Below are 56,867 nucleotides of genomic sequence, written 5' to 3' on the forward strand. Positions count from 1 at the left end.
CGGACCCGGGCGCGGTGGCGGGCGGCCCGCTCCTCGTCGCCCGCCGTCGGGGCCGGGCCGAGCACGAGCAGGTCGACCCGGGTGACGCCGGCCCGGCGCAGCCCCTCGAGCACGGCGGTGGGTCCGGTGCCCGGAGCGACGACGACGACGGTGGCCCCCGCCCGCCACACCTCGACGCCGGGGACGGGCTCGACGTGCGGGGGCGGGTGCCGGAGGGCGATCGCCGGCGCAGCCAGGGCGGCCGCGGCCACGACGGCGGCGACGAGGCGGGCCGGCCCGGGTCGGGACCAGCGACCGGCGACCACCGCCAGGCCGGCGGCGAGGGCCAGCACCGCCACCTCGACCCCGCCCAGCAGGCCCAGCGGGGCGCTGGCCGCACCGCGGGCGACGGCGGACAGCCACCCCAGGGCCAGACGGGTCGGCAGGTGGAGCACGGCGTCGAGGGGGGCGGGCGCCAGCCCGGCGACGAACCCGGCGGGCAGGCCCCACGTCATGACCACGGCCGCCGACGGCGCGGCCAGGACGTTGGCGACCAGACCGGCGACGGGCACGCCGTCGAAGCTGGCCACCACCAACGGCGCCACGCCGAGCTGGGCTGCGGCCGTCACCGCGACCGGGAGGACGATGGCCGGTGGACCGGGGACGACGGCGGCGAGGCGGGGTCCGATCACCAGGATCCCGAGCGTCGCCGCCACCGACAGGTGGAACCCGACCGACCCGACCAGGAGCGGGTCGACCAGGAGGCACCCGGCCACCGCCAGGCCCAGGAGCTGGAGCCCGGGGGTGGGACGACCGCGAGCGGCGGCGACGGCGGCGCCGCCGGCCATGGCCACGGCCCGCAGCACCGACGGCTCGCCCCTCGTCAGCACGACGAAGAGGCCCAGCAGCCCGGCCACGGCGAGGACCCGCCACCCGATCGTCAGGCGCCGGAGGGCGGGCCCGGCCAGGGCCAGGACGAAGGCCACGTTCTGGCCGGACACGGCCAGGAGGTGGGACAGCCCCGAGCCCCGGAAGTCGTCGGTCAGCGTCGGCGGCTGGTCGCGGTCGTCGCCCAGGACGAGGCCGAGGTAGAGCGATCGGCGATCGTCGCCCATGTGCTCGGCCCCGGCGGCCAGCACCCGCCGGACCCGGTTGGCCACCCGCCAGGGAGGTGCGGCCTCGGCGCCCGGCGCGGCGCGGGACACCTCGACGGCACCGGAGACGTGGCGGACCCGCAGCCACGGGGCGTCGGCCGGCGGTGGTCCCAGCCGACCGGCGACCCGGACCCGCTCGCCGGCCAGCCGGACCGCCACCACGTCGGCGGCGGGACCGTCGGCCTCGACGAGCACCAGGCGCCCCCGCAGCCGGGCGATGGCCTCGACCCGCCCGAACCGGACCTCGGGGTCGCTGACCAGCGTGACCTCGGCGTCGACCGAGGCCCGGTCGGGTGGGGCCAGCCCGGCCTCGGCCCGGGCCCCGAGCGCGGAGGCGGCGAGGGCGGCGGCGACGACCAGCAGCAGGGGCCGCCGCAGGAGGAGGGCCACGCCCCCGACGGCACCGGGCACCAGCAGCGACAGAGGGTGGGCCACGAGGCACCCACCGGCCACGGCTGCGGCCAGGCCGACGGCGCCGGCCGGGGTGAGGGCCCGCACCGGGCCGGGGGCCTCGGGCACCCCGGTCGCCGGCACCGGGTCGCCGCTGCGGTCCGGCTCGGCGGCGCCCATCACACCGTCACCAGGGGCCGGATCTCGGCCAGCTTGGCCTCGCCGATGCCCCGGACGTCGAGGAGGTCGTCGACCGACGCGAAGCCGCCGTTCTCCTCCCGGAACGCCACGATGGCGGCGGCGATGGCCGGGCCGACACCGGGCAGCTCGTCGAGCTCCTCCTCGCTCGCCGTGTTCAGGTCGATCAGGGCGTCGGGGGCATCGCCGTCGGCTCCCGGCGCCGAGGGATCGGGGCCACCGGGCGGGGCCGCCTCCTCGGGCCCGACGACCGGCGGGGCCTCGCCCTCCCCGATGCGGGGCACGTACACCCGCGCTCCGTCGGCCAGCGGCGCCGCCAGGTTGATCCGGGCCGCGTCGGCGTCGGGCGCCAGCCCGCCTGCGGCCCGGACCAGGTCGTCGACCCGCGCCGTGGGGTCGAGCGTGTAGACGCCCGGGTGCACCACCGCGCCGGCAGCGTGGGCCACCACCTCGGACGGCACCGATGACGTCGACGAGGACGGGACGGGGGCCGACGCGCCGTCGGCGGCGGGCGCCGAGCTCGACGCCATGGGCAGCGTCTCCTCGACCGGGGCGGGGGCGGGGCGCAGCAGCCACACCCCGACCGCCAGCGCCGCCACGGCGGCGACGATCCACGCCAGGGCCCGACCGTCGAGGCCCAGGCGACGGCGCGCCGCCTCGAGCCAGGGCGGCAGCCGGGTGTCGGAGGAGGGCGGGAGCCCGAGGTCGTCGGGTGACGGGCCGAGCCCGTCGGGCTCCAGGTCGGGTGGGGACGAGGGTCCCGGCACGGGCACCTCCGGGCATCGGTCGCCGGGCGCGCCGGCGACGACGGTCTGCACGGGGAAGTGCCACCACTCCGGCGTCCGCCACCGGGTGGGTCGGGGGTCAGTGTAGGCGCCCCCTGCGACAGCGGGGCGGCGTCAGCGGACGACGGGGAGGTCGGGCCGGCGAGCCCGCCACTCGGCCTCGACCTCGAACCCGATGCGCCGGTAGGCCGACCAGTGGGGCCACCCTCGGAGGCGCAGGCGGGCGTAGTCGCCGAGGTACCGGACCAGGAACCCGGCCACCCCCCGCTCGGACCACTGGCGGACGTGCTCGGCCTCGTGGCGCAGCAGCCGGGCGTTGCCGGCTGCCGCCCGGCGGACCGACACGAGCCGGCCCAGGGTGATGGCGGCGGCGCCGGGCGGGACGGGCCCCCCGACCCACAGCCAGTGGCCGTCGGCCCGGCGGATCGCCACGGGGGTCAGAAGAGCTTGGCGGTGAGGGCCTTGCGGTACTGGGCGGTGCGCGGGTCCTCGGGACCGAGGACCTCGAGCAGGTCGATCAGCTCCTGGCGGGCGGCGTCGTCGTCGCCGGCGACCTCGAGCAGGTCGTCGAGGCGGGCGTCGACGCCGTCCTCGTCGTCGGGGACGCCGCCGGTGCGGGCCCGGGCCGCGATCTGACGGCTGGCGGACGACTCGGGGATGCGCTGGAGCAGCTCGAGGGCCTCGTCGGCCCGGTCGTCGTCGACGAACGCCGACGCCAGGGCCAGCGTGACCTCCTCGTTGGCGGGGTCGAGCTCGAGAGCGAGGCGCAGGGACGGGATGTCGCCGAGGGCGAGCAGGCGGGCGACCTCGCCCTCCTCGGCCGTGGGGAGCAGGCCCTGCACGAAGGCCGACACGGCGTCCTTGCCCTGGGCTCCGACGAAGCTGTCGATGACCTTGCCGTTGCGCAGCCCGAACACGGCGGGGATGCCCTGGACCCGGAACGCCTGGGACACCTGCGGGTTCTCGTCGACGTTGACCTTGGCCAGGACGACGTCGCCGTCGTGGGAGTCGACCACGTCCTCGATGATGGGGCCGAGCTGGCGGCACGGGCCGCACCACGGGGCCCACAGGTCGACGACGACGGGGACCTCCTTGGACTTCTCGATGACGTCCTGCATGAAGGTTGCGTCGGTGACGTCGACCATGACGAGCTCCCGGGGGTGGCGAACGGGGTCCACGCTATCGGCGGTCGCCGGCCCCACTAACCTGCTCCCGTGCCTGACCGCCTCGGGGGGAGGGGTCGTCCTCTCGATGCACTGCTGACGGCCGTTGACGACGGCGACGAGCCGGCCGCCCGCGAGACCCTGGCGCGCCACCCCGAGCTGGCCGGCGAACGGCCCCGCGGCGCCTCCCTGGTGCGCCTCGCCGCCTACGCCCACATGCCGGGGCTGGTCGCCGACCTGCTCGGCGCCGAGCCTCCGCTCGACGTGTTCGACGCCGCCGCCCTCGGCCACGTCGACGCCCTCCACGATGCCCTCGACACCCAGCCCCACCGGCGGGACGCGATCGCCGACGACGGGTTCACCCCGCTGCACCTCGCCGCCTTCTTCGGGCACGTCAAGGCCACCGAGCTGCTCCTCAACCGGGGCGCGCCGTGCGACCCGGTCTCGACCAACGACCTCGCCGTCCACCCCATCAACGCCGCCGCCGCCGGATCCCACGAGGTCGTGGTCCACCTCCTGCTCGACCACGGCGCCGACGCCGACGCCACCATGAGCGGCGGCTTCCGCCCCTTGCACGCCGCGTCGCACAACGACCGCCCGGCGATGGTCCGCCTGCTGCTCGAGCGGGGCGCCGACCCCAACGCCCGCAACGACGAGGGCCAGACGCCGGCCGACGTGGCCGTCAGCGACGAGGTGCGGGCGATCTTCGCCGAGCTGTAGCGCCGCCTCTCGCCCTGAGCCCGTCCTCCGGGCGGTCGCCGAGAGCATCGGGCAGACCACCGGGCGGTCACCCGGCACCCCACCTGGTGGCTGTTTGACGCTGCGCTCCTCCGCACGAGCCGCACCCGCTGGGGGTCGTGGCGAGCGCCTCGGCACGCCGACGCAGGTGGATCGGCGCCAGCCCACCGGGTCGCGGCTGCGCGCCGCGGATGCTGCCCCATCGTGGAGAGGCACGGCGGTGCAGGGGGGTCCCGGGTGCCGTGTCGGATCACGCCGAACCCTTGTGGGGCAAGGGTTTGCGTCGGCTTGACTGTCACACCCCCGGCGTAGGGTTCGGGGTATGGAGATGGTGTGCGATCCGACGACGGCCGAGGGGCTCGATGCCCTCGACGCGGCCGTCGACCGGTTGCAGACCGCCGGGGTCACCCCCGTCGATGATGCCGATGCCCGGGCTCTGACCATCCGGTTGGAGAACGTGGCCCGCCGGGTCCAGTCCCTCCAGATCGACCTGGTGTCCGAGATCGACCGCACCGGGGTCCACGCCGCCGACGGCCACGCCTCGGCCAAGGTGATGGTCCGCCATCACGCCAACCTCTCGACCCGGGAGGCGGCCCGGCGGGCCGCGTGTGCCAAGGCGCTGCGGTCGTTGCCGTCGGTGCACCAGGCGTTCGCCGATGGGGCCATCGGTCGCTGCCAGGTCGAACGGATCGCTCGCGCTCATGCCAACCCGCGGGTCCGGGATGCGGTGGAGGCCAACGAGGCCTCCTTCGCCGCCGAAGCCGCCGCCGACGCCTACCGGGTCTTCGATCAGAAGGTCCGGGAGTGGGTGAGCCTCGTCGACGAGGACGGCACCCGCGACCGCGACCAGGCCGCCCACGACAAGCGCGACGCCCGGCTGCACCAGAACTTCGACGGCGGCTGGGAGATCACCGGTCGGTGTGGGTCGTTGGTCGGGGCCGAGCTGTGGTCGATCTTCCAGGCCCAGCTCAAGGCCGAGACCCTCGCTGATTGGGACAAGGCCCGCGCCGAGCACGGCGACGCCGCCACCACCGCCGACCTGCCCCGCACCGACGCCCAGCGCCGCTTCGACGCCCTCGAGGAGATCTTCCGCTCCGCCGCCGCCCACCACGCCACCAGCACCGGCGGGTCCCAGGTGGTGACCAACGTGGTCATCGACCAACCCACCTTCGAACACATCGCCGCCCGCCTCGCCGGCATCGACCCCACCCCCGTCGACGACGCCCGGGCCACCTTCCCCGCTGCGGGGCGGCGGTGCTCCACCCTCGACGGCCACCCCGTCGAGCCCACCGCCGCGGTCGCCGCCGCGTTGATCGGCCACGTCCGGCGGGTGGTCGTCGGGTCCGACTCGGTCGTGATCGACCTCGGCCGCAAGAGCCGGCTCTTCACCGGCCCCGCCGCGTTGGCCGTCAAGCTCTCATCGACCACCTGCTACTGGCCCGGATGCCACGTCCCCGTGACCGACTGCCAGAGCGACCACCTCACCCCCTGGAGCACAGGCCGCACCGGCGAAGGCGGAGGGAGTACCAACCCCCGCAACGGGGGACCCGCCTGCGGGAGGCACAACCGACTCCGCACCCACGGCTACACCACCTGGCGCGACCCCACCGGCACCTGGCACATCACCAGACCCGACGGCACCGAGATCACCTGAACCGACGCGCGCCGGTGCGGCGCGATCGGATCGACCGGCGCCCGCAGCCCGACGAGCGTCTAGACCGGCTCCTCCACCAGGGCGGCCAGGCGGGGACGGGAGCGGGCGATCTCGTCGCGGAGGAGACGGTCGGCAACCGACCCGAACAGGGTGCCGCCGTAGTGGAGGCGCATCGTCAGGCGGGTCCCGTCGCCCACCTCCTCGACGTCGGCGCGCAGGATCCACGGCGAGTGGTGGCGGCCGTCGTGCTCACGGCGCTCGAAGGCGACCCGGTGGGGCGACTCGTGCACGGTCCGCACCATGCGCAGCCGCTTGGCCCGGGCGAGGGGCCCGACCCGAGCACGGAGGTCGATCGACCAGGCCGGACCCTCGTCGTTGGCGTGGGCGGCCGCGGGCTCGGCCCGGCTCACCAGCCCGAGCCACTCGGGGTAGAGGGACAGGTCCTCGATCCAGGTGAAGACGGCGACGGGCGCCGCCCGGGCCTCCATGTCGGCGGTGACGTCCACGGCGGCCAGCATGTCAGGACCGGGGGACGTGGCCGGGATCGTCGCGCTCGGGGACCAGGGCGTGCGGGCGCACGACCGCCAGCACCCCGTCGGTCACCCGGACCCCGGCGGGGAGGGCGGCGACCTCGTTGCTGACCCCCCACGTCGACCCGAACGGCAGCAGGGCAGCATCCAGGGGCCACCGCAGGCCGACGGTGGTGACCCCGGCGACCGCGCCCCCGACGGGGATCAGCGACACCAGCTCGCCGACCCGACCCTCGACCACCACCTCGTCCACGGTCACGGCGACGTGGGCGGGGCCCATCCAGGCCTCCACCCGGCGACCGGGCGCGGCGACGGCGGCGAGGGCCCCCATGGTCGCCAGGGCGTGGTCGAGCCGCCCACCGTGCCCGCCCACCAGCACCAGCCGCTCGGCGGTGCGGGCGGGGGCCGAGGCGAGGGCCAGCTCTACGTCGGTGGCGTCCTTGTCTCGCGGGAGGCGGACGACCTCGCCCCCGCCGTCGGTGACGGCGGCGAGGGTGGCGGGGGCGACCGAGTCCAGGTCGCCGACGAGGACGTCGACGCCGAGCCCCAGCGCCACGGCGTGGTCGGCGCCCGAGTCGGCGGCCACCACCACGTCGGCGTCCGGCAGCACCAGGCCCGGGTGCGGCGGGTCCCCCCCGGTCACCACCAGCACCGTGCGCATGACCCGACGACCCTAGGGGCCGATCCGTAGGCTCGTCCCATGACGTCGCCGCTCGATCCCCGAGCCGTGCTCCGGGCTGCGGTGCGGGCCGTGGACCCCGGTGGGGACGGTCCGCCCGCCACCGCCGCCGACCTCGTCGACGTCACCAGCCCCGACCCCGGCCTGTTCGGACCCGACAGCGCCGCGTGGCGCCTGCACGGCGACGCCGCCACCGTGATCGGAGGGTTCCGCTCCCTGCTGCTCCAGGCCCTCCACCCGGCGGTGATGGCCGGCGTCGCCCAGCACTCGTCGTTCCGGGACGACCCGTTCGGCCGCCTGGAGCGCACGTCGCGCTTCGTCATCGCCACGGTCTTCGGCACGACCGCCGACGCCGAGCGGGCGGCGCGCACGGTCCGCCGCGTCCACCGTCGGGTCCGGGGCACCACCGCCGACGGGACGCCCTACGACGCCTCCGACCCCGAGCTGGTCGCCTTCGTCCACGTCACCGAGGTCGACTCGTTCCTCGCCGCCAACCGGGCCTACGGCCGGGACCGCCTGCGGGGCGCCGACACCGACGCCTACTGCGTCGAGATGGCCCGGGTCGCGGCCCTGCTCGGGTCGGCCGAGGTGCCGACCACCGCCGCCGGCACCGAGCGGTGGCTGGCCGACCGCCGCCCCGACCTCCGCCTCACCGCCGACGGCCGGGCGACGGTCCGGTTCCTCCTCAACCCGCCGCTTCCCCTCCTGGCGCGGCCCGCCCACGCCGCCGTGGCCAGCGCCGCCATCGGGCTGCTCCCGTGGTGGGCCCAGAGCGCCCTCCGCCTCCCCGCCGTCCCGCCCGTCGACGCCCTCGTCGTGCGCCCGTGGGTCAACGCCGGCCTGGCCACCTTCCACTGGGCCTTCCCGCCCGGGGCCTCCCAGCTCGAGGCCGCCCGCCGGACGGCGATCGCCGGCTGAGGTCCGCACCGCGCCGCGTACCCTCGCGGCCATGCGCCGCACCCTGTTCGCCGACGAGCACGACCAGTTCCGCTCCAGCGTCCGCACCTTCGTCGCCAAGGAGGTCGTCCCGTCGTTCCTCGAATGGGAGCGTGACGGCATCGTGCCCCGCGAGCTGTTCGCCACCGCCGGCGCGGCCGGGTTCCTCGGCATGGACGTGCCCGAGCAGTACGGCGGCGGCGGGGTCGACGACTTCCGCTTCAACCTGATCCTGGGCGAGGAGCTGGCCTACGCCGGCACCGGCGGCGCCGGCCTGGGGCTGACGCTCCACAACGACATCTGCCTCCCCTACTTCCTCTCGCTGTGCACCGAGGAGCAGAAGCAGCGCTGGCTGCCGGGCATCTGCTCGGGCGAGCTGATCACGGCCATCGCCATGACCGAGCCCGGCATCGGGTCGGACCTGGCGTCGATGACCACCACCGCCATCCGCGACGGCGACCACTACGTCGTCAACGGGTCCAAGACCTTCATCACCAACGGCATCAACGCCGACCTCGTCATCACCGCGGTGAAGACCGACCCCACCCAGCGGCACAAGGGGATGAGCCTGCTCGTCCTGGAGCGGGGCATGGCCGGCTTCGAGCGGGGACGGAACCTGGACAAGATCGGGCTGCACAGCCAGGACACCGCCGAGCTGTCCTTCGCCGACGTCTCCGTCCCGGTCGAGAACCTGCTCGGCACCGAGGGCCAGGGGTTCGTCCACCTGGTGCACAACCTCCCGCAGGAGCGGCTCTCGATCGCCGCCGCCGGGGTCGCCGCCGCCGAGGCCGCCCTGGGGTGGACGCTCGAGTACGTCAAGGAGCGCACCGCCTTCGGCCAGCCCATCGGGTCGTTCCAGAACAGCCGCTTCGAGCTGGCCACCCTCCGCACCGAGATCGACCTGGCCCGGGTGTTCGTCGACCGCTGCGTCGAGGCCCTCGTCGCCGGCGAGCTCACCGCCGAGGAGGCGGCCGAGGCCAAGTGGTGGTGCACCGAGCTCCAGAAGCGCACCGTCGACCGCTGCCTCCAGCTCCACGGCGGCTACGGCTACATGCTCGAGTACCCCATCGCCCGGGCCTACCTCGACGCCCGCATCACCACCATCTACGGCGGCACCACCGAGATCATGAAGGAGATCATCGGCCGCTCCCTCGGCGTCTGACCGGGGGCCAGCCCCACCCCGACGACGGGGGTGCACGGCATTCTCGGCGTCCGGGCCCGTCCGTACCGTCAGGGCCATGGTGCCCGTCCCCGCCCCTGCCCCCCGCCGCGACCGGCGCGTCTGGCTGCGGGTCCTCCTCGCCCTCGGCCTCGCCGGGGCCCTCGTCGTCACCGCCGTGGCGGTCGTCGTCTACCGGGTCTGGGACAGCCGGGAGGTGTCGACGGTCGGCGAGCTCTCCTTCGCCAACGATCTGGCGATCCCGCCGCTCGACGAGGGGACCATCGAGGACGGCCGGCGGGTGTTCTCTCTCACCGCCGCCGCCAGCACGTCGTCGTTCAAGCCCGGCCTGTCCACCCCGACCCTCGGCTACGACGGCCCGTACCTGGGCCCCACCTTGCGCATGCACCGCGGCGAGGACGTCGAGGTGCGCGTCACCAACGAGCTGGACGAGACCACCACGACCCACTGGCACGGCATGAGCCTCCCCGCCGTGGCCGACGGCGGACCCCACAGCCCCATCGCCCCCGGGGACACCTGGCGGCCCCGGTGGACGGTCGACCAGCCGGCGGCGACGCTCTGGTACCACCCGCACCCCCACGAGCAGACCGAGGACCAGGTCCACCGGGGCCTGGCGGGCATGGTGATCGTCGACGAGGAGGGCTCGGCCTCCGACGAGCTGCCCCACGAGTACGGCGTGGACGACATCCCCGTCATCGTGCAGGACCGCTCGTTCGCCGGCGACGGCACGTTCGAGGAGGGCAGCGGCTTCCTCACCCAGACCGGGCGGCTGGGCGACGAGCTCCTCGTCAACGGGACCTGGGACCCGCACCTCGACGTCACGACCGAGCGGGTGCGCCTGCGGGTGCTCAACGCCTCGACCGCCCGGGTCTACGACTTCGGCTTCTCCGACGACCGCCCCTTCCAGCTGGTCGCCACCGACGGCGGGCTGCTGGAGGCACCGGTCGACCTCGACCGCATCCGGCTCTCCCCCGGCGAGCGGGCCGAGGTCGTCGTCGCCGTCGAGCCCGGCGAGCGGACGGTGCTGCGATCGTTCCCGCCCGCCCTCGGGCTGGGCCCGCTCGAGCGCTTCGAGGGCGGCGACGACAGCTTCGACGTCCTCCAGCTGCGGGCGGCCGGGGAGCTGGCGCCGTCGCCCACCGTCCCCGAGGAGCTGGGCGACCCGCCGTCGTTCGGCCCCGAGGACGCCGTGGCCGAGCGCAGCTTCCACCTGAACGGGGTCAGCGAGATCGACGGGCGGGAGATGGACCCCGAGCGCATCGACACCGTCGTGCGGGCCGGGTCGGTCGAGCGGTGGGACGTCCGGGCCGACGGCACCGGCCACAGCTTCCACCTCCACGACGTCCAGTTCCGGGTCCTGTCGGTCGACGGGGACGACCCGCCCCCCGAGCTGTCCGGGTGGAAGGACACCGTGTTCCTGCCCAGCAGCTCCCGGGTCAGCCTGCTGATCCGCTTCAGCCACCACGCCGACGCCGAGACGCCGTACATGTACCACTGCCACCTGCTCCGCCACGAGGACAACGGGATGATGGGCCAGGTCCTCGTCACCGAGGACGGCGAGGGCCCCGATCGGATCGACGGCCCCCACGACCACGGCGGCTGATCGGTCGGGTCTGCCGCCACGTGCCAGGGTTCCCCGATGCGTGCCGCAGGGATGGGGGCAGTGGCGATGGTGGTCGGGGTCCTGCTGGCCGGCGGGTGCTCCGCCGACGGTGACGGCGATCCCGCGACCGGACCGACGACGGAGTCGGAGCCGGCGTCTGCGTCGGAGCCCGGGACGACGCCGTCGGGCGACGGGTGCGCCACCGGGCTCCCGCCCGAGGTCACGACCGACGACGCCGGCTGGCCGTCCCCCAACGTGGACGCGGGCAACACCCGGGCGGTGCCCGGCTCGCCCATCACCGCCGCCACCATCGGCGACCTGGAGGAGGCGTGGACCTACGACGTCCCCGGCGAGGCGGCCTTCGGCAACCTCACCACCGGACCCGTCGTGGTCGACGGCACGGTGTACGTCGGCGCCCTCGACGGCAGCACCCACGCCGTGGCCCTCGCCGACGGGGACGGCGAGTGGTCGGTCGAGCGGCACGTCTCCATCTTCGGCCCGGCCGGTGTCGCCGTCGGCTGGGGCCAGGTCTTCGGGATCTCCGACACCGCCACCGTCGCCGCCCACGACATGGCCAGCGGCGAGGTCCGATGGGAGCGCGACCTGGAGGCGGCCCCGGGCAACCAGGTCGACATGGCGCCCGCCCTCGTCGGCGGGTGCGTGCTCGTCTCGACCCAGGCGCTGGCCCCCGGGTCCCGCGGCACCCTCTACGCCCTCGACCAGCGCGACGGAGCCATCGTCTGGCAGGTCGAGACCGTCCCCGACGACCTGTGGGGCAACCCGGAGGTCAACCATGGCGGAGGCGCCTGGTACCCACCGGCGGTCGACCCCGAGACCGGGACCAGCTACTGGGGGACGTCGAACCCGTGGCCGTCGCCCGGCGCCCCCGGCTTCCCGGCCGGGGCGAGCCGACCGGGGGCCAACGAGGACACGAACAGCGCCCTCGCCATCGACCCGGCCGGGGAGGTCACGTGGAAGCACCAGGTCTTCCCCCACGACATCTGGGACCGCGACATGGTGCTGACGATCCTCACCGCCGACGCCGCCGGGGAGGCCGTGCTCGTCCACACCGGCAAGGGCGGCCGCGTCCTGGGCTACGACCCGGTGACCGGCGAGGTCCGGTGGGACGTCGCCGTCGGCATGCACCAGAACGACGAGCTGTCCACCTTCGACGCCCCGACGACCGTCCTGCCGGGGGTGCTGGGCGGCGTCGAGACGCCGCCGGCCGCCGCCGACGGGGTCGGCTACGTCGCCGTCGTCAACGCCCCCTCGACCTACGACTCACCCGAGGCCCTGTTCAACCTGGCCCCGCAGCTCGGCTCGCACCCCAGCGACCTGGTGGCCCTGGACCTGGCCACCGGGGACGAGCTGTGGGCGACCGAGCTCCCCGGCGACGCCCTCGGCGGGGCCACGGTGGTCGGCGACCTGGTGCTGACGTCGACCTACGGCGGCCTCCTCCTCGCCTACGACCGGGAGTCGGGCGAGGAGGTCTGGCGCCACGACGCCGGCGGCGCCGTCAACGGTTGGCCGGCGGTGGTGGGCGACACCATCGTGTGGCCGATCTCGGGCGGCGAGGTGTCGCACCTGCTGGCCCTGCGCCTGCCCTGACCGGGCCGGGGCGCGACGACGCCCCGCCTGTGCGGAGGCGGGGCGTCGGGTCGGTGACCGGGAGGGCTACTTGCCGGTGAGCTTCTTCTTGATCGAGTCCACGGCCCCGGTGACCTTGTTCTTCACGTCACCCGAGGCCTGATCGACCTTGCCCTCGTTCTTGAGGTCCTTGTCGCCGGTGAGGCTGCCCGCAGCCTCCTTGACACGGCCCTTGGTCTGATCGGCGTTCCCGCTGCTCATGGTGGTGCTCCTTCGGTTGCGAACCCCCGGCCCCTACCCGCCGATCGCGCCCGTGAACGTCACGGCCGGGTCATGCCGGTCACGCCGTCCCCGCCGGGTCGGCCTTCAGGTCTCGTCCCTGACGTCAGCGGCCGCCTCGGCGGCCTGCTGGTACGCGTCGGGGACCGACTCGGGGACCTCGGTCCCGGCGCCCTCGGCGGCGACGAGGGCCTCGTCCTCGTCGTCGGATCCGGCGGCCTCGTCCTCGTGGTCCCGATCGGTCCCGTGCTCGGCCATGTCGTCTCCTCCAGCGGTGGGTCGCGACGCAGGCGCGCCGACGGCCCGGCCGCCCTGCCCCGCACCCGCCGGGGCACGCACCGGGCCGTCGTGGGGCCGACTGATCGCTTCTGTCAATCCCCATGCGCCTCCACGCCCCATGGGGATTGACAGAACGGGTGGGATCAGCGGCGCAACAGGTCCTTGGCGATGTGGGTGATCTGGATCTCGTCGGTGCCGGCGTAGATCTGGAGGACCTTGGCGTCGCGGGCGAGCTGCTCGACGCGGAACTCGCTCATGTAGCCGTTGCCGCCGAAGAGCTGGACGGCCTCGAGGGCGACCTCGGTGGCGGCCCGGGCCGAGTAGAGCTTCATGGCCGACGCCTCGGCGAGGGTCATGCTGTGCCCGGCGGCCGACATCTCGATGGTGCGGAACACCAGGTTCTGCACGTTGAGGCGGGCGACCTCCATGCGGGCGAGCTTGTCCTGGATCAGCTGGAACTCGCCGATGGGCTGGCCGAACTGGACCCGATCCTTGGCGTACTGGACCGACAGGTCGAGGCACTCCTCGATCATGCCGAGGGCCATGGCGGCGACGCCGGAGCGCTCCTGCATGAAGGTGGCCTTGGCGCCCTCGCGACCGCCGGAGGCGACGTCCTCGGTCTCGCCGACGAGGCGGTCGATGCCGACGCGCACGTCGTCGAGGAACAGCTCGCCGGTGGGCGAGGAGTGCATGCCCATCTTGCGGAGGGGCTTCGACTGCTCGAGCCCGGGCATGCCCTTGTCGAGCACGAACGAGAGGATCTTGCGCTCGGAGGGGTCGTTGCCCTCGTCGAGCTTGCAGATGAAGACGATGGTGTCGGCGTAGGGGCCGTTGGTGATGAACGTCTTGGACCCGTTGAGGACGTACTCGTCGCCGTCGCGGCGGGCGCTGGCCTTCATCGACCCGAAGGCGTCGGAGCCCGAGCCCGGCTCGGTGATGGCCCAGGCGCCGATCTTCTCGAGGGTCAGCAGCTCGGGGACCCACCGCTCCTTCTGGGCGATGGTGCCCTTGGACGAGATGGCCGCCGAGGTCAGGCCCATCGACACGCCCATGGCCGTGACCATGCCCGGGCACACCCGGCACAGCTCGATGATGGGGATCAGGGTCAGCGACGAGGCGCCGCCGTCGCCGCCGTCGCGCTTGGGCTTCTCGGGCGGGGTCTCGCCGGCCTCGACGGCCGCCGCGACCCGCTTCTCGAACTCGATGCCCTTGGCGAAGCGCTCGCGGGCGGCGACGTCCATGCCGAAGTCCTTGAACAGCTTGCGCAGGACGTCGTAGGGCGGGGTGTCGCCGTGCTCGAACTCATCGATCCGCGGGCGGATCTCCTTGTCGATGAACTGGCGCACCGCGCCGCGCACCATCTCCTGCTCGTCCGTCCACTGGTACATGGCGCCGCAGGCTACGTGCGCTTGACCGACCGGTCTAGTTGCGGGCGGAGAGGTTGGCGGGGCGCAGACGTGGGAGCGTGCGGCGATGCGCCGTGCCCTGCTGATCATCCTCGCCGGGGGCCAGGGCTCGCGCCTCGACGTCTTGACCGTCGGGCGGGCCAAGCCCAGCCTCCCCGTCGGCGGGACCTTCCGGCTCATCGACCTGATGCTGTCGAACGCGGCCAACAGCGGCCTGACAGACGTGTGGATCGTCCAGCAGTACGAGCCCCACCTGCTCAACGAGCACCTGGCCGGGGGGCGGCCGTGGGACCTCGACCGGGGCCGCGGCGGGCTCCGGATGCTCCCCCCGTTCCAGGGCGCCGACGGCGAGGGCTTCGCCGCGGGCAACGCCGACGCCCTCGCCCGCCAGGCCCGCCTCATCGACGCCGCCGGTCCCGAGGTCGTCATCGTCGCCTCGGCGGACCACCTGTGCGCCCTCGACCTCGAGGCGATCGTCGAGGACCACCGCGAGCGGGGGTCGGACCTCACCATCGTCACCACCGAGCTCGACCGCAGCCAGGACCCGACGCGGCACGCCCTCGTCGACGTCAACGCCCGGGGCCGGGTGACCGCGATGCACGTCAAGCCCGAGGACGCCCCCCACCGCACGGCGGCGACCGAGGTCTTCGTCTACCGCACCGACGTGCTGCTGGGGACGCTGAGGGCCCTGGTCGCCGAGGGGGCGCCGCTGGGCGACTTCGGCGAGGCCCTCGTCCCGACGGTGATCGACGGCGGCCGGACCCACGCCTGGGAGCACCGGGGCCACTGGCGCGACCTGGGCACGCCGGAGGCGTACCTCGACGCCCAGCTCGAGCTGCTGCGACCCCGCCCGCCATTCCGGCTCGACGACCCCGCCTGGCCGATCGTCAGCCCGGCCGTGCCCCGGGTCCCGGCCCGCATCGAGGGGACCGCCCACGTCGAGGGGTCGTGGATCAGCCCGGGCGCGGTCGTGCGGGGCACCGTCGTCGACTCGATCGTCGGGCCCGGCGTCGTGGTCGATCGCGACGCCGAGGTCCGTCGCAGCGTCCTGTTCGACGACGCCCGGGTCGGCCGGGGGGCGTCCGTCGCCCGCGCGGTGCTGGCCGAGGACGTCCGCATCGGGGCCCGGTGCCGGGTCGGCGCCCCCCAGGCCCGGCACCCCGTGCTCGTCGGCGCCGGCCGCCGGCTGGCGGCGGGCACCGTCGTGGCCGCCGGGTCCCACCTCGACCCGGCCAACGCCGAGCCGCCGCTCCGCTGACGCTCGTCCACCAGGACGAGCCGCGGTCGGCGGAGGCGTGACCCGGCGCGGCCGCCGGCACCTGCCACCATGACGCCGTGCGTCGCCGCCCCTCCCCGTTCCTCGTGGCCGCGGCCGCCCTCCTCCTCGTCGTGTCGGCGTGCACCGACGTGGAGCCGACGGCGGTGGTGCGCGACGACCCGGCGGGCGCCGACGCGCCCACGTCGACCACGACCACCGACCCCGACGCCGGTTCCGATCCGCCCCCGCCGGTCGGCGACGACCTCGGCCCCGACGTCCCCGCCGACTTCGCCGCCCTGTCGCCGTGGGCCCCGTGCGCCGGATCGTTCGAGTGCGCCACCCTCACCGTCCCCCGGGACTGGGCCGACCCCGAGGGCGACACCATCGACCTGGCCGTCACCCGGCACCCGGCCGAGGGCGACCGGATCGGCTCGCTCCTGGTGAACCCGGGCGGCCCCGGGGCCTCGGGCGTCGAGTTCACCCAGGGGTTCGTGGGCAGCGGCCTCCCCGACGGCCTGACCGAGCGCTTCGACGTGGTCTCGTGGGACCCCCGGGGCACCGGCGGCGCCAACCGCGTCGACTGCACCACCGACCAGGACTGGCTCGAGCCCGACATCGACCCGACGGTCGAGGACCAGGCCGACATCGACCTCATCCGGACCGAGACCGCCGCCGCCGTCGCCCGCTGCGAGCAGGCCGCCGGCGACCTCCTCGCCGTGGTGGGCACCCGGGCCACGGTGCGGGACCTCGACGCCCTCCGCGGCGTCCTCGGCGACGAGGGCCTGACCTACGTCGGGTACAGCTACGGCACCACGATCGGCATGGAGTACCTGCGGATGTACCCGGGCCGGGTGCGGGCCATGGTCCTCGACGGCGTCTCGGTGCCCGGCGTGGACCCCATCGTCGACGCCCACGTCCAGGCCCAGGGCTTCGAGCGGACCCTCGACGCCTACCTGGCCGACTGCCCCCGCCGGGCGACCTGCCCGCTCGGCGAGGACCCCAAGGCGACCCTCCTCGACCTGGTGGCCCGGCTGGAGGCCGAGCGCATCGAGGCGTCGTACCAGCTGGGCGTCGACGACGCCGCGCCGCGGGACGGCACCGTCGGGGTCGGCGAGCTGTACATCGCCGTCGCCGCGTCGCTCTACGACGACAGCAGCTGGCCCATCCTCGACCAGGGGCTGGAGGAGGCCCTGGGCACCCCGGCCCAGGGGCGCACCCTCCTGGCCCTCCGCGACCAGTACCTCGGGCGCCAGGTCGACGGCACGTGGGCCGACGACGCCGACGCCCGCAGCACGATCCGCTGCGCCGACCAGGCCGAGCGGTCCGAGCAGCCCGAGGGCGACCTGGCGCTGGCCGAGGACTGGGCGGCGGAGCTGCCGTTCTGGGGGGCCTGGTTCGGGACGGGCAACCCCGGCTGCTGGGGCGCACCGGAGGCGGTCGAGCCCCTCCTCCCGCTCGACGAGGCGGCCCTGGCCGGGCTCCCACCCGTCGTCGTCATCGGCACGACCAACGACCCGGCCACGCCCTACGAGCAGGCCGAGGACGCGGCCGAGCTCATCGACGGCTCGGTGCTCGTCACCTACGAGGGCGACGTCCACACCGCCTACCGCTCGCTCTCCGACTGCGTCGACGACGCCGTCACGCCCTACCTCGTCGACCTGGCGGTGCCCCCCTCCGACCTGGTCTGCGCCTAGCCCATCGGAACGGCCTCCGTCGCCATCCTCGGTTCTGTTCGCGCAGGCGACATCGGTGTCCGGCAGCGGTGTCAGAACGGCGATGGCCGCCTCGACGGTCGTTCTGTTCGCGCCAGGCGACACCGGTGTCCGGCAGCGGTGTCAGAACGGTCCGGCGGCCACACCACCGACCGCCGACCGGTGCCAAGCATCGCTAGGTGGGCTCGAGGAGGGCAGTGAGGCCGCGGCGGCCGTCGACGCCGAGCTCGGCGTAGGCCCGGTGGAGGTGGTTCTCCACGGTCCGGGTCGAGATGCCGAGGCGCTCGGCCACCACCTGGTTGCTGAGGCCCTTGGCCGCCAGCAGCACCACCTCGCGCTGGCGCGGCCCGAGGCCGGCCAGCGCCCCGCCGGCCACGTCGGTCTGGTCCGCCCCGCCCTCGCAGCGCGCCGCGGTGACGGCCGCCCGCTCCTCGGCCGTGCGGGCCAGGCCCCGTTGGCCCTGGCGGGCGGCCTCGGCCGCGACCCCGCGCGCGACCACGACCGCGATCCGGGCCGCTCCGGCCGCGGCGAACGCCTCCTCGGCGGCCAGCCGGCCGTCGAGGTCGCGGTCGCGCACGGCGGCGGCGTCGGCGACCCGGGCCTCGTGCAGGACGCCGTCCGCGCTCGGACCGAGGGCGACCAGGTGGTCGGCGGCGACGCCGATGGCCCGCCGGGACGTGCCGGCCAGGACCAGCTCGTGCCACAGCACCACGGCGGCGCCGACGCAGCCGTCGCCCTCCGCCCGCTCGGCGCCCTCGGTGAGGAGGCGCTCGGCCGCGGTCAGCTCGCCGTGGGCGGCGCGCAGCGCCGCCCGCAGCCGCACCTCGTCCCCGGCGACGAAGCGGTCGTCCACCGGGTCCTCGACGTCCAGGGCGTCGAGGGTCGTCACGACCTCCTCGGCATCGGCCGTGCGACCCTGGGCGAGGAGCGCCAGGCCGAGGCCGATCAGCGACCAGCGGCGCCGGCCCCGCGTCTGGAGGTCGCGCTCGAGGAGCCGGGCCTCCCTGAGCCAGCGCTCCCCCGACACCGCCCGCCCGGTCTGCTCCAGGACCCGGCCCCGCGCCCACGCCGACACGGCCTGGCCGGTGAGGAAGGCGGTCCCGACCGATCGCCGGTAGGTCGTCTCGGCCGCGACCTCGGCCTCGTCGAGCCGGCCGGCCTCGGCCAGCCCGACGGTGCGGGTCAGCAGGAGGTTGGTGGTGAAGGTGACCCGGCCGAACCCCTCGGGCAGGGCATCGAGGGCGGCCAGGCCCTCGTCGGACGCGGCCACGGCCGCCGCCGGCTGGCCCACGCCGATGAGGCCGGCGGCGAGGGCGAAGGCGGCGCGGGCCTGCACCCGGGGGGCGAGGTCGGAGGCCAGGACCACCCGGGCCTCCTCGACCGCCGTGCGCGGCGCGCCGGAGAAGGCGGCGAGGGCGGCGGCGTCGGCGGCCAGCTCGGCCCGACGCTCGTGCACGACGGCGGAGGCGGCGCCGGGACCGCGGCCGAGGGCGGCGGACACGTCTTGCAGGAGCTCCCGGGAGTCGCCGTGGCGGCCCAGCCCCCAGGCCCGGTTGAAGGCCATGGCCAGGGCGCTGAGCCCGACGAGCGACGCCTCGGCCTCGTCGCCCCCGCCGTCCGGTCCGGCGCCGGCCCGGACGGGGTCGACGACGCGGGCGAAGGTCGCGTCGGCGGCCTCGAAGCGACCGACCGCGTTCTGGATCTCGCCCAGCAGCAGCAGGCTGGGAGCCCCACCGCCGGCGTCGACGGCCCGGCTGGCCAGGTCCTCGGCCCGGTCGAACTCGGAGCGCCGCCGGGCCTCGCGCGCGGCCTGGGCCAGCAGGTCGGGCGCGACCTGGCCACCGGCGGCGGCCCGCCACGCCACCACCCGCAGCACGTCGACGCCCGAGTCACCCATCGCCTCGGCCGCGTCGGCCAGGCGCCGGGCGTGGTGGCGCCGGGCGATGGGCCCGAGACCGGACCGCAGCGCCTCGCCGTAGAACGGGTGCGACGGCCGGATCACCGGCAGCCCGAGGACGGCGTCGCGCAGCACCAGCCCCGACCGCTCGAGGTCGGCGAGGACGACCGGGCCGACCAGCGTCTCGGCCAGGGTGAGGGGCAGCACCTCCCCCACCGCCACCAGCTCGAGGGCGTCGCGGGCGTCGGTGGCCAGCTGGGCCAGCCGCCCACCGACGAGGTCACCGAGCCGGGCGACGGGCTGGGCCGCGTCCTCCAGCGACCAGATGCCGTCGACGCGCCGGAGGCTGCCGTCGTGGCCGGCCACCGTGAGCGCCTCGCGCAGCAGCAGCGGGTTGCCCTCGGTGGCGGCCGCCAGGCGTCGGGTCATGTCGCCGGCCACCGGCCCGCCGAGCGTCGCCACCAGGACCTCGGCCACGCCGTCGGCGTCGAGGTCGTTGAGGGCGAGGTGCACGACGCCGGGGGTCGTCCACGGCGCCGGCAGGGGCGGGCCCGGGGTGCGGGCCGTGCCCACCACCCGGGCCACCCGACGCTCGACGAGGGCGCGGACGACCTGGTGGGACTGCGGGTCGAGCAGGTTGACGTCGTCGACCACGAGGAGCAGCGGGGCGCCGTCGGCAGCGGCGGCCAGGTCGCCCACGACCCGCTCGACCACGGCCTCGCGGCGGTCACCGGCCCGCACGCCGAGGTGCGTCACGGCGGCGAGGGCGCCCAGGGGGATGTCGGCGGTGGCCGACGTGGCGATCACCCGGAGGACGACCGCGCCGCCGGCGGCCCGGCGTCCCATGACCTCGGTGGCCAGGCGGGTCTTGCCCACCCCGATGGGCCCGCTGATCAGCACGCCCCGCCCCTCCGGCGCGTCGAGCACGGCGGCGATGGCCGCCAGCTCCGGCGCCCGGCCGACCATCGGCGCCGCCGCCAGCGAGACGGGAGGGGAGGCGTCCGGCGGCACGGTGGGAGTCCTAGCCCAGCAGGGAGCGGAGCTGCTCGGTGCCGATGGGGTGGGCGCCGCGCTGGCGGGCACCGGTGCGGACCCGCCGGTCGTCGGACGCCACCACGACGGGCCGATCCGGGGGGAGCCGGTCGACGAGGTCGAGGATGACGTCGTCGGCCTCGACGCCCGCCGGGGTGAAGCGGACGTCGACCCGGCGCGACGCCGAGCGCCGCCACGCCTCCTCGACGCCGTCGAACACGACGGTGGCGTCGACACCGACGCGGGCCTCCAGCTGGTCGAGGGCATCGACCAGGCGCCGCCGCTGCTCGGGCAGGTCGCGCCCGGGCCAGGTCGCCATGGTGGCGTTGTACCCGTCGACCAGCAGGGCGCAGCCGTCGAGGCGGACGAGGTGGGCGGCGGCCTCGGGGGAGTCGTCGTGGAGCCCGCCCGGGAGCGACGGGCGCTGCCGCCGGGCCGGGCCGGGGCCCTCGGGGCGGCGGGGACGGCGGGCCGGCTCGGGCGCCACCGGGCGGAACGTGGCGGCGAGGGCGTCGAGGGCCCGGGCCAGCTCGGCGGCCGACCGGGCCGCCGAGCCGACGGCGGCAGCCGCCGCGCCCCGGTCGATCGGTGGCTCCGCCGGTGCGGCGGCGACGACCGGTGCCGGCCGGTCGGGGTCCGATCCGCCCGCCGGCGGGCGGGCCGCCGCGGTCGGCGCCGCGGCAGGGTCGGGCGCCGGGGCCGGGGCGATGGCCTGGACCGCGGCGGCGCGCGCCGCCTCGGCCGCGGCCAGGGCGGTGCGGGCCTCCCGGAGCTCGGCGTGGGCGCGGGCGTGGAGGGCCTCCTCCCGCTTGAGGGCCCGGACGGCGGCGGCCCGCTCGTCGGCGGCCGCGACGGCGCGGGCCCCGTCCTCCTCGGCCCGGCGGGTGGCGGCCTCGACGTCCTCGCGCAGGGCTGCGACCTCGGCCCGGAGCCGATCGAGGTCGGCCCGGGCCCGGTCGCGGTCCTCCTCGGCCCGGCGCCGGGCCCGCCGCTCGCGGTCGAGGGCGCGTCGGGCGTCGGCCTCGGCGGCGGCGTCGGCCTGGCGCTGCACCAGCTCCTCGAGCTGGTCCTCCCACCCCGGGGGGCGGGTCAGCCACAGCCGCCCGGCGTCGTCGAGCTCCTCGGGGGCGACCGCCTCGGCCACCAGGGCCCGGAAGGCGTCGTCGTCGCCGGCCCGATCGGCGGCGGCGAGGGCCCGGCTGCCGACCCGCGCCATCGACAGCACCGGGCGCAGCCGCCCCGGCACCGGCACGCCGTCGGCGTCGGCCCGCCGGCCCACGGCGATGGCCACCTCGAGCACCTCGCGCAGGAGCGCGGTGCGGGCCGTGCGGTTCGGGGACACCATGGCTGCGCCCCGGTCCCTCTAGCCCTCGGTGAGCGTCTCCACCGCTCCGCTGGGGCCGCACCACCCGCACTCCACCGACTCGACGTCCTCGGCCAGCACCTCGCTGCTCTCGACGGTGAGCTCGCCGCCCACCGTGTAGTGGTGGAACGAGCGGGTGCGTCGCGTCGCGGTGACGTCGAAGCGGGTGAGGTTCCCGCAGGTGGTGCAGCGGTACCGCGTCGCGGTGGTCGATCCGGTCACGCCGGCATCGTACCGACCACCCGTCCCGGCCATTGACGTCGAACGCACGTACCCGTACGTTCGTTCGGGTGTCGCCTCGTCGCCCCTCCGCCGTGCTCGGTCAGGCCAGCCTCGACGACCTCGGGACCCCGCTCCACCAGGTCACCTTCTGCGTCATCGACATCGAGACCACCGGGGGCGTGGCCGCCGACGGCGGGATCACCGAGATCGGCGCCGTGCGGCTCCGGGGCGGCGAGGAGCTGGGGACGTTCCAGACCCTCGTCAACCCGGGGGTGTCGGTCCCGCCCCAGATCACCGTCCTCACCGGCATCACCGACGCCATGCTCGTCCCCGCCCCCCGCCTGGGGCCGGTGCTCTCGGCGCTCCGGGAGTTCGTGGGCGATGCGGTCATCGTCGGCCACAACGTCCGCTACGACCTCGGGTTCCTGAACGCGGCGCTGGAGGCCCACGGCGACACCCGCTTCACCAACGAGTCGGTCGACACCTGCGCCCTGGCCCGCCGGCTGGTCCGCGACGAGGTGCCCAACTGCCGGCTCGGGACCCTCGCCCGGGCGTTCCGCCTCCCCCACCGGCCGACGCACCGGGCCCTCGACGACGCCCTCGCCACCGGGCACCTCCTCCACGTGCTGCTCGAACGGGCCGCCGGGCTCGGCGTCCTCGGCCTCGACGACCTGCTCGGCCTGCCCACCATGGCGGGCCACCCGCAGGCGGCGAAGCTGAAGATGACCCAGGGCCTGCCCCGGGCCCCGGGGGTGTACCGCTTCCGCGACCGCGGGGGACGGGTGCTCTACGTGGGCAAGGCCACCGACCTGCGGTCCCGGGTGCGCTCGTACTTCTCGAGCGACGAGCGCCGGAAGGTCGGCCAGCTCCTGCGCGAGACCGAGGCCGTCGACACCGTCGTGTGCTCGAGCACCCTGGAGGCGGCGGTGCTCGAGCTGCGCCTCATCCGCAGCCTCGACCCCCGGTTCAACCGGCAGGGGCGGGCCCGGGGCCGGCCGACCTGGGTCCGGCTCACGCCCGAGCGCTACCCGCGCCTGTCCGTGGTCAAGGCCGTGCGCGGCGACCCCGCCGACCACCTCGGACCCTTCCCGAACCACCGGGCCGCAGCGCGGGTCGTCGAGGCGGTCCAGACCGCGCTGCCCATCCGGCGGTGCTCGGGGGCGGCCGGCCGGCGCGAAGCGCCGTGCGCCGCCGCCCAGCTGGGCCGGGCCCTGTGCCCGTGCGCCGGCGACCTGGACCCCGCCGTCTACGGCCGCGTCGTGGCCGCCGTACGGGCCGGGTGGGGCCCCCGACCCGACGTCATCCTCTCGCCGCTGGCCGAGCGGATGGACGCCCTCGCCGCCGCCGAGCGCTTCGAGGAGGCGGCCGAGGTGCGCGAGCGAGCGGCCGCCGTCGTGGCGATCCTCCGGCGGCGCCGCCGCATCGACGCCCTCCGGGCCTCGGGACGCACCGAGCTGGCCCTTCCCGGAGGCGCCGGGGCCGTCCTGGAGGACGGGCTGCTGGTGGCGGCGTGGGGCGCCGACGGCCAGGTGCGCAGCCTCGACATCGTGGCCGGCGCCCCGACGCCCGACCCCGTCCTCGACCCCGAGGGGGCCGACGCCGAGCGGCTGTGCGTGGCGGCCTGGCTCGACCGGGCCCTCGGCCGGGTCACGGTGGCGAGCAGCACCGGCGGGCTGGTGTCGCTCTGGCCGCCGCTGCCGGAGATGCGACCGCGGGACGCCGGCCCCGCTCCCCGCCGCGACCGGGCCGACGCCCCCCGCCCGGGCCGCCGCCCCGCCCTGGCCCCCGTTCCGTTCTGAGCCATCGGCGGGCCACCGGTGGCCGACCCCTGCCTCAGAACCGCGGCTGACCGGCACCCGAGCCGTTCTGAGGCACCCATGCGACGCCCGTGGCCGAACCCTGGCTCAGAACGGAGGCGGGTAGCCTGACGCCATGGCCGAGCTGCTCGTCATCCTCCTCGTGGTGATGCTGGTGTCGGCCCTCGTCATGCTGGCCGGCCTGGCCCTGGCGGCCCGAGCGATCCGCCGGCGCAACCGGGTCAGCCCCACCGTCGAGACCTCGGCCCCGACCTCGTGGATGGGCGCCCCCACGGCCGGGGCCCGCCTCCACCGCCGGCTGCGCACGGCCGTCGCCGTGGCCCGGGCGGCCACCGCGGCGGCGCCCTCGGCCGCCCACCTGGCCGACCTCACCGCCGAGCTCGAGCGCGAGGCCGTCGCCCTCGACACCCACGTCGTGATCGCCGCCCGGCTGAAGGGTCGCGAGGGGCGCCTGCGGATGGCCGCCCTGGCCCAGCAGGTCCGCAAGGTCGAGCAGGTCGCCTCGCAGGTGTCACTGCTGGCCGCCCAGGCCCAGGCGCCCATGATCGCCCGCGGCCAGGAGTCCGCCCTCGACGACCTGGCCCGCCAGCTCGACCTGCTGGAGCAGGCCCGGTCCGAGGTCGCCGAGGTCGAGTCCGCCGCCGGCGTCCACCGGGTGAGCCCCTACGCCACCACCACGTCCACCGGCACCGGCGCCCGGGCCACCGGGACCGACCCCACCCGGGTCGCCCGGCCCGACCTGGGCAAGCCCGCGCCGGGCCAGGCGGTCCCGGGGACCTAGAGGCCCTCGGTGCGGGCGGCCACCGAGGTGTGGACCAGGCGGTCGAGGGCCTGGGCCGCCGCCCCCGAGTCGAGGGAGGTCCGGGCCATCTCGATCCCGGCGTCGTAGCCGTCGGCCCGGCCGGCGGCCACCAGCCCGGCGGCGGCGTTCAGCAGCACGATGTCGCGGTGCGGGCCCTGGTCCCCGGCCAGGACGGCCCGGGCCAGGCGGGCGTTGGTGGGCGGGTCGCCGCCCCGGAGGTCCTCGAGCCGGGCCGGGCCGAGCCCGTACGCCAGCGGGTCGACCAGCAGCGGGCGCACGTCGCCGTCGACCACCTCGATCACGTTCGACGTGGTGGTGATGGTGATCTCGTCGAGGCCGTCGCCCCCGTGGACGACGAAGGCCCGCTCGGTCCCGTGCTGCAGCAGGACCTCGGCCATGCGCTCGGCCATGGTGGGATCGCCCACGCCGACCACGTACCTGCGCACGCGCGCCGGGTTGGCGAGCGGCCCCAGGATGTTGAACACCGTCGGCACGCCGAGCTCACGCCGGGTCGGCCCGGCGTGGCGCATGGAGGAGTGGTAGCGGGGCGCGAAGCAGAAGCCGATGCCGGCCTCGGCCACGCAGCGGGCGACGCCCTCGGGACCGAGGTCGATGACCACGCCCAGGGCCTCGAGCAGGTCGGCCGACCCGCACGACGACGAGGCCGCCCGGTTGCCGTGCTTGCACACCTGGCCGCCGGCGCCGGCGACGACGATGGCCGAGATGGTCGACACGTTGATGGAGTGGCTCCGGTCCCCGCCGGTTCCCACGATGTCGACCACGCCGTCGAGGGTGGGCAGGTCCACCCGCTCGGACGCGGCGAGCATGGCGTCGAGCAGCCCGCCCATCTCGCTCGTGGTCTCGCCCTTCATCCGCAGGGCGACGATGAAGGCGGCGATCTGCGACGGCGTGGCCTCGCCGGCGAGGATCTCGGCCATGGCCGAGCGGGCCTCGACCGGCGTCAGGTCCCGGCGCTGGGTGAGGGCGCCGAGCACGCCCGGCCAGCCCCCCACGTCGGCCAGGGGGATCGGGGCGGGCGAGGCGACGGACATGGCGTCCGAACCTAGACGTACGCTCCGGGCGTGGTGACCCCGGTTCGACCTCGGATGATCGCCGTGTGCGGGGTGCCGGGGGCGGGCAAGACGACCCTCGCCCGCGGGGTGGGGGCGGCCCTCCACCTCCCGGTGGTGGTGCGCGACGACCTCAAGACCGGGGTGGCCGCCTCCCGGCCGGACATCGACTGGTCGGACCCCGAGGTGCGGGCCCGGGTCGGCGGCCAGGCCTTCGACGACTTCCACCGGGTCATCGACGCGTACCTCGACGCCGGCAGCGCCGTCGTCGTCGAGGCGGCGTGGCACTGGGGGTTCGCCCGCGAGCGGCTGGCACCCCGCTTCGCCCGGTCCTGCCCCACCATCGTCCACGTCACCGTCGACCGGGCCGTGGCCGCCGCCCGCTACCGGGCCCGCTTCGAGGCCGGCGAGCGCCACCCGGCCCACCACGACGGCGCCTTCGCCGACGAGATGGACGCCGACGGGTACGACTGGCGGCGGTACCTCCCGCCGCCCGACCTGGGCGTCCCGATCGTCACCGTCGACGGGGACCTCCCACCGGCCGACGTCCTGACGGCGACCCTCGCCGCCCTGGGTGAGCCGTGAGCGGCGGGCCGGGGGCGGCGGCATCGACGCCGAGCGAGCTGCGGACCCAGAGGCTGGTCCTGCGCCGCTGGCGCGACGAGGACCGCGAGCCGTTCGCGGCACTGAACGCCGACCCCGAGGTGACGGCGACGCTGGCGGGACCCCTGACCCGGGTCGAGAGCGATGCCCTGGTCGACCGCATCGAGGCCTGCTTCGCCGAGCACGGCTTCGGGCTGTGGGCGGTCGACGCCCTCGACGCCGCCACCGCCGGCTTCGTCGGGTTCGTGGGCCTGTGGCCGGTCAGCTTCACCGCCCCGTTCACCCCGGCCGTCGAGGTGGGGTGGCGCCTGGCGACCCGGGCGTGGGGCCACGGCTACGCCCCCGAGGCGGCCCGGGCGGCGCTGGCCGACGGCTTCGCCCGGGTCGGCCTGGCCGAGGTCGTGTCGCTGACCTGGGAGGGCAACGCGGCCTCGCGCCGGGTGATGGAGAAGCTCGGCATGACCCACGACCCGGCCGACGACTTCCTCCACCCGAACCTGCCGGCCGACCACCGCCTCCGCCGCCACGTCCTCTACCGCCTCCCCGCCCCCGCCTCTGTCAACCCTCGTCCACCGTGACGGTGGATGACGGTTGACAGAACGGGCTCAGGCCCGGAGCGGGAGGCGGAGCTCGACCTCGCGGATGTCGGGGCTGGGCTCGTAGGGCCGCTCGGCGCCGGTGGGGACGAACCCGAGCGACTCGTGGAAGGCCCGGGCGTGGGCGTTGCGCTCCACGAGCCACTGCCGGACCTCGACGGCCCCGGTCCCGACGGACCACTCCCGGACGGTCTCGACCAGCACGTCGGCGACCCCGACGCGGCGGTACCCGGGGGCCGACCACAGCGACGTCATGGTGACGGCGCCGTCGTCGGTGCGGAAGGCGCTGACCATGCCGGCCACGTCGTCGGCGACGCGGGCGAACCAGGTGGCCTGGTCGTCGGCGGTGGCGTGGACCTCGGCGACGCGGTCCCACGCCTCGGCCGGCCGGCCGCGGGCGTCGTCGAGGCGCGTGGTGAAGTCGCCCGGGCTCTCGGCGATGGCGTCGAGCCGGACCCGCCGGAGAAGGTCGCCGTCGTGGGCGCCGATGCGGCCGACGACGGGTCGGGGCGCGCCCTCCTCAGGCGCTCCGCCGCCGCTGCCGGATGATGCGGCGCCGTTCTCGTTCGGTGCACCCACCCCAGATCCCCTCCTTCTCCCGGACTCCGAGGGCATGCTCCAGGCACAGGTCGACCACGGGACACTGGGCGCAGACGGCCTTGGCGTCAAGGCACTCGTCGTCGTCGTCGCTCGGGTAGAAGATCGTCGGGTCGAGCCCCTTGCAGGCGGCCTGGCGGCGCCACGGCGGGGTGCTCGGCAGATCGCTCATCAGATCGGTCACGGAGGTCTCGCTTCGCCCCGGCCCGGGGGCAGATGGTGCAGTTCGGGCCAGAAGGGCGAGCATCGCGTCTGCCCAGGACCCGTGTCCAGAGCGCTGGCGGCTGTTCACATTCCTGACCACTTCGCGCCCGAAGGGCGGTGAGGGGGACCGAGAGGTGCTGACGACGCCCGAACGCCCGCCGGCCGTCGCCGCTGGTCAGACCGGTGTCACGGTCGGCCGCCGGGCAAGGTGGCGATCTCGGCCACCGCCTCGACGATGGGCGTCGGGCCGCCCACGACCTCGACCGTGTGGCCGATGCTGCCCGGGTCGGCCAGGACGTCGGCCACCACGGCGGCGACGTCGGCGCGCGGGATCCGGCCGGGCGGGACGTGGCGCCCGATGGTGATGTGGCCCGTCCCCTCGTCGTCGGTCAGCCCGCCGGGGCGGACGACGGTGACCTGCAGGTCCGACGCCAGGGCGATCCGGTCGGCCTCGGCCTTGGCCCGCAGGTAGACGGAGAAGACCTCGTCATCGTCGGGCGGGTCGTCGGTGCCCATGGCGCTCACCACCACCAGGCGGGGGACGCCGGCCCGCTCGGCCGCCGTCACCGTGCGGGTCACCCCGTCGCGGTCGACGGTGTGCTTGCGGGCGGCCCCGCTCCCGGGGCCGGCGCCGGCGGCGAACACCACGGCGTCGGCGCCGGCGAGGGCCCCGTCGAGGTCCTGGCCCAGGTCCTCGAGGTCGCACAGCACCGCCTCGGCCCCGTCGCCCTCGACGTCGGCGACGTGGTCGGGGTTGCGGACGAGGGCGCGGACCTGGTGCCCCCGGGCGACGAGCAGGCGGGTGAGGTGCCGGGCGACCTGCCCGTGGCCTCCGACGATGGCGACGATCATCTCCCCACCGTAGGACCGCGCCCGCCGGTCCGCGCCGAGCGCCAGCGGCTAGGTGTGGCCACGAAGCCGGCTGGTGCGGTCACGCTCCTCGGAACGACCTCCGTCGCATTCCTCGGTTCTGTTCGCGCCAGGCGTCACGACTGGCCGACAGCGGTGACAGAACGGCGATGGCCGCCTCGACCGCCGTTCTGTTCGCGCCAGGCGACATCGGTGTCCGGTAGCGGTGACAGAACGGTGCCGGCGGCCACGTCCGGGGTCGTGATCGGATCCGCACCCACCGCCAAGCTGATCGGCCACCGCAACCAGCACCACCGACCCATCCGCTGAGCCTCCAGGCACCTCGTGGTCCGACGATCGGTAGGGTCCCGCGCCGTGGACGGGATCGACCTCTTCCTCGACGAGGTGGCCACCGCCCGGCACCGCGACATCCAGTTCACCCCGCACACCGACCGGCTCGACCTGACCTGGGGTCACCCGGACCCGACCCTTCTCCCCGTCGACGAGCTGCGAACCGCCACCGATGCCGTCCTCTCCGATCGCGGCTGGCGAGCGCTGTCCTACGGCACCTCCGAGGGCTCGGGCCGGCTGCGCCACGCCCTCGCCGAGCGGCTCGCCGTGCACGCCCCCACGACCAGCGACGACCTGATCGTCACCTACGGCAGCTCCCACGCCCTCGACCTCGTGCTGGCCCAGACGGGGTACGAGGACGACGTGGTGCTGGTCGAGCAGCCCACCTACTTCCTCGCCCTCGAGATCATCGCCGAGCGACGGATGCGGGCCGTCGGCCTCCCTGCCCGCACCCCAGCCGCCGACTCTCTCGCCGACACGGTCGGCCGGGTCCGGGCCGGCGACCCGCACCGCCGGATCTACCTGTACCTGAGCCCGACCCACGGCAACCCGACCGGTCGGACGATGCCCGAGGACGAGAGGCGCACGCTGGTGGAGGTGGCCCGGGACAACGAGGTCACCATCATCGAGGACGACGTCTACGGCGAGCTGGGCGACGAGCCCGTCACCCCGCTGTGGGCGCTCGACCCCGAGCGGGTGATCCGGCTGGGCTCGTTCTCCAAGACGATCGCCCCCGGGCTGCGCCTGGGGTTCGTCCGCGTGGTGGCCGACGCCGCCGAGATGGCGACCAACGCGGTGCTCCACTCCGGCGGCGGTGCGAACCCTCTGGTCGCCGGGATCGTCGCCGAGCTGATCGAGTCCGGGGCCTACGACCGGATCGTCGGCCGACTGGGACGGACCTACCGGGAGCGGATGGCGGTGCTGCTGGGCCGGATCGACGACGCCCACCTCCCGGCCGGACGACCGACCGCCGGCTACTTCGCCTGGATCAAGGCGACCGAGGGAGACCTGGTGGCCGCCGCCGCCGAGGTCGGCGTGGCCCTCGCCGCCCCCGGGCTCTTCTGCGTCGATCCGGTGGGACCGACTGCGGCTCGGGCCTCGTGCAGCCTGCTCGGGCCAGCCGACCTGGCCGAGGCGTCGGCGCGGTTGGCGGGGGTGCTGGGTTCGGGGGGTCCCGGGGACCGGCCGTAGGCTCGGGGCCATGCTGCACCTGGTCCCCGTCGCGCCCCTCGCCGCATGATCGGGCCGGGCTGGTTCGACCGGGCCGAGGCCCTGCGCCGCATGGAGGCCGACGGCGTCGACGTCCTGGTCGTCGGCGGCGGCGTGACCGGCGCCGGCTGCGCCCTCGACGCCGCGTCGCGGGGTCTGCGGGTCGGGCTCGTCGAGCGGGACGACTTCGCCTCGGGCACGTCGTCGAAGTCCTCCAAGCTCGTCCACGGGGGGCTCCGGTACCTCCAGCAGGGCGAGGTCCGCCTGGTGTACGAGGCCCTCCGGGAGCGCCAGCGCCTGCTGCGCAACGCCCCCCACCTGGTGAAGGTCCTCCCGTTCCTCATCCCCATGTTCACCGGCAAGGGCGGGGTCCTGAACCCCAAGCTCTCCCGCGCCCTGGGCTCGGCCATGTGGATGTACGACCTCACCGGCGGGTGGCGGGTCGGCAAGATCCACGAGCGCATCAGCGCCGAGGAGGCCCAGGCCCACATGCCGACGCTGCGGGCCGACCGGCTGGCGGCGTCGTACCTCTACTACGACGCCCAGGCCGACGACGCCCGGCTCACCCTCACCCTGGCCCGGACCGCGGCGATCGACCACGGCGCCGCCGTCGCCAACGGCACCCGCCTGGTGGGCCTGGAGAAGGACCCGGAGGGTCGGGTCGTCGCCGCCCGGGTCGAGGCCGACGGCCGGGAGCTGACGATCCGCTGCCGGGCCGTGGTCAACGCCGGCGGTGTGTGGGCCGACGACGTGCGGGCGCTCGACGAGGGCCGGCACCCGGACTCGATCCGCCCGGCCAAGGGCGTGCACATCACCGTCCCGTGGGCGCTGGTGCAGAACGACATCGCCGCCGTCGTCCCCGTGCCGGGCGACAAGCGCTCGGTGTTCGTGGTGCCGTGGGGCGACGTCACCTACATCGGCACCACCGACACCGACTACGAGGGCCCGGTCGACGACCCGCAGTGCACCGCCGAGGACATCGGCTACCTGCTCAAGGCCATCAACGGCGCCACCGGCGGGTCGATCACCGAGGACGACGTGGTCGGCACGTGGGCCGGTCTCCGCCCCCTCGTGAAGTCGGCCACGTCGGGCCGGACGGCCGACCTGTCCCGCCACCACAAGGTGGTCCCGTCGGCCTCCGGGGTGGTGTCGATCACCGGCGGAAAGCTGACGACGTACCGCGAGATGGCGGCCGACACCATCGACGCCGTCGTCGAGGGGCTGGGCGACGCCGTGCCCCACCGGGCCCGGCGCAGCCGCACGGCCAAGCTGCGCCTCCGGGGCGCCGAGGGCTTCGAGGCCGTGTCCGTCGGCGCCGACGAGCGCACCCGCCACCTGGCCGAGCGCTACGGCGGCGAGGCCCGCACGATCCTGGCCCTGATCGAGCGCGACCCGGCGCTGGGCGAGCCGCTCGTCGAGGGGCTCCCCTACGTGCGGGCCGAGGCCGTGTACGCCGCCCGCCACGAGATGGCCCGCACCGTCGACGACGTCCTCAGCCGCCGCACCCGGGCCCGGCTGCTGGCCCGCGACGCGTCCGACGCCGCCGCCGACGACGTGGGCCGGCTCATCGCCCCCGAGCTGGGGCTGTCCGACGACGAGGTCGCGGCCCAGGTCGCGGCCTACCGGGCCGACCTGGCCCACGAGCGGGCGGCCAACGCCGCCCACGGCGACGGCCTGGTCGCGTCGGACCCGGTGCCGGAGGTCGACTCCCCCCGGCTCACGGAGCAGACCCGGCTCGCCTGACGCCCGGATCGAGCCCGATCCGGTCCCCGCGCCACCGACGGGAGGTCTTCTCCGGCCAGCGACGCAGGAGCGCGAGGGGCATCGCTAGGGTCCGGCCCCGTGACGGACCTCCGCCCCGGACCGGGAACCCCGACGCCCCCGATCGCCCTGGCCGGGGACCCGGCCGCGGCGACGGCCCGGTTGGGGGGCGCGGTCGAGGTCGACGACGCCTTCGTGGCCCGGCTGGCCGACGTGTGCGCCGAGGTCACCACCGACGCCGCCGCCACCGCCGAGGCCAGCCGGGACTGGTGGCCCCTGGCGATGATCTGGGCGACCGAGAACCAGGTCCCGGCCCGGGCGGCGGTCGTCGCCCGCCCGACGACCACCGACGAGGTCGCCGCCGTCGTCGCCGCCTGCCACGAGGCCCGGGTCCCGCTCACCACCGCCGGGGGGCGCAGCGGCGTGTGCGGCGCGTCGGTCCCGGTGTTCGGCGGTGTCGTGCTCGACACCACCGCGCTCAGCGGCATCCGCGACGTCGACGACGCCTCGCTGGTTGTCGACGTCGCCCCCGGCACCTTCGGCGACCGCTTCGAGGAGGAGCTCCAGGGCACCCACGGGCTGACCGTCGGGCACTGGCCCCAGTCGATGGCCCTGGCCACCGTCGGCGGCTGGGTCGCCTGCCGGGGGGCGGGCCAGTACTCGACCCGCTACGGGAAGATCGAGGACATCGTCCAGGGGCTCGACGTCGTCCTCGCCGACGGTCGCCGGATCACGACCGGCGGCCAGCCCCGCCAGGCCGCCGGGCCGGACCTGACCCAGCTGTTCGTCGGCTCCGAGGGGACCCTCGGCGTCATCACCGGGGTCCGCCTCACCGCCCACCCCGTGCCGACGCACGTGGCCAAGGCGGCCTACGGCTTCGCCTCCTTCGCCGAGGCCCTCGACGCCATGCGCCGCATCCTCCGCCGGGGCGCGACCCCCGCGGTCCTCCGCCTCTACGACGACGTCGAGTCGAACCGCAACCACGGCACCGAGGGCACCCACGACCTGCTGGTGCTCGACGAGGGCGAGCCCGGGCTGGTCGACGCGGGCATGGCCGTGGTGGCCGAGGAGTGCGCGGCGGCGGCCCCGATCGACGTGGGCCTGGTCGACCACTGGCTGGGCAAGCGCAACGACGTGGCCGCCCTCGAGGCCCTGATCAGCCGGGGCTACGTCGTCGACACCATGGAGGTGACCGGCACGTGGGCCGCCCTCCCGGGGATCTACACCGCCGCCACCGAGGCCATCCGGGGCGTCGAGGGCACGCTCGTGGCCTCCGCCCACCAGTCCCACAGCTACCTCGACGGCGGCTGCCTCTACTTCACCTTCGCCGCCAACCCCGGCGAGGGGGCCGACCTCGACACCCGCTCGGCCTACTACCGGGCCGCCTGGGACGCCGGCACCCGCGCCGTCCTCGCCGCCGGTGGGTCGCTCAGCCACCACCACGGGGTGGGCCTCAACCGGGCCCGGTTCGTGCGCGACGCCCTCGGCCCGGCGTTCGAGGTGCTGGCCGCGACCAAGGCCGCCCTCGACCCCCACGGCATCCTCAACCCGGGCAAGCTCGGCCTGCCCTCCCCCTTCGGCGAGCCGTCGTGGCCGTGACAGGAGGGCGAGGCGCCAGCCGAGGCCGACCAGACGGCACAGGAGGGCGAGGCGCCAGCCGAGGCCGACCAGACGGCACAGGAGGGCGAGGCCCCAGCCGAGGCCGACCAGACGGCACGATCGCCTGGTCGCTGGCGGGCAAGGGGGCCCTGAACGGGCTGGTGTTCGTGGGGCCGGCGGCGGTCGCCGGCCTGCTGCTCGCCGACGACGACGGGGACCTGGCCGGCGGGCCGGCGATCGCCATCGCCGTGGTCCAGATCCTCGGGTTCTGCTTCGCGGGGTGGGTGGTGCGCCGTCTGGACATCACCGCCTCGGTCGCGTCCTGCGCCGCCGCCGGCGTCGGGTGCGCCCTCATCCTCCAGGCCGTGGGCATCGTCACCTCGCTGGTGCGGGGCGAGGACCTGAACCCCCTCACCTGGATCGCCACCGCCCTCGTCGCCGGCCTCGCCGGCAGCGCCGGGGGCCTCCTGGCCCGCACCGAGCGGGTCTCCACCCCCCGGAGGGACGCGTGACCGCGACCGGACGTCTGCTCGTCATCGACGTGGGCACCAGCAGCCTGCGGGCCGCCGTGGTCGATCGGACCTCGGCCGTGGGCCACGTCCACGCTCGGCCCCTGCTGCCCGACTCCCCCGCGCCCGGCCTGGTCGAGTTCGACGGTCCGGCGATGGCGGCCGCGGTGCTGGAGGTCGCCCGGGCCGCCCTGGCCCAGGGGGGCCCGGTCGACGCCGTGGGCATCGCCAACCAGCGGGCGTCGACGCTGGTGTGGGACCGGGCCACGGGCGAGCCGGTGGCCCCGGGGCTGGGCTGGCAGGACCTGCGGACGATCGGCACCTGCCTGGGGCTGGCGGGCGAGGGCATCCGGATCGCCCCCAACCTGTCCGCCACCAAGGTCCACGACATCCTCGGCCGCGTCGACCCCGATCGCGACCGGGACCTGTGCGTCGGCACCGTCGACACGTGGATCGCCTGGACCCTGTCCGAGGGGGCCCTGCACGTCACCGACCCCACCAATGCCGCCCTGACCGGGCTCACGACCTTCGACGCCTCGGACTGGAACGACGAGGTGCTGGACCGGCTGCGGATCCCCCGGTCGCTGCTGCCGACGGTCGTCGACTCGACGGGCGTGGTCGGAGCGGCCACCGCCCTCGACGGCGCCCCCCCGATCGCCGGGATCGCCGGCGACCAGCAGGCGTCGCTGGTCGGCCAGGGGTGCTTCGCCCCGGGCCAGGCCAAGGCCACCTTCGGCACCGGCGGGATGCTCGACGTGTGCGTCGAGCAGCGCCCCGACTTCCCCGCCCGCGGCCCGGCCGGGGGCTTCCCCATCGTGACGTGGGGCCGCGGCGGCGAGGTCCACTGGGGCGTGGAGGCGGCCATGCTCTCGGCCGGCACCAACGTCGAGTGGCTGCGCGACGACCTGGGCCTCATCGCCGACGCCGCCGAGTCCCACGCCGTGGCCCAGCGCTGCGACGACACCGAGGGGGTCTGGTACGTGCCCGCCCTCCTCGGCCTGGGCGCGCCGAAGTGGGACTACGGCGCCCGGGGCACGCTCCTCGGCATCAGCCGCGGGTCGGGCCGCCCCCAGATCGTGCGGGCCGTGCTCGAGGGCGTCGCCCACCGGGGCGCCGACCTGCTCGAGGCGGCCGAGGCCGACGGGGCCTGCGCCATCGCCACCCTCCGCATCGACGGCGGCATGAGCGACAACCCCACCTTCGTGCAGGCCCTGGCCGACGCCACCCAGCGCCCGATCGAGGTCTCCCCCGAGCGGGAGGCGACCACCCTCGGCGCCGCCCACCTGGCGGGTCTGGCCGTCGGGATCTGGAGCGACACCGACGAGCTGGCGGCGCTGTGGTCGCCGCGGGCGGCCGTCGAACCCGGTGCGCCGCTCGATCGCGAGCGCTGGGCCGAGGCCATCCGACGGGCCGAGCGGTGGCACCCGGACCTGTCGAGCCTCGACTTCTGACCACCGACGCCTCCGCACTAGAAAGGGCGATCGTGCTGCACCCACCCCGGCCCCAGCCCACCGCCGTCGCGGCCGACGCCCTCGACGGCGATGCGACCCGTCGGTCCTTCCTGAAGAAGGTCGCCCTGGGCGGCGCCGCCGCCGCGGTCGGCACCCAGCTGCTCCCCCTCGACCGCCTGGTCCCCGGCGCCGGCGCCCAGGAGGACGGCGACAGCGGTGGCGACTCGAGCACCGAGACGACCGAGGCGGGCACCGAGTCCGAGACCGGGCCCGAGCTCACCCCGGACCAGGAGCGCATCACCTTCCTGGCCGGCATCGCCCTGGCCGGGGCGGCCGCCTTCCGGGCCGCCGCCGGCGACGAGGGTACCGACGGGGCCTCCGAGGGCGAGGAGTCCGAGGACGCCTCGGGCGACGCGACCACCACGACCCTGCCGCCGATCGAGGTGCCGCCGCTGGCCGAGCCGGTGGTCGAGGTCCTGCGCGTCTTCGGCTCGCACCACTCCCAGCAGGCCACCGCCATGAACGCCGGCCTCGAGGTCGTCGTCGAGGCGCCCAACTCCACCCTCCTGACCGAGGTCCGCAGCGGCCTCTCCTCGGCCGCCGACGAGGCCGCCGTGCTGGAGCTCCTGCGAGACCTGTCCGAGCGCATCGCCGCGACCCACCTCGAGGCCCTCGGCGAGATCGAGGACTCGACCGACGCCCAGCTCGTCGCCACCGCCCTCCCGGTCGTGGCCCAGCACGCCGTCGTCCTCGGCACCGTGGCGCCGACCCCGGTCCCGCTCGAGGAGCTGATCCCCGAGGAGCAGACCACCGACGGAGCCCTGACCCAGGCGGAGTACCCGTCCCAGTCCGGGCCCGACACCGAGGACACCCCGGGCGACACGGGGTCCGAGCAGCCCGAGGGCAGCGCCGGGGGCGAGGGCGCCGACCCCGACACCGACACCGGTGGGACCCCCGCCGACGGCACCGAGGCGAGCGGTGGCGGCGCCGACGACGGCAGCAGCACCGACGCCGGCGGCAGCGCCAGCGACCCCGAGAGCGAGGGCTGACCACCAGTGGCCGAGATCCATCCCGACGACGTGTACCCGGGCCACCCGGCTGGCGCCTCTCCGGCCGCCGACGCCCCGATCGGCCTCGCCGCCGGCGACATCGACGCGCTCGTCGCCGAGGCCCGGCGCGACGCCACGGTGGCGACGTGGCGCGAGCGGGCCACCTCGGTCCTGGCCCGCCGGCGGACCGCCGCCGGTGACGGCCCCGAGGGTCGCCGAGACTTCCTCCGCCTGGGCGCCACCGGCGTCGTCGCCGCGGCCGTGCTCGCCGCCTGCAGCGACGACGAGTCGGCGCCGCCCAGCGAGACGGGCGTGACCGAGCCCGAGCCGGCCGAGACCACCCTGGCCCCGCCGCAGACGACGACGCCCGAGGACGGCGCCCTCCAGGACGCCCTCGTCTTCCGGACCGCTCGCACCATGGAGCTGGCCATGGTCGACGTCTACGACGCCCTCCTCGGCGGCGGGGGCGACCTCGCCCTGCCCGGCGAGGTCACCTACGACGCCGGCGCCGAGGCCGCCCTCAGCCTGCTGCGGGACCGCCACCAGGCCCACTCCGAGGCCCTCGTCGAGCTGATCAGCGAGGCCGGCGGCGAGCCGGTGAGCGAACCCAACAACGGCATCATCGAGGGCGTCGTCACCCCGCAGCTCGCGGACCTGACGACCCAGCGCTCGGTCCTGCTCTTCGCCCGCACCCTCGAGGACGTCGCCGCCGGTACCTACGGGTGGGGCGCCGGCACGCTGACGACGCCGGCCCTGCGGGCGAGCGCCATGACCATCGGCGCCGTCGCCGCTCGCCAGGGCGTGGCGCTGTCCCTCCTGCTCGACCCCAGCGGCGCCGACGCCGCCCAGGGCCCGGTGCTCGACACCTCCGGCCCCGCCCGCCTCCCCGAGCACATGCTCGTCACCGACGGCATGGACGGCGGCGACGCCCTCGCCGAGCCGGCCGCCGCCGGCGGCGAGGAGGAGGAGGGTGGCGAGGAGGCCGAGGACGGCGGTGGTGACTCGCCCGACGAGGGCGCCGACGCCGGCTCGCCCCAGGAGGACGGCGAGGGCTGACCCTCCCCTGGCCGACCGTCCGGCGGGAGGCATGCGGCGGGAGGCGTAGGGTGGTCCCTGGTGGTGAGCTGTCCGGGTGACCGCGGCAGGCCGGACCTCGGTCCGGCTCGCTGAGGAAGGTCGGGGCTCCCCAGGGCACGGTGCTGGCGCGAGCCAGGACGGGGCGACCTGTCGGTTCAGGGCAACAGAGAGCAGACCGCCGATGGCCTCGGAGCGATCCGGAGCACAGGCAAGGGTGAAACGGTGCGGTAAGAGCGCACCAGCGTCGTGGGCGACCACGGCGGCTCGGCAACCCCCACCGGGAGCAAGGCCGAACAGGGACAGGGTGGCCCGCCCGTCACGTCCCAGGTGGGCCGCACAGATGGATGGTCACCGAACCGGACCCCCGCAAGGGACCGGGGAACAGAACCCCGCCTACAGGGCAGCTCACCACCACGCACACGTCGACCGAGGTGACCTCGGCGCTGATCAGGCGGAGGTGACGGTGACGATCTCGCTGTCCTCAGCGCAGTCTTCGTCGATCGGGAAGCCAGGGTTGGTGCACGCCGTGATCGTCACGGACACCTGGCCGGGCTGGATCGCCGACTCCAAGGGGGCCGTCTGGGTCCACACCTTGGGCTCCGAGCACCGCTCGTGGAGCTCGATGCCTGTGTCGATGACGGTCCCCTGCTCGAGGGTGACGAACAGGTCCAACGGTTCCCGGTTGTCCGGGGTCCCACCGGAGCAGGCGACGACACCGGACAACGTCAGGTACCTGTCGCCGCCGCCGTCGACGGTGATGGTCCCGTTCCTGCGGATGGTGAAGTCGATCTCGAGCTGTTGCGGTGGTTGGCACGCAGCGACGATCGACGCGGCCACCAGGATCATGGCGAGACGGCGCACGAGCCCCCCCCTTCAAGCGACCGCTGGACCGTACGTGCGCCCTGCTGTGGTCGGATCCGTCAGAAGGGTGAGGGCGCGTCGCGCTCGGCGGCACCGGCTGGCCCTCGGCCCTCGCCGCCGTGTCCGTGGGGGGCACCCGGGCTGACGCCCTCGAGGGCGCCGACGTCCGCTCCGGACCGGACCCTGCGGGAGGTCGGCTCACCGCCCCTGACCGTCGATCGCCGGACGGCGGACGGCGGACGCCCGTCGAACCCTGCTAGACGTGGCCGACGAGACCTGGGGGGGGGAGCGAGGAGCCGGGATGAGGCAGTGGATGAGGGTTGCGGGAGCGCTCGGGGCCGGGGCTGTGCTGCTCATCGCGTGCGGTGGCGACGACGACGGCGCCACCGACCAGTCCCCGGCGACCGAGGCCTCCACGGCTTCCGAGCCGGACGAGGCCACCACCTCGACCTCGGCCCCCTCGTCGACCGAGGCGGCGACGACGAGCACCACGACGACGTCCCCTCCGACCACGGCCCCGGCGGCCACCGGACCTCAGCCGTGGCAGGACCTCACGGCCGGCGAGTGCATCGGGACCATCCCCGACGGCACCTTCACCGAGGTCACCACGGTCGACTGCACGTCACCGCACGCGGCCGAGGCGCTGACCGGCATCCGGGCCATCACCACCATCGCGGGTGACGACGTCGACGCCTCGGCCCAGGCGACCTGCGACCAGGAGCTGGCGCCCTACGCCGCTCCCGGTCGGGTGGCCTCGTACATCCTCGAGGAGACGCCGGGCACCCTCGTGGTCCGAGCCGTGTGCCTCGTCATCGACGCCTCCGGCGCTCCGCTGACCGCCCCCATCGTCGACGGCTGACCCGCTGCCCGCCGGGGCGGGCCGATGGTGACGGGTCCCAGCCCCTCCCCCTCCGACTCGTCGCCGAGCCGGAGCAGGGATCCGCCACCATCACCCACTCCGGTTCTGCACGTGCCGCCCGGGGCCTGCCTCAGGCGGCGGCGATCACCCGATCGGGTGGGCGAGGGCGAGCGACGGGTGAGGGGCAGCACCGCAGGCGGCGGCACCCGCCGATCCGCGCTCACCTCGCCCGCCCACCCCGGAGTCGCAGCGATCACACCTCGACCACGACGACGTCGACCAGCCCGCGTCGACCGCGCACCTCGACGGAATCGGACCTGGCGCCGGCATGGTCGGCTGCGACCAGGGCGAAGAGCTCCGCCGCCAGCACGACCTCGCCCGGTGACGCGTGCGACTGCAATCGGGCACCGACGTTGACCGCGTCACCCAGCGCGGTGAAGTCCATGACCGCTCCCGATCCCACGTTGCCCACGAAGGCCGTGCCGGCGTTGGCCGCGACGCCGACGGGGAGCTCCTGGACCGATGTCGCCAGGTCCAGCGCGGCGAGAGCGGCACGCCGGCGGTAGTCCGGCCCGGCGAGGCCGCTGACGAAGAGCGCCATCACCTCGTCCCCGACCAGCTTGTCGATCATCCCGTCATGGCGGATCACCACGTCGGTCGCCGTCGCGTAGAAGCGGTTGAGGGCGGCGGCGAACTCGGTCGCGGTGCGCTGCTCCCCCATCGTGGTCGACCCCCGCACGTCGGCGAACACCACGCCGACGTCCAGCTCGATCCCCCCGGGCGGCAGGTGGTCGAAGCAGTACTGGCACAGGTTCGGGTTCTTGCGCGACGGCCGGCGTCCCACGAGGCCCATCAGCCGGCCCCCGACGCCCCCGAACGGGTTCTGGCACAGCTTGCACCGGGGACCGTGGGGAAGCCGCCGGAACACGCGCTGCGCCATCCTCAGGGGCTCGTACCCGTCGACGAGCAGCGCATGCCAGTCGAGTGGCTTCGCCATGCCGAGAACGTATGGCCCACGGCGACCGACGACCAGGGTGCGTCCTCGTTCCCGAGCAGCTTCCCGCATCGGCCCCACGACGCGGCGCGACCCGCGAGACTGCGGGCCGACGCCGAGGGCGGCGTCGCCGCAACCGTCTTGGAGGGCCCCATGACCGACGCCGGATGGCACCCCGACCCGACCGGGCGGCCCGGTCAGCGCTACCACGACGGGTCGCGCTGGACCGAGCACGTCACCGACGCAGCCGGCGCCCAGTCGGTGGACCACGACGGGGCGCAGAGCCTCGCCGCCGGCCCGGGCAGCAGCCCCGGGGGCGGCGGCGACGGCGAGATCCAGATCGGGCCGCCGCCGGCCCGTTCGTCGACCGCGCCCGCCGCCGATCACGAGCCGGCCCAGTGGCCCGGGGACCACGAGGCGGGACCTGCCCCGGCCCCGCCGGCCGGCCAACCGAGCTGGGGCGGCCCCGCGGCCGCCGGGTCCTGGAGCCCGAGCCCGCCCCCTGGCTCCGACGGCGGGGCGTGGGGCGGGGCACCGCCCGCCCCCAAGCGGAAGCGGGTCGACAAGGTCAGCATCATCGGCCTGCTGCTGGCCGTGCTGGGCATCGGTGTCGGCGTGGCGGCCCTGTTCGCCCTCCCGTGGCTCGACATCGGCGGCAACGAGCTCGACTTCGCCGACGCCCGCCGGGACGTCGACGACAGTGGCGTGTTCGGCGCGGTGGCGAGCGGGCTGATGATCAACATCGCCTACTTCATCGTCGCCGTCGGTGGTGTCGTGGCCCTGGCCAAGGCGCTCGGGTCGCGCGCCATGGGGACCATCGGGCTCGTCCTGGCCGTCGTCGGCCTGGTCGCCCTGATCGCCGTCGGCGTGGCCGCCATCCCCGTCGAGCAGGCCGACCCCACCTTCATCGGGGGCGACGCCGCCACGATGCTGGAGTCCGAGGCCGAGGATCGTCTGACCGGCACCGCCGTCTTCACCGGCGTGGTGATGTTCGTCTCCACGGTGCTGGCCGGCGTCGGCCTCCTGCTCCACGGCATCGGCGGGCGCATCCTGGCCTTCCTCGGCCTCGGCCTGCTCGTGCTCTTCGCCCTGGGCGGCATCGTCGTCCTGCGGAACAACGTCGAGGACCTCCTGGGCGGGTTCGCCAGCGTCGACCTCGCCCTGGGGGCGTGGGCCATCGTGGCCTCGGCGGTGCTCCTCGCCCTCGGCGCCGCCGTCCCCGGCGGCCGACGAGAGGTCTGAGGCGGGCGCCCGGCGGCTCGCGGCCTACGGTCAAGTCTCGGCATCCGCAGCCGACGGGAGGTGACGATGGAAGGTTCCTACGATCGACGGATCGGCGACCGCGTCGACGTCGAGTCCGTCCCGGTCCTCTGGCGGGCCCCCGCCCCCGGTGCGCCCCGGTGGAAGCAGATCGGGAAGCAGCGGCCGCAGTCGGGTGCCCTCCTCGACCTGTCGGTCAGCGGCCTGCAGGTCCGGGCCCCGGCGGCCGACGACCTCTTCCGCGGCGTCGTCATCCACATCCAGCTCGACGGCGTCACCGGCGCCGTCGTCATCCGACGGGTGACGCCCGTGCCGGGCACGAAGCTGTGCGACTACGGGGTCCAGCTGAAGGACACCGCCACCGAGCTGACCCAGTGGGTGCACGAGCGCTTGGCCCGGTCGGCCCCGGTCCGGGAGAGCGACTGGAACGCGCCCCGGCGCTGACCTAGGGCTGGATGACGGCGTAGCCGCGCCGCTGGAGCTCGGCGGCCAGCAGGTCGTCGGGCACCCGCTTGAGCTGGTCGGCGAGGGTCGCCCGCTTGCGGTCCGCCGCCGACACCCGCTCCTCCACGGGCTCGGCGATCTCGCCCGTCCCGTCGACACCACCGGCCATGAGCCGGTCGATCAGGGCCTGAGCCTCGTCGCGGCTGAACTTGCCGGCGGCCTGGCGCTGGGTGAGCCCCAGGGGGTGGCGGGCGGCCTTGAACCCGTCGTGGCCGGCCGCCTCGACCAGGGCGAGGAGCTCCTCCACCTGTCGATGCGTCGCCGGGATCCCTGTCTGCTGTCCGAAGGCCATGGGTCGATCCTCCCACGTGGGTGCGACAGCCAGGGGGACACCTGTTCGGTCCATCCCGCCTGCCCGGCCCGGGCACGGGCCCGCGGCGGACGCCGCACCCACGTCCTCCGACCCCACCCACCACCCTGAGCGTGTCGGCTCCGCCGACCCCGTACCCTCTCTGGATGGACGAGCGCCCTTCCTTCGAGCAGATCCGCCGAGCGCCGAAGGTCCTGCTCCACGACCACCTCGACGGCGGGCTCCGGCCCCAGACCGTCATCGACCTGGCCGCCGAGCACGGCTACGACGGCCTGCCGACCACCGACGTCGACGACCTGGCCCGCTGGTTCACCGAGGGCGCCAACCGGCGCGACCTCGTCCTCTACCTCGACACCTTCGAGCACACCGTCGGCGTGATGCAGGAGCGCGACGCCATCGTCCGGGTCGCGGCCGAGTGCGCCCAGGACCTGGCCGACGACGGGGTGGTCTACGCCGAGGTCCGCATGGCCCCCGAGCTGTGCCTCGAGCGGGGGCTCACCCTCGACGAGGCGATCCTCGCCATGCTCGAGGGCTTCCGGCTGGGCTCGGCCGACGGACGGATCGAGATCGGCCTGCTGGTGACGGCGATGCGCCACGCCGCCAACTCGAAGGAGGTCGCCGAGGCCGCCCTGCGCCACCGCGACGAGGGCGTCGTCGGCTTCGACATCGCCGGCAGCGAGGCCGGCAACCCACCCACGCGCCACCTCGACGCCTTCCGGAAGGTGGCCGAGGAGAACTTCCACATCACCATCCACGCCGGCGAGGCGTTCGGGCTGCCGTCGATCTGGGAGGCGGTCCAGATCTGCGGGGCCGAGCGCCTCGGCCACGGCGTCCGCATCATCGACGACGTCACCGTGCTGCCCGACGGCGGCGTGCAGCTCGGACGGTTGGCGAGCTTCGTGCGGGACCGGCGGGTGCCGCTGGAGATGTGCCCCACCTCGAACGTCAACACCGGGGTGTGCGACACCATCGCCGATCACCCGATCGGCCTCCTGCGCCGGCTGCGGTTCCGGGTGACGGTCAACACCGACAACCGGCTGATGAGCGGGACGTCGATGACCCAGGAGATGCACAACCTCGTGCAGGCGTTCGGCTACGGGTGGGACGACCTCGAGTGGCTCACCCTCAACGCCATGAAGTCGGCGTTCTGGCCCTTCGACCGGCGACTCCGGATCATCAACGAGCGGATCAAGCCCGGCTACGCCGCCCTGCGGGCGTCCGGCCTCGGGGTGAGCCTCGCCGGGTAGCCGCGCCGTCGCCCCACCTCACCCGCCGTGGGCCTCGCCCTGGCGCCGGGCCAGCTCGACGAGATCGTCGAGGGCGACGGTCATGTCGACGAGGTGGAGGCCCCACGAGGGGCCGAGGGTCTCGGCCAGCAGGGCGTCGAGGGGGCGGGCGTCGGCCGGGTCGGCGGCGGCGACGGCCAGGTAGTCGTGGGTCTCGGTCGCCTCGCAGGTGACGGCGAGGGCGTCGGGGAGCGCCACGAAAGGCGTCTCGACGCCCTCGGTCCCGGGCACCGCCCCGCCGATCAGGGGGGCCGCGACGGGGGCGACGGCCCGGGACCGGTCCGTGCCGAGCAGCGCCGTGGGGTCGACGCAGAGGGCCCGGCCGTCCTCGCCCGCCCGGCCGAAGATGCCGCTCTCGTCGGGTGGGGCGGTCGCCGGGTAGCTGGACCACGTCACGACGCAGCCGGCCTCGTCGGCCGTGGTGCACGCGGGCACGTCCTGGAACGAGCCGCCGACGATCTCGCCCTCGGGCGCGGTGACCGACCCGCCGAAGAGGTGGGCGGCGACGAGGAGGTCCTGCACGGCCGGGACGCCGTCGACCTCCTCGGCGATGAGCCGGACGAGGTGGCCGGTGCCCTGGGAGTGGCCGACGAGGATCACACCTCGGCCCTGGTTCCACCGGGCGAGGTAGGTCCGCCAGGCGTCGAGCACGTCGGCGTAGGCCGCCTCCCGCTGGGCCTCGTCGGCCGAGCCCAGCCCGGTGAGGCTGATCTGGCGGTAGACGGGGGCGAACACCCGGCAGGACCGGCCGTACTGGGCGGCCTGGGCCACGACGGTCAGCGCCTCGTTGTCCTGCGGCGTCCACTCGAGGTCGCTGACGGGCCCCGGGTCGAGCGACACCGTCGGGTAGACGTAGAAGCAGTCGATGGGCGGGTCGGCGGCCGGCTCCCGCTCCTCGACGGTGCGGCTCCCGTCCGCCCCGACGACGGTGACGTCGAGGTTGCGGCAGACGTCGTCGGCCAGGTCGGGGCGGCAGATCCAGCGGGCGTCGTCGTCGTAGACGTCGCTGGTGTAGCCGTCGTCCACCGCTTCGTCCGTGGCGGCGGTCGTGTCGGAGCCGGACCCCTCGGTGGGCTCGGGGGCCGACGTGTCGGTCGGCTCGGGCGAGGAGGCCTCGGGACCGCCGTCGTCGTCCGAGCAGCCGGCCACCAGGACGGCGAGGACGGCCAGGGCGGCGATCGAGCGGAGCCGGGGCCTCACGAGGGGGCGCCGTCGAGGATCGCCCGGCTCGCCGAGCACCCCAGGCGGCTGGCCCCGGCCTCGACCATCGCCACCGCGGTGGCCCAGTCCCGGATGCCGCCCGACGCCTTCACCCCGAGCCGGTCCCCCACCGCCGCGCGCATCCGGGCCACCGCCTCGGTCGACGCCCCACCGGCGGGGTGGAAGCCCGTGGAGGTCTTCACGAAGTCGGCCCCGGCCGCCTCCGAGATGGCGCACGCCCGCTCGAGCACGTCGTCGCCCAGGGTCACCAGGACCGCCGACTCGAGGATCACCTTGAGGAGGGCTCGCCCCTCGAGGGCCCGGTGCACGGCGGCCACGCCGGCCTCGGCCAGCTCCCACTGCCCGCCGGCGATGGCACCCAGGTCGATGACCATGTCGATCTCGGTCGCCCCGGCCGCCACGCAGTCGGCCGCCTCCCGGGCCTTGGTGGCCGGCGTGTGGGCCCCCGACGGGAAGCCGACGACGGCCGCGACGGCGAGCTCGGGCGGCAGGTCGGCGACGGGCAGGGGGAGGCGCGAGGGCGACACGCACACGGCCGCGACGCCGAGCTCGGCGCCCTCCCGGCAGAGGGCGGCGACCTCCTCGCTCGTCGCCGTGGGGGCGAGGAGGGTGTGGTCGATCAGGCGCGCCACGGCGGAACGGTCGAGCGGCTCGGGCATCGCGGCCAGACTGGCACACCGCAGCCGGCGACGGCTGCGTCCCACCCCACCGGAGGCCCCGTGCACACCACCGTCGTCGACCACCCCCTCGCGGCCCAGGCGCTGGGCCGGCTCCGCGACGAGACCACCGACCGGGCCGCGTTCCGCCAGGCCATGGACGACCTCGCCGGCCTCCTGGTCGTCGAGGCCACCCGGTCGCTGCCGACCGTCGAGGTCGAGGTCCGCACCCCGCTGGCCCCCACCACGGTCGTGCGCGTCGACCCGGCGCCGCTGACCGTCCCGGTGCTGCGGGCCGGGCTGGGCCTGCTCCCCGGCGTGCTCCGCCTCCTGCCCGACGCGCCCACCGGCTTCATCGGCGTGGCCCGCGACGAGGTCACCCTGGAGCCCGTCCCCTACATGGACTCGGTGCCGGCGGACCTCGGCGGTCGCGCCGTGCTGGTGCTGGACCCCATGCTCGCCACCGGCGGGTCGCTGGCGTTCGCGTGCGGCCTCCTCCAGGGTCGGAACCCGGGGCGGGTCACCGCGGTCTGCGTCCTGGCCGCCCCCGAGGGGGTGCGCCGGATCGAGGCCTCGGGCCTGGTCGACGAGCTGGTGGTGGCCTCGATCGACGAGCGCCTCAACGACGTCGCCTACATCGTCCCCGGCCTGGGCGACGCCGGCGATCGCCTCTTCGGCACGGCGTAGTGACGGCAGGGGTCGAGCGAGACGCTCTCCGGGGCGCCCCACCCGTTCCAGCAGGCAGTGACGGCAGGGGTCAGACGCTCTCCGACCCTTGCCACCGACGTGGGCCAGACGAGGACGGTCGGAGTGGGTCTGACCCCCTCAGCGAGCAAGACGCTCGAGAAGGGAGTGTGCCTGACCCCCTCCGAACCGCGACCCGCCCCGCCGACCCCACCTAGTCCAACCCGAGGACGGCGGGGAGGGCGGCGGTGATCTCGGTCAGGCCCTCGCGGGCCCGGGCGCGGGCGCCGGCCACGTCGGTGCCGGGGGGCACGGCCTCCACCACCTCGACGTAGCACTTGAGCTTGGGCTCGGTGCCGCTGGGCCGGACCACGACGCGCGCTCCGGGGAGGGCCAGCCCGACCACGTCGGCCGGGGGCAGCCCCCGGGCCGGGGCACCCTCGGCCAGGTCGCTGACCCCGGCCACCGCCCGGCTGCCGATCATCGTCGGCGGGGTGGCCCGCAGGCGGGCCATGGCCTCGGCGATGCGCTCGGCCCCGTCGCCGCCCTCGAGGCGCACCGACCACTGGCCGGTGAGGTGCAGGCCGAAGCGCCGGGCCAGGTCGTCGAGCCGGTCCCACACCGTCAGGCCCTGCTCGACCAGGTCGCTGATCATCTCGCTGGCCAGGAGGAGGGCGCTGATGCCGTCCTTGTCCCGCACGGTGTCGCCGATGCAGTACCCGAGGGCCTCCTCGTAGGCGAGGATCAGCGGGTGCTCGGGGGTCCCGGCCCGGGACAGCCACTTGAACCCGGTGAGGGTCTCCACGTACCCGCGGCCGGCGGCGAGGGCGATCTCGCGGAGCAGCGTGGACGACACGATCGTGGTGGCGAAGACACCCCCCTCGGGCAGGTCGCCGCGCCGGACGAGGTGGTCGGCGAGGAGCCAGCCCAGCTGGTCGCCGCTGAGCGGGGTCCACGCGCCGGCGTCGCGGTTGGCGCCGACCTTGGGGTCGACCACGGCCATCGCCAGGCGGTCGGCGTCGGGGTCGTTGGCGAAGGCCACCTCCGCCCCGACGAAGGCGGCCGTGCGCACGAGGTGGTCGAGGGCGCCGCGCTCCTCGGGGTTGGGGAACGACACCGTCGGGAAGTCCGGGTCGGCCTCCGCCTGCTCGGTGACCTCGTGCAGGGTGATGAACCCGGACTGGTGGGCGGCGCGGCGCACGACGGGACCGCCCACGCCGTGCAGCTGGGTGTAGGCGACCTGGACCGGGGCCCGCCCCTCCTTGGGCTTCACGACCCGACCGATGGCGTCGAGGTAGGCGTCGACCATCTCGAGGCCGTGGTGCTGGATGATCGGGTTGCTCGCCCCGCTGATCGGGAGCCGGGCCAGCGGTCCGGCCGCGGCCATGGCCTCGGCGATGGCCGCGGCCTGGGTGGCGTCGATCTGCCGGCCCTCGCCGTCGTAGACCTTGTAGCCGTTGTCCGGCGCCGGGTTGTGGCTGGCCGTCACCATGATCCCGGCGGCGACGCCGATGTGACGGACGGCGTAGGCCAGGACCGGTGTCGGGATCGGCGCCGGCAGGACGTGGACGGGGATGCCGGCCCCGGCGACGACCTCGATGGTGTCGGCGACGAAGTCGTCGGAGCGGTGGCGGGCGTCGCGGGCCACGACGACCCCGTGCTCCGCGGTCCCGGCGGCCCGGATCCAAGCGGCGATGCCCGCCGCCGCCCGGCGCACCACCGCCCGGTTCATGCGGTTCGGGCCGGCGCCGACGGGACCGCGCAGGCCGGCGGTCCCGAACTCCAGGTGGGTCCGGAACAGCTCGCGCAGCTCGGCCTCGGCCGCGGCCGCCTTGTCCGGCTCGGCGTCCTCGACGTCGTACCAGAGCTGGCGGAGGTGGCCCGCGGTGCCGGGCTCGGGGTCGTCGTCGATCCAGGCCTTGACGCGCGCGACGAGGGCCTCGGTGCTCTCGTCGGTCGCCGTCATGGGGCTAGGAGTCGAGGAGGTCGACCAGCTGGGCCAGCGACAGGCCGGGCCGAGCTCCGGTGTGCCCGATGACGGCGGCGGCCGCCATGGAGCCCAACGAGCCGCAGCGGTCGAGCGACATGCCCTGGGTGTAGCCGTAGAGGAAGCCGGCGGCGTAGAGGTCGCCCGCGCCCGTCGTGTCGACCCGCTTGGGGACCTCGTGCGGGGCGATGACGTGGGTCTCGTCGCCGGCGATCACCACCGACCCGTGGCGCCCCTTGGTCAGGCAGGCGACCTTGCAGCGGCCTCGCACCTTGGCCACGGCGTCGTCGAAGTCGTCGACCTCGTAGAGACGGGTGATCTCGTCGGTGTTGGCGAAGAGGATGTCGACGCCGCCGTCGATGAGGGCGAGGAAGTCGTCGCGGTGCCGGTCGACGCAGAACCCGTCCGACAGGCTGAGGGCCACGTCGCGACCAGCGGCGTGGGCCGCCTCGGTGGCCACCCGGTAGGCCTCCTTCGCCGCGTCGCGGTCGAACAGGTAGCCCTCGAGGAACGTGACCTTGGAGGCCCGCACCACGTCGAGGTCGACGTGCTCGGGGCCGAGCAGCGACGACGCGCCCAGGTACGTGTTCATCGTGCGCTGGGCGTCCGGCGTGACCACGATGAGGCACCGGCCGGTGGCGGGGCCGTCGGTGGCCCGCGGCGAGTCGAAGTGGACCTCGAGCCCGGCCAGGTCGTGGGCGAAGACGGTGCCCAGGTCGTCGTCGTGGACCCGGCCGATGTAGGCCGCCCGGCCACCGAAGCTCGCCAGACCGACGAGGGTGTTGGCCGCCGAGCCCCCCGACATCTCGGTGCGCTGGCCCATCGCCTCGTACAGCTCGCGGACGCGGTCGTCCTCGATGAGGGTCATCGACCCCTTGGTCAGGTCGTGGCCCTCGAGGAAGGCGTCGTCCTCGTGGCTCAGGACGTCGACGAGGGCGTTGCCGATCCCGACGACGTCGTAGGTGCTGGTCTCCGACACGGAGGACGACCCTACTGCCCGGGTCCCGATGCCCTGGTCTCGACCCCTGCCCGGACGCACGTGGCTACTGTGACGGCGTCCACACCCTCCCCGCACGGAGACATCGATGCCCGTCAGCCCTGCCGGACCGCGCCCGCACGAGCGAGCGCCACGGGCGCGGTCGCGCCGCTGGGCCCTGGGTGCGGTCGTCGGCTCGCTCGTCCTCGCCCTGCTGCCGGCGGCGGCCACGCCGGTCGCCGCCGTGCCCGCCCCCCTCGACCGGGGGGCGGCGGCGCCGGGGTTCGGCGCGCCGGGCATCCCCGTCCGACCGGCGTCGGAGCGGTACGTCCGCGAGGCCTACTCCGCCATCCTCCACCGCGAGGCCGAGGAGGGTGGGCTCCAGTACTGGGGCGAACGGCTCGACGGCAGCACCACCCGGGCCACCTTCGCCCGCCAGCTCGTCTTGTCGTCCGAGTCGGTGCGGGGCCACGTGGCCACCATCTACGAGGTCTTCGGCCGGCCGGCCACCACCGAGGAGCGCGACGCCTCGGTGGCCCGGGTGCGGGCGACCTCCGTCGAGCGCGAGCTGGTCCGCCTCCTCGCCACCGACGAGTTCTACGAGCGGGAGGGCGGGGCCAGCCCGGCCGGGTTCGTGCAGGCCCTCTACAACAGCGTCCTCGACCGGGCGCCCGACGAGGAGGGCAGCGCCTACTGGCTGGGCCGCCTCGAGACCGGCGCGACCCGCGCCCAGGTCGCCCACGGCTTCGTGTTCTCGGGGGACCGCCTGGCCCTCGTCATCGAGGACGCCTACGACCGGGTGCTCGGCCGCACCGCCGACAGCGGCGGTCGCACCTACTGGGCCGGGCGCCTGCGCCGCGGCGACGGCATCCTCGGCATCGACCGCGCCCTGCTGGCCAGCGGCGAGGCGTGGGGCGCCGGGTGCAGCACCCTCGACCGCACCCGCTGCCTCCTGCCCTTCCCCAACGACGAGCTGACCCTGCCGGACCCGTCGACCGACACCGGGCGCCGGGTGGTCCTCAAGCCGCCGTGGGTCCCGGGCACGGCGAACGGCACCCCGTTCGACCCGACGGAGTGGAACCGCCAGGACGGCTTCAGCCCCGGCTCCGCCCTCCTCCTGCACAGCGGCGGGATCGACCCCGAGCAGTCCGGCCTGCCCGGGCTCGACGACATCGGGGCGTCGCTCGCCGAGGACGCCCCCATCGTCATCGTCGACACCGTGACGGGCGAGGAGTGGCCGTACTGGGCCGAGCTCGACGCCAACGCGACCGACGACGCCGAGCGGGCCCTGATCATCCGGCCGGCGCGGAACTTCCTCGACGGCCACACCTACGCCGTGGGCATCGGCCAGATGCGGGACGCGGCGGGCGAGGCCATCGAGGCCCCGGCCGGGTTCCGCACCTTCCGCGACGACCTCCCGTCCGGGGACCGTCGGGTCGAGGACGAGCGGGTGCGGGTCGAGCACGCCATCGACCAGGTCGCGGCGGCCGGGCTCGACCGGTCGACGCTCCACCTGGCCTGGACCTTCACCGTGGCCAGCACCCGCAACCTGGCCGAGCGGGCCGTGCACATGCGCGACGAGGTGCTCGGCGGGCCGGCCGGGATGGCGGCCGCCGACTTCGCCGTCACGAGCCAGAGCGACCAGGGGGACTGGACCCGGGTCGAGGGGACCTACCAGGTGCCGCTGTACCTCACGGGCACGGGCCAGCCCGGCTCCCGCCTGCGCCTCGGCCCCGACAACCTGCCCGAGGCCCAGGGCACCATGACCGCCCCCTTCACCTGCGTCGTGCCCGACTCGGCTCGCACCATCCCGGCGCGGGGCGGGCTGTACGGCCACGGCCTGCTGGGCCGGGGGACGCAGGCCGCCAGCAGCGGGCCGCGCGACCTGGCCCGCGAGCACAACATGGTCTTCTGCGGCACCGACTACATCGGCATGGCCGAGGACGACCTCGACCCGTCGCTCAACATCGTCCAGATCATCGGGAACCTGTCGCGGTTCTCCGAGGTGGCCGACCGGAACCAGCAGGGCCTGCTCAACTTCATGGTGCTGGGCCGGCTCATGACCCTGCCCGGCGGCCTGGTCACGGACCCGGCGTTCCAGGGCGTCGGCGGGGCTCCGGCCATCGCCGGCGACGACCTCACCTACTACGGCATCAGCCAGGGCGGGATCATGGGCGGCGCCCTCGTCGCCCTCAGCACCGACATCACCCGCGGCGTGCTCGGCGTCCCGGCGATCAACTACTCGACGCTGCTCGAGCGCAGCGTCGACTTCGACCCCTTCTTCTCGGTGATGGCGGGCAGCTACCCGAGCGCCCTGGACCGCATCATGATGGTCTCGGTCATCCAGATGCTGTGGGACCGGGGCGAGGGCAACGGCTACGCCAACCACGTCACCGAGGACCCGCTGCCGGGCTCCCCCGAGAACGAGGTGCTGATGCACATCGCCGTCGGCGACCACCAGGTGGCGACCGCCGCGGCCGACGTGCAGGCGCGGACCTACGGCGCCGCCACGAACGATCCGCCGCTCGTCGAGGACCGCTCCTCCGACGTCGAGCCGCTGTGGGGGATCGAGCGGATCGAGACCTGGCCCCACGCCGGCTCGGCCACGATCTACTGGGACAGCGGGGCCCCGTGGCCGCCGCTGGAGAACGTCCCGCCCCGCGACGGTGAGGACCCCCACGGCGACCCCCGGTCGGACCCCGACGCCCGGGAGCAGATCTCGGAGTTCCTCCGCCCCGGCGGCGTCGTCGTCGACGTGTGCGACGGCGGCCCCTGCCTGGTGGGGTAGCCCTCGCGGCTAGCCGACTCCGGTCTGGTAGTCGTCGATCAGCAGGGCGTCGCCCTCCTGGACGAACGTCACCAGGACGTTCTCCGTCGAGCTGCCGTCGCCGGTCTCGTACCGGAGCGTGAGGGCCACGGTGCCGGCGTCGGCGTCGCCGCGGGGCCGGCCCTGGACCTGGACCGATTCGATCTGCTCGCCCCAGAAGTCGTCGTAGGCCTCCCGGCTCGTCTCGGCCTGGTAGCGAGGCGTCAGGAGGTCCCAGGCGGCGTCGAGGTCGCCCGCGGCCACGAGGTCGTAGTAGCGGGTCACCGCGTCCTCGAGGTCCTCGTCCGTGACCTCGGGCGAGGGCGGGGTCGTCGCCTGGGTCGTGGTGGGGGTGGTCGTGGTGGTGGTGCTGGCGGTGGTCTCCTCCTCCTCCGCCGCCGTCGTCGTGGTCTCGGGCTCGGTCGCGGGAGGGGCCGTCTCGGCGGGGGCCGACGTGGTGGTGGTGGCGTCGGTGGCCACGTCGCCGTCGTCGCCGTCGCCGCGGGTGAGGGCGAAGGCCACGGCGGCGGCGATCAGCACGACCGCGACCAGACCGGCGGCGACAAGCACGCCCCGTCCGCCGCGTGGGTCGGACGCCGGGCCCGGCCGCGGTGCGGGCGGCGGCGGGACAGGTGCCGCGGCGGGGACGGGGCTCGGGATCGCCCGCGGGGGCGGGGCGTCGGCGACCGGGGCCTGGACGGCGGTGCGCTCCGGCGGCGGCACCACGGCGGCGGCGGCGACGGTGGTCGCCTCGGGCCGGTCGCCCCCGGTGCCGTCGAGGCCCTCGAGGGCCTCGCGCAGGGCGTCGGCGGTCGGGGGCCGGTCGCCGGGCCGCTTGGCCAGCCCCGCCTCGAGGACGGCGGCGAGGTCGGGAGCCACGCCGTGCGCCCGCAGGTCGGGCGGCGGCTGGGTGAGGACCCGACCGACGCGGGCCATCATGGGCTCCCCGTCGGTGCCGGCGAAGGGGGCGGCGCCGCTCAGGGCGGCGTGGAGGGTGGCGGCCAGGCCGTACACGTCGCTGGCCTCGGTGGCCTGCTCACCGGAGAGGATCTCGGGGGCGGCGTAGCCGATCGTGGCGGTGACCGACCCGGTCGTGGTGGTGGCCGAGTCGACGAGCCGGGCGATCCCGAAGTCGCTGAGCTGGGGCTCGTCGTACTCCGACATCAGCACGTTGGCCGGCTTGAGGTCCCGGTGGAGGACGCCGGCGGCGTGGGCGGCGGCGAGGCCCCCGGCCAGGCGGGCCCCGATGCGGATGGCCTCGTCGCTGCTCAGCGGCCCGGATCGGACGATGCGGTCGTGGAGCGATCCGCCCGCCAGGTAGGGCATGAGCAGGTAGGGGTGGCCGTCGTCGGTCACGCCCGCTGAGTACACGGCGACGATGTTGGGGTGGTTCGACAGCCGGCCCATGGCCGTGATCTCGCGCCGCCAGCGCTCGACCGCCTTGGGGTCGGCCCCCGGCGCGAGCAGGACCTTGACGGCGACGTCCCGGCTCAGCTCCTCCTGGTGGCCCCGGTAGACCACGCCGAACCCGCCCCTCCCGATCACCTGCAGGTCGGTGACACCCGGCACTGCGGGCGCGTCGACGGCGGTCACGTGCGGCTCCCGGGCATGGGTCCCACGGTACCCAGGCGCCGCCGCCGCACTCAGGGCCGCCGCCGCACTCAGGGCAGCCGTCAGCGCGTGGCGGTCACCGACTCCACCAGCTCGGTCACCCGGCACCCCCTGCTGGCCGCCAGCACCACGGTCCGGACGTCCTCGCCCGCCCCCGATGGCGAGGCGACCACGACCGTGGTGGCTCCCACGACCTCGTCGTGGAACGTGCTCGCCCGCAGGGACCGGAGCAGCTCGGCGTCGGCCGCCCCGGTGGTGAGCAGGTCGTGGCCGACGTCACGGAGCACGGCCCGCGTCGACAGCGGGTCGAGCAGGGTGGCGAACGCCGCCACCGGCTCGTCGCGACCGCCCACGCGCACGACGTCCTCCACCACCTCGGTGACCTCCGGACCGCCGACCTCGATGGCGACGACCGAGGCCAGCCAGGTCAGCTCGGGCCCGGTCGCCCCCCGGCCGAGGTGGCGGTGGTCGCCGACCAGGCGCCGCACCTCGCAGGGGGACAGGTCGGGCAGGCAGCGACGGTCGCTCCCCACCACCACCTGGGGGCCGTGGTCGAGCCGGAGGAGGGCCGAGACCGAGGGCATGGTGTGGGTGAGGGCGGCGACGAGCCGCAGGGCGTCGGTTCCGAGCACGGGGGCCTCCGAGCAGCAGGTGTTAGGCATGCTTACCACAGGTCGACGCCGGGGTCAGCAGTAGGGTGAAACAGATCTGACGGGTCGTCAGATCTCTTGCGAGGAGCTGCGCCCATGCCTGCCCCCACCCCTGCCCCGGCCCTCGGGGCCGACGGCTGGTTCACCACCGACCCCGAGCCGGCGCTGGTCGGCCACCGCTGCCCGGCGTGCGGCACGATCGCCTTCCCCCGGCCGCCGCTCGGGTGCCCGAACCCCGCCTGCGGCGGCGATGAGCTCGAGCCCACCCCGCTGTCGCGGCGGGGCACCATCTGGTCCTACACCGACGCCCGCTACCGGCCCCCGCCGCCCTACGTGGTGCCCGGGGACGAGCACGTCCCGTTCTGCATCGTCGCCGTCGAGCTGGCCGCCGAGCGGCTGATCGTCCTCGGGCAGGTCGTCGCCGGGGTGACCGTCGACGAGCTGGTCCTCGGCCAGGAGGTCGAGCTCGTCGTCGACACCCTCTTCACCGACGACGAGGTCGTGCACCAGGTCCACAAGTGGTCACCCGTCTCCCCGGAGGTCCCGTCGTGAGCACGCCCGACCCCGTCGCCGTCGTCGGCGTCGGCATGCACCCGTGGGGCAAGTGGGGCCGCAACTTCGTCGAGTACGGCCGGGCCGCGGCCCGCGCCGCCCTCGCCGATGCCGGCATCGAGTGGACCGACGTCGACTTCGTTGCCGGTGCCGACACCATGCGCAACGGCTACCCCGGGTACGTCTCGGGGGCGACCTTCGCCCAGGCCCTCGGGTGGAACGGCACCCGGGTCGCCTCGTGCTACGCGGCGTGCGCCTCGGGGTCGACGGCGCTGGAGGCGGCCCGCACGCGGATCCTCGCCGGGCTGTCCGACATCGCCCTCGTCGTCGGGGCCGACACCACCCCGAAGGGGTTCCTGGCCCCCAACGCCGGCGACCGACCCGAGGACCCCGACTGGCTCCGGTTCCGCCTGCTCGGCGCCACCAACCCGACCTACTTCGCCCTCTACGCCCGCCGCCGGATGGACATGTGGGGCGCCACCGACGAGGACTTCGCCCGCATCAAGGTCAAGAACGCCCGCAACGGCGTGGCCAACCCCAACGCCCGGTACCGCAAGGAGGTCACCGTCGAGGAGGTCCTGGCCAGCCCCATGGTCGCCAGCCCGCTGCGCCTGCTCGAGATCTGCGCCACCTCCGACGGCGCCGCCGCCGTCGTGCTGGCGTCGGAGGCCGCCGCCCGCCGTCTCGGGCGCGACCACGTCACCGTGCGGGCCGTCTCGACGGTGACGCCGACCTACCCGAACACCATCCCCGACCTGCCCGACATCGCCGCCGACTCGGCCGTCGCCGTGCCCGCCCCCGACGCCCACTTCAAGGCCTCGATCGCCGCCGCCGCCTACGAGGAGGCGGGGATCGGCCCCCAGGACCTGTCGGTGGCCGAGGTGTACGACCTGTCGACGGCGATGGAGCTCGACTGGTACGAGGACATCGGGCTCTGCGGCCCCGGGGAGGCCGAGAAGCTCCTCCGTGACGGCGCCACCGAGATCGGCGGCCGCATCCCGGTCAACACCTCCGGCGGGCTGGCGTCGTTCGGCGAGGCCGTCCCGGCCCAGGCCCTGGCCCAGGTGTGCGAGCTGACGTGGCAGCTGCGGGGCCAGGCGGGCGACCGCCAGGTCGACGGCGCCCGGGTCGGCATCACCGCCAACCAAGGCCTGTTCGGGCACGGGTCGTCGGTGCTCCTGGCCCGCTAGGAGCAGGGTGCTGCAGGGCATCTGTTAGGCGACCCTCATATGTTGTGGCAGGCTCACGCCATGAACAGGGCCGCCACCCCCCGCCTCCGTCTGCTCGCCCTCCTGCTCGTGACCGGCCTCGCCGTCGCGTGCAGCGGGTCGTCCAACGCCGACGACGAGGCCACCGACGCCGACGCGACCGAGGAGGCGGGCTCCGGGACCACGGCCGCCGACGGCCCGTGGACCTTCACCGACGACTTCGACGTCACCCACGAGCTCGACGAGGTCCCCGAGACCATCGTCGCCGAGGTGAGCATGGCGGGGGCCCTGTGGGACCTCGGGATCGAGGTCGACGCCACCTTCGGCCAGCGCGAGCTGCCCGACGGCACCACCGACCCCCTGGGCCTGGCCGACCCCGATGCCATGGAGTCCCTGGGCGACGTCTACGGCGAGGTCAACACCGAGCGGCTCCAGCTCCTCGACCCCGACATCATCGTCGTCCCCTCCTACGAGGAGGGCCAGTACTGGGGCGTCAACGAGGACCTCGTCGACGACGTCGAGCGGGCCGGACCGGTCGTCGCCATCACCATCCCGGGCAAGGACATGCGGGCGATGGCCGACCGGGTCCTCGACCTGGCCGTGACCCTGGGTGTCGACCCCGAGGGCGCCCAGGCGACCGAGGCCATCGAGGCCTACGAGACGGCCGAGGCCGACCTCCGGGCCGCCCTCGAGGCCAAGCCCGGGCTCACCTTCATGGCCGCCAGCGGCACCGTCGACCAGCTCTACGTCGCGGTGCCGTCGGGCTACTCCGACCTGCTCACCTACCAGGAGCTGGGCATGGAGATCGTCGAGCCCGACACCGACGAGCAGTACTGGGAGACCCTCAGCTGGGAGCAGATCGACACGTACACCG

53 protein-coding genes and 1 other RNA gene (2 of these 54 only partly in view) are annotated in these 56,867 nt (G+C 75.3%); 29 read left to right on the forward strand and 25 right to left on the reverse strand.

Features of this window, described 5'->3' with window-relative positions:
• The 4 genes from HC251_RS15645 to HC251_RS15660 form a co-directional block, all read right to left on the reverse strand.
• Positions 1-1,703: the 5' portion of a ComEC/Rec2 family competence protein gene (locus HC251_RS15645; RefSeq protein ID WP_219941525.1), read on the reverse strand. Its footprint begins 103 nt before the window's first position; 1,703 of the gene's 1,806 nt are visible here — the first part of the coding sequence; its start codon is at positions 1,701-1,703; the stop codon falls past the left edge of the window.
• Complete coding sequence (locus tag HC251_RS15650; RefSeq protein ID WP_219941526.1) at positions 1,703-2,488, reverse strand: helix-hairpin-helix domain-containing protein; 786 nt, start codon at positions 2,486-2,488, stop codon at positions 1,703-1,705. Before HC251_RS15650 ends, HC251_RS15645 begins: the two co-directional genes overlap by 1 nt.
• Before the next feature lie 132 nt (positions 2,489-2,620).
• The gene (locus tag HC251_RS15655; protein ID WP_219941527.1) at positions 2,621-2,938 is read right to left on the reverse strand and encodes a hypothetical protein; all 318 of its coding nucleotides are present in this window, start codon (positions 2,936-2,938) and stop codon (positions 2,621-2,623) included.
• A gap of 5 nt (positions 2,939-2,943) precedes the next feature.
• Positions 2,944-3,684 carry a tetratricopeptide repeat protein gene (locus HC251_RS15660; protein ID WP_255566440.1) on the reverse strand — a complete coding sequence of 247 codons (741 nt, stop codon included), beginning with the start codon at positions 3,682-3,684 and terminating at the stop codon, positions 2,944-2,946.
• 36 nt (positions 3,685-3,720) lie between these two features.
• On the opposite strand from HC251_RS15660, the gene HC251_RS15665 reads away from it, so the two are divergent.
• Together HC251_RS15665 and HC251_RS15670 are read left to right on the forward strand one after the other, a co-directional pair.
• A complete protein-coding gene (locus HC251_RS15665) occupies positions 3,721-4,389 on the forward strand; it encodes an ankyrin repeat domain-containing protein (protein WP_219941528.1) in 669 nt (222 codons plus the stop codon).
• Between the two features lie 340 nt (positions 4,390-4,729).
• Positions 4,730-6,061, forward strand: coding sequence for an HNH endonuclease signature motif containing protein (locus tag HC251_RS15670; RefSeq protein ID WP_219941529.1), 1,332 nt, complete (start codon positions 4,730-4,732; stop codon positions 6,059-6,061).
• A 59-nt stretch (positions 6,062-6,120) separates the two neighbouring features.
• On the opposite strand, the gene HC251_RS15675 is transcribed toward HC251_RS15670, so the two are convergent.
• Complete coding sequence (locus tag HC251_RS15675) at positions 6,121-6,579, reverse strand: SRPBCC family protein (protein WP_219941530.1); 459 nt, start codon at positions 6,577-6,579, stop codon at positions 6,121-6,123.
• A gap of 1 nt (position 6,580) precedes the next feature.
• The gene (locus HC251_RS15680) at positions 6,581-7,252 is read right to left on the reverse strand and encodes a thiamine diphosphokinase (protein WP_219941531.1); all 672 of its coding nucleotides are present in this window, start codon (positions 7,250-7,252) and stop codon (positions 6,581-6,583) included.
• A 39-nt stretch (positions 7,253-7,291) separates the two neighbouring features.
• On the opposite strand from HC251_RS15680, the gene HC251_RS15685 reads away from it, so the two are divergent.
• The 4 genes from HC251_RS15685 to HC251_RS15700 all read left to right on the forward strand — a co-directional run bounded on the left by HC251_RS15685 (position 7,292) and on the right by HC251_RS15700 (position 12,597).
• Complete coding sequence (locus HC251_RS15685; protein ID WP_219941532.1) at positions 7,292-8,188, forward strand: oxygenase MpaB family protein; 897 nt, start codon at positions 7,292-7,294, stop codon at positions 8,186-8,188.
• Positions 8,189-8,219: 31 nt separating this feature from the next.
• Entirely contained in the window at positions 8,220-9,368 is a 1,149-nt protein-coding gene (locus tag HC251_RS15690) for an acyl-CoA dehydrogenase family protein (protein ID WP_219941533.1), read from the forward strand.
• Between the two features lie 76 nt (positions 9,369-9,444).
• The gene (locus HC251_RS15695; RefSeq protein WP_219941534.1) at positions 9,445-10,989 is read left to right on the forward strand and encodes a multicopper oxidase family protein; all 1,545 of its coding nucleotides are present in this window, start codon (positions 9,445-9,447) and stop codon (positions 10,987-10,989) included.
• Positions 10,990-11,025: 36 nt separating this feature from the next.
• A complete protein-coding gene (locus HC251_RS15700) occupies positions 11,026-12,597 on the forward strand; it encodes a PQQ-binding-like beta-propeller repeat protein (protein ID WP_219941535.1) in 1,572 nt (523 codons plus the stop codon).
• 66 nt (positions 12,598-12,663) lie between these two features.
• Here the strand turns inward: HC251_RS15700 and HC251_RS15705 are convergent, their stop codons facing one another.
• The 3 genes from HC251_RS15705 to HC251_RS15715 form a co-directional block, all read right to left on the reverse strand.
• A complete protein-coding gene (locus tag HC251_RS15705; RefSeq protein WP_219941536.1) occupies positions 12,664-12,837 on the reverse strand; it encodes a CsbD family protein in 174 nt (57 codons plus the stop codon).
• A 105-nt stretch (positions 12,838-12,942) separates the two neighbouring features.
• Positions 12,943-13,113 (reverse strand): hypothetical protein, encoded by a 171-nt coding sequence (locus tag HC251_RS15710; protein WP_219941537.1) that lies wholly within the window; start codon positions 13,111-13,113, stop codon positions 12,943-12,945.
• 164 nt (positions 13,114-13,277) lie between these two features.
• A complete protein-coding gene (locus tag HC251_RS15715) occupies positions 13,278-14,522 on the reverse strand; it encodes an acyl-CoA dehydrogenase family protein (RefSeq protein ID WP_219941538.1) in 1,245 nt (414 codons plus the stop codon).
• Positions 14,523-14,607: 85 nt separating this feature from the next.
• On the opposite strand from HC251_RS15715, the gene HC251_RS26050 reads away from it, so the two are divergent.
• Both HC251_RS26050 and HC251_RS15725 read left to right on the forward strand, forming a co-directional pair.
• Positions 14,608-15,798, forward strand: coding sequence for a glucose-1-phosphate adenylyltransferase family protein (locus tag HC251_RS26050; RefSeq protein ID WP_219941539.1), 1,191 nt, complete (start codon positions 14,608-14,610; stop codon positions 15,796-15,798).
• A 77-nt stretch (positions 15,799-15,875) separates the two neighbouring features.
• Positions 15,876-17,492 carry an alpha/beta hydrolase gene (locus HC251_RS15725; protein ID WP_219941540.1) on the forward strand — a complete coding sequence of 539 codons (1,617 nt, stop codon included), beginning with the start codon at positions 15,876-15,878 and terminating at the stop codon, positions 17,490-17,492.
• Positions 17,493-17,685: 193 nt separating this feature from the next.
• Here HC251_RS15725 and HC251_RS15730 read toward each other — a convergent pair whose 3' ends face one another.
• The 3 genes from HC251_RS15730 to HC251_RS15740 are packed head-to-tail and all read right to left on the reverse strand — an operon-like array spanning position 17,686 to position 22,024.
• On the reverse strand, positions 17,686-20,418 hold the full coding sequence (locus tag HC251_RS15730) for a sigma factor-like helix-turn-helix DNA-binding protein (RefSeq protein WP_219941541.1): 2,733 nt from the start codon (positions 20,416-20,418) through the stop codon (positions 17,686-17,688).
• A 10-nt stretch (positions 20,419-20,428) separates the two neighbouring features.
• Positions 20,429-21,784 (reverse strand): NYN domain-containing protein, encoded by a 1,356-nt coding sequence (locus HC251_RS15735; RefSeq protein WP_219941542.1) that lies wholly within the window; start codon positions 21,782-21,784, stop codon positions 20,429-20,431.
• A gap of 18 nt (positions 21,785-21,802) precedes the next feature.
• On the reverse strand, positions 21,803-22,024 hold the full coding sequence (locus HC251_RS15740) for a hypothetical protein (protein WP_255566441.1): 222 nt from the start codon (positions 22,022-22,024) through the stop codon (positions 21,803-21,805).
• Positions 22,025-22,092: 68 nt separating this feature from the next.
• Here HC251_RS15740 and HC251_RS15745 point away from each other — a divergent pair, with 68 nt between their 5' ends.
• Positions 22,093-23,823, forward strand: a complete 1,731-nt coding sequence (locus HC251_RS15745; protein WP_219941543.1) for a DEDD exonuclease domain-containing protein — start codon at positions 22,093-22,095, stop codon at positions 23,821-23,823.
• 133 nt (positions 23,824-23,956) lie between these two features.
• Positions 23,957-24,622, forward strand: coding sequence for a hypothetical protein (locus tag HC251_RS15750; RefSeq protein WP_219941544.1), 666 nt, complete (start codon positions 23,957-23,959; stop codon positions 24,620-24,622).
• Here the strand turns inward: HC251_RS15750 and trpD are convergent.
• A complete protein-coding gene (trpD, locus tag HC251_RS15755; protein WP_219941545.1) occupies positions 24,619-25,695 on the reverse strand; it encodes an anthranilate phosphoribosyltransferase in 1,077 nt (358 codons plus the stop codon). The genes HC251_RS15750 and trpD overlap by 4 nt on opposite strands.
• A gap of 30 nt (positions 25,696-25,725) precedes the next feature.
• On the opposite strand from trpD, the gene HC251_RS15760 reads away from it, so the two are divergent.
• Positions 25,726-26,298 (forward strand): AAA family ATPase, encoded by a 573-nt coding sequence (locus HC251_RS15760; protein ID WP_219941546.1) that lies wholly within the window; start codon positions 25,726-25,728, stop codon positions 26,296-26,298.
• Positions 26,295-26,894, forward strand: coding sequence for a GNAT family N-acetyltransferase (locus HC251_RS15765; protein WP_219941547.1), 600 nt, complete (start codon positions 26,295-26,297; stop codon positions 26,892-26,894). Before HC251_RS15760 ends, HC251_RS15765 begins: the two co-directional genes overlap by 4 nt.
• 27 nt (positions 26,895-26,921) lie before the next feature.
• Here HC251_RS15765 and HC251_RS15770 read toward each other — a convergent pair whose 3' ends face one another.
• The 3 genes from HC251_RS15770 to HC251_RS15780 all read right to left on the reverse strand — a co-directional run bounded on the left by HC251_RS15770 (position 26,922) and on the right by HC251_RS15780 (position 28,565).
• The gene (locus tag HC251_RS15770) at positions 26,922-27,491 is read right to left on the reverse strand and encodes a GNAT family N-acetyltransferase (protein WP_219941548.1); all 570 of its coding nucleotides are present in this window, start codon (positions 27,489-27,491) and stop codon (positions 26,922-26,924) included.
• Complete coding sequence (locus HC251_RS15775) at positions 27,433-27,681, reverse strand: WhiB family transcriptional regulator (protein ID WP_219941549.1); 249 nt, start codon at positions 27,679-27,681, stop codon at positions 27,433-27,435. The genes HC251_RS15770 and HC251_RS15775 overlap by 59 nt, the downstream gene beginning before the upstream one ends.
• A gap of 218 nt (positions 27,682-27,899) precedes the next feature.
• Positions 27,900-28,565: an SDR family oxidoreductase gene (locus HC251_RS15780; protein WP_219941550.1), complete on the reverse strand. Its 666-nt coding sequence runs from the start codon at positions 28,563-28,565 to the stop codon at positions 27,900-27,902.
• Between the two features lie 372 nt (positions 28,566-28,937).
• Here HC251_RS15780 and HC251_RS15785 point away from each other — a divergent pair, with 372 nt between their 5' ends.
• The 8 genes from HC251_RS15785 to rnpB all read left to right on the forward strand — a co-directional run bounded on the left by HC251_RS15785 (position 28,938) and on the right by rnpB (position 37,980).
• A complete protein-coding gene (locus tag HC251_RS15785; RefSeq protein WP_219941551.1) occupies positions 28,938-30,104 on the forward strand; it encodes a PLP-dependent aminotransferase family protein in 1,167 nt (388 codons plus the stop codon).
• Positions 30,105-30,149: 45 nt separating this feature from the next.
• Complete coding sequence (locus HC251_RS15790; protein WP_219941552.1) at positions 30,150-31,865, forward strand: glycerol-3-phosphate dehydrogenase/oxidase; 1,716 nt, start codon at positions 30,150-30,152, stop codon at positions 31,863-31,865.
• Positions 31,866-31,964: 99 nt separating this feature from the next.
• Entirely contained in the window at positions 31,965-33,482 is a 1,518-nt protein-coding gene (locus HC251_RS15795; protein WP_219941553.1) for an FAD-binding oxidoreductase, read from the forward strand.
• A gap of 161 nt (positions 33,483-33,643) precedes the next feature.
• Complete coding sequence (locus tag HC251_RS15800; protein ID WP_219941554.1) at positions 33,644-33,994, forward strand: hypothetical protein; 351 nt, start codon at positions 33,644-33,646, stop codon at positions 33,992-33,994.
• A complete protein-coding gene (locus HC251_RS15805) occupies positions 33,991-35,442 on the forward strand; it encodes an FGGY-family carbohydrate kinase (protein ID WP_219941555.1) in 1,452 nt (483 codons plus the stop codon). Before HC251_RS15800 ends, HC251_RS15805 begins: the two co-directional genes overlap by 4 nt.
• A gap of 32 nt (positions 35,443-35,474) precedes the next feature.
• Positions 35,475-36,491: a twin-arginine translocation signal domain-containing protein gene (locus HC251_RS15810; RefSeq protein ID WP_219941556.1), complete on the forward strand. Its 1,017-nt coding sequence runs from the start codon at positions 35,475-35,477 to the stop codon at positions 36,489-36,491.
• A gap of 6 nt (positions 36,492-36,497) precedes the next feature.
• Positions 36,498-37,547 (forward strand): ferritin-like domain-containing protein, encoded by a 1,050-nt coding sequence (locus HC251_RS15815; RefSeq protein ID WP_219941557.1) that lies wholly within the window; start codon positions 36,498-36,500, stop codon positions 37,545-37,547.
• Positions 37,548-37,611: 64 nt separating this feature from the next.
• Positions 37,612-37,980: RNase P RNA component class A (gene rnpB / locus HC251_RS15820), an RNA gene on the forward strand.
• Positions 37,981-38,015: 35 nt separating this feature from the next.
• On the opposite strand, the gene HC251_RS15825 is transcribed toward rnpB, so the two are convergent.
• Positions 38,016-38,429: a hypothetical protein gene (locus HC251_RS15825; protein WP_219941558.1), complete on the reverse strand. Its 414-nt coding sequence runs from the start codon at positions 38,427-38,429 to the stop codon at positions 38,016-38,018.
• A gap of 313 nt (positions 38,430-38,742) precedes the next feature.
• Between HC251_RS15825 and HC251_RS15830 the strand changes: the two genes are divergently transcribed.
• The gene (locus HC251_RS15830) at positions 38,743-39,288 is read left to right on the forward strand and encodes a septum formation family protein (protein WP_219941559.1); all 546 of its coding nucleotides are present in this window, start codon (positions 38,743-38,745) and stop codon (positions 39,286-39,288) included.
• Positions 39,289-39,541: 253 nt separating this feature from the next.
• Here the strand turns inward: HC251_RS15830 and HC251_RS15835 are convergent, their stop codons facing one another.
• A complete protein-coding gene (locus HC251_RS15835) occupies positions 39,542-40,285 on the reverse strand; it encodes an adenylate/guanylate cyclase domain-containing protein (protein WP_219941560.1) in 744 nt (247 codons plus the stop codon).
• Between the two features lie 150 nt (positions 40,286-40,435).
• Between HC251_RS15835 and HC251_RS15840 the strand changes: the two genes are divergently transcribed.
• Both HC251_RS15840 and HC251_RS15845 read left to right on the forward strand, forming a co-directional pair.
• Entirely contained in the window at positions 40,436-41,524 is a 1,089-nt protein-coding gene (locus HC251_RS15840; RefSeq protein ID WP_219941561.1) for a DUF2510 domain-containing protein, read from the forward strand.
• Between the two features lie 66 nt (positions 41,525-41,590).
• Positions 41,591-41,986 (forward strand): hypothetical protein, encoded by a 396-nt coding sequence (locus HC251_RS15845; RefSeq protein ID WP_219941562.1) that lies wholly within the window; start codon positions 41,591-41,593, stop codon positions 41,984-41,986.
• 1 nt (position 41,987) lies between these two features.
• Here HC251_RS15845 and HC251_RS15850 read toward each other — a convergent pair whose 3' ends face one another.
• On the reverse strand, positions 41,988-42,338 hold the full coding sequence (locus HC251_RS15850) for a hypothetical protein (protein ID WP_219941563.1): 351 nt from the start codon (positions 42,336-42,338) through the stop codon (positions 41,988-41,990).
• Between the two features lie 164 nt (positions 42,339-42,502).
• Here HC251_RS15850 and HC251_RS15855 point away from each other — a divergent pair, with 164 nt between their 5' ends.
• On the forward strand, positions 42,503-43,603 hold the full coding sequence (locus HC251_RS15855; RefSeq protein ID WP_219941564.1) for an adenosine deaminase: 1,101 nt from the start codon (positions 42,503-42,505) through the stop codon (positions 43,601-43,603).
• 18 nt (positions 43,604-43,621) lie between these two features.
• On the opposite strand, the gene HC251_RS15860 is transcribed toward HC251_RS15855, so the two are convergent.
• Together HC251_RS15860 and deoC are read right to left on the reverse strand one after the other, a co-directional pair.
• Positions 43,622-44,842 (reverse strand): DUF3089 domain-containing protein, encoded by a 1,221-nt coding sequence (locus HC251_RS15860; RefSeq protein WP_219941565.1) that lies wholly within the window; start codon positions 44,840-44,842, stop codon positions 43,622-43,624.
• The gene (gene deoC, locus HC251_RS15865) at positions 44,839-45,522 is read right to left on the reverse strand and encodes a deoxyribose-phosphate aldolase (RefSeq protein ID WP_219941566.1); all 684 of its coding nucleotides are present in this window, start codon (positions 45,520-45,522) and stop codon (positions 44,839-44,841) included. The genes HC251_RS15860 and deoC overlap by 4 nt, the downstream gene beginning before the upstream one ends.
• A gap of 60 nt (positions 45,523-45,582) precedes the next feature.
• Here deoC and upp point away from each other — a divergent pair, with 60 nt between their 5' ends.
• Entirely contained in the window at positions 45,583-46,206 is a 624-nt protein-coding gene (upp, locus tag HC251_RS15870) for a uracil phosphoribosyltransferase (RefSeq protein WP_219941567.1), read from the forward strand.
• A gap of 211 nt (positions 46,207-46,417) precedes the next feature.
• Here the strand turns inward: upp and HC251_RS15875 are convergent, their stop codons facing one another.
• A complete protein-coding gene (locus HC251_RS15875) occupies positions 46,418-48,169 on the reverse strand; it encodes a phospho-sugar mutase (RefSeq protein ID WP_219941568.1) in 1,752 nt (583 codons plus the stop codon).
• 4 nt (positions 48,170-48,173) lie between these two features.
• Positions 48,174-49,169 (reverse strand): adenosine kinase, encoded by a 996-nt coding sequence (locus HC251_RS15880; RefSeq protein WP_255566442.1) that lies wholly within the window; start codon positions 49,167-49,169, stop codon positions 48,174-48,176.
• A gap of 106 nt (positions 49,170-49,275) precedes the next feature.
• Here HC251_RS15880 and HC251_RS15885 point away from each other — a divergent pair, with 106 nt between their 5' ends.
• The gene (locus HC251_RS15885; protein ID WP_255566443.1) at positions 49,276-51,954 is read left to right on the forward strand and encodes a DUF4214 domain-containing protein; all 2,679 of its coding nucleotides are present in this window, start codon (positions 49,276-49,278) and stop codon (positions 51,952-51,954) included.
• Between the two features lie 9 nt (positions 51,955-51,963).
• On the opposite strand, the gene HC251_RS15890 is transcribed toward HC251_RS15885, so the two are convergent.
• Complete coding sequence (locus HC251_RS15890; RefSeq protein ID WP_219941571.1) at positions 51,964-53,565, reverse strand: serine/threonine-protein kinase; 1,602 nt, start codon at positions 53,563-53,565, stop codon at positions 51,964-51,966.
• An 80-nt stretch (positions 53,566-53,645) separates the two neighbouring features.
• Complete coding sequence (locus HC251_RS15895; protein WP_219941572.1) at positions 53,646-54,215, reverse strand: hypothetical protein; 570 nt, start codon at positions 54,213-54,215, stop codon at positions 53,646-53,648.
• 114 nt (positions 54,216-54,329) lie between these two features.
• On the opposite strand from HC251_RS15895, the gene HC251_RS15900 reads away from it, so the two are divergent.
• The 3 genes in view from HC251_RS15900 to HC251_RS15910 are tightly spaced (at most 60 nt apart) and all read left to right on the forward strand, a layout consistent with a single transcriptional unit that may run on beyond the window.
• Positions 54,330-54,785, forward strand: a complete 456-nt coding sequence (locus tag HC251_RS15900; RefSeq protein WP_219941573.1) for a Zn-ribbon domain-containing OB-fold protein — start codon at positions 54,330-54,332, stop codon at positions 54,783-54,785.
• On the forward strand, positions 54,782-55,975 hold the full coding sequence (locus HC251_RS15905) for a lipid-transfer protein (RefSeq protein ID WP_219941574.1): 1,194 nt from the start codon (positions 54,782-54,784) through the stop codon (positions 55,973-55,975). The genes HC251_RS15900 and HC251_RS15905 overlap by 4 nt, the downstream gene beginning before the upstream one ends.
• 60 nt (positions 55,976-56,035) lie before the next feature.
• A protein-coding gene (locus HC251_RS15910) for an ABC transporter substrate-binding protein (RefSeq protein ID WP_219941575.1) crosses the window boundary here: on the forward strand, positions 56,036-56,867 show its 5' portion. 206 nt of this gene lie beyond the right edge of the window; only the first 832 of its 1,038 coding nucleotides appear in the window; its start codon is at positions 56,036-56,038; the stop codon falls past the right edge of the window.

It is taken from the genome of Iamia sp. SCSIO 61187, assembly GCF_019443745.1.
Lineage (GTDB): Bacteria > Actinomycetota > Acidimicrobiia > Acidimicrobiales > Iamiaceae > Iamia.

Coding starts and splice junctions, on each gene's coding strand:
- HC251_RS15855 (WP_219941564.1), top strand. CDS start 42,503: ATGGACGAGCGCCCTTCCTTCGAGCAGATCCGCCGAGCGCCGAAGGTC.
- HC251_RS15830 (WP_219941559.1), top strand. CDS start 38,743: ATGAGGGTTGCGGGAGCGCTCGGGGCCGGGGCTGTGCTGCTCATCGCG.
- HC251_RS15690 (WP_219941533.1), top strand. CDS start 8,220: ATGCGCCGCACCCTGTTCGCCGACGAGCACGACCAGTTCCGCTCCAGC.
- deoC (WP_219941566.1), bottom strand. CDS start 45,522: ATGCCCGAGCCGCTCGACCGTTCCGCCGTGGCGCGCCTGATCGACCAC.
- HC251_RS15885 (WP_255566443.1), top strand. CDS start 49,276: ATGCCCGTCAGCCCTGCCGGACCGCGCCCGCACGAGCGAGCGCCACGG.
- HC251_RS15715 (WP_219941538.1), bottom strand. CDS start 14,522: ATGTACCAGTGGACGGACGAGCAGGAGATGGTGCGCGGCGCGGTGCGC.
- HC251_RS15680 (WP_219941531.1), bottom strand. CDS start 7,252: ATGCGCACGGTGCTGGTGGTGACCGGGGGGGACCCGCCGCACCCGGGC.
- HC251_RS15735 (WP_219941542.1), bottom strand. CDS start 21,784: ATGGTGTCCCCGAACCGCACGGCCCGCACCGCGCTCCTGCGCGAGGTG.
- HC251_RS15840 (WP_219941561.1), top strand. CDS start 40,436: ATGACCGACGCCGGATGGCACCCCGACCCGACCGGGCGGCCCGGTCAG.
- HC251_RS15750 (WP_219941544.1), top strand. CDS start 23,957: ATGGCCGAGCTGCTCGTCATCCTCCTCGTGGTGATGCTGGTGTCGGCC.
- HC251_RS15850 (WP_219941563.1), bottom strand. CDS start 42,338: ATGGCCTTCGGACAGCAGACAGGGATCCCGGCGACGCATCGACAGGTG.
- HC251_RS15775 (WP_219941549.1), bottom strand. CDS start 27,681: ATGAGCGATCTGCCGAGCACCCCGCCGTGGCGCCGCCAGGCCGCCTGC.
- HC251_RS15900 (WP_219941573.1), top strand. CDS start 54,330: ATGCCTGCCCCCACCCCTGCCCCGGCCCTCGGGGCCGACGGCTGGTTC.
- HC251_RS15700 (WP_219941535.1), top strand. CDS start 11,026: ATGCGTGCCGCAGGGATGGGGGCAGTGGCGATGGTGGTCGGGGTCCTG.
- HC251_RS15780 (WP_219941550.1), bottom strand. CDS start 28,565: ATGATCGTCGCCATCGTCGGAGGCCACGGGCAGGTCGCCCGGCACCTC.
- HC251_RS26050 (WP_219941539.1), top strand. CDS start 14,608: ATGCGCCGTGCCCTGCTGATCATCCTCGCCGGGGGCCAGGGCTCGCGC.
- HC251_RS15790 (WP_219941552.1), top strand. CDS start 30,150: ATGATCGGGCCGGGCTGGTTCGACCGGGCCGAGGCCCTGCGCCGCATG.
- HC251_RS15695 (WP_219941534.1), top strand. CDS start 9,445: ATGGTGCCCGTCCCCGCCCCTGCCCCCCGCCGCGACCGGCGCGTCTGG.
- HC251_RS15675 (WP_219941530.1), bottom strand. CDS start 6,579: ATGCTGGCCGCCGTGGACGTCACCGCCGACATGGAGGCCCGGGCGGCG.
- HC251_RS15710 (WP_219941537.1), bottom strand. CDS start 13,113: ATGGCCGAGCACGGGACCGATCGGGACCACGAGGACGAGGCCGCCGGA.
- HC251_RS15685 (WP_219941532.1), top strand. CDS start 7,292: ATGACGTCGCCGCTCGATCCCCGAGCCGTGCTCCGGGCTGCGGTGCGG.
- HC251_RS15835 (WP_219941560.1), bottom strand. CDS start 40,285: ATGGCGAAGCCACTCGACTGGCATGCGCTGCTCGTCGACGGGTACGAG.
- HC251_RS15705 (WP_219941536.1), bottom strand. CDS start 12,837: ATGAGCAGCGGGAACGCCGATCAGACCAAGGGCCGTGTCAAGGAGGCT.
- trpD (WP_219941545.1), bottom strand. CDS start 25,695: ATGTCCGTCGCCTCGCCCGCCCCGATCCCCCTGGCCGACGTGGGGGGC.
- HC251_RS15875 (WP_219941568.1), bottom strand. CDS start 48,169: ATGACGGCGACCGACGAGAGCACCGAGGCCCTCGTCGCGCGCGTCAAG.
- HC251_RS15845 (WP_219941562.1), top strand. CDS start 41,591: ATGGAAGGTTCCTACGATCGACGGATCGGCGACCGCGTCGACGTCGAG.
- HC251_RS15670 (WP_219941529.1), top strand. CDS start 4,730: ATGGAGATGGTGTGCGATCCGACGACGGCCGAGGGGCTCGATGCCCTC.